The sequence below is a fragment of the Streptomyces sp. NPDC058525 genome (genome assembly GCF_042719495.1).
Classification (GTDB): Bacteria; Actinomycetota; Actinomycetes; order Streptomycetales; family Streptomycetaceae; genus Streptomyces.
Window position 1 is genome coordinate 1 of the sequence record NZ_JBHXNP010000057.1, and the last position, 56352, is coordinate 56352.

The window sequence follows — 56352 nt, forward strand, 5'->3', positions numbered from 1 at the left end:
CTCCTACTGGAAGACCCTGCGCACCGACGACGACGCGGTCTTCGACGCGGAGGTCGTCATCGACGGCACGGCGCTGTCGCCGTTCGTGACCTGGGGCACCAACCCGGGCCAGGGCGCACCGCTGTCCTCGCATGTCCCCGACCCGGCTTCGTACGAGGACGCTTCGGAGCGGCACGCCGCGGAAAAGGCCCTGGAGTACATGGGGTTGACCGCCGGGCAGCCGCTGCGCGACATCACCGTGGACACCGTCTTCGTAGGTTCGTGCACCAACGGCCGTATCGAGGACCTGCGCGCGGTCGCCGCGATCGTCGAGGGCCGCAAAGTCGCCGACGGGGTACGGATGCTGGTCGTCCCCGGCTCGGTCCGTGTCGCCCTGCAGGCCGTGGAAGAGGGCCTGGACCAGGTCTTCAAGGACGCCGGCGCCGAATGGCGGCACGCGGGCTGCTCGATGTGCCTGGGCATGAACCCCGACCAACTCGCGCCCGGTGAACGCTCCGCGTCCACCTCCAACCGCAACTTCGAGGGCCGCCAGGGCAAGGGCGGACGCACCCACCTGGTCTCCCCCCAGGTCGCCGCCGCCACCGCGGTACTGGGCCACCTGGCCTCCCCCGCCGACCTGTCCGCCGCCGACGCCACCGCCGGAGTCTGAACACCATGGAAGCCTTCACCACCCACACCGGCCGGGCCGTCCCGCTGCGCCGCAGCAACGTCGACACCGACCAGATCATCCCCGCGCACTGGCTGAAGAAGATCACCCGTGACGGGTTCGAGGACGGCCTGTTCGAGGCCTGGCGCAAGGACCCCGAGTTCGTCACCAACCGCCCCGAACGCGCCGGTGCGACCGTGCTGGTCGCCGGCCCCGACTTCGGCACCGGCTCCTCGCGCGAACACGCCGTCTGGGCCCTGCAGAACTTCGGCTTCAAAACCGTCATCTCCTCCCGCTTCGCCGACATCTTCCGCGGGAACTCCCTCAAGAACGGCCTGCTGACCGTCGTCCTGCCCCAGGACACCGTCGAACGGCTGTGGCAGCTCACCGAAGCCGACCCCACCGCCGAAATCACCGTCGACCTCGTCGACCGCCAGGTCCGAGCCGAAGGCATCACCGCCCAGTTCGAACTCGACGACAACGCCCGCTGGCGCCTCCTCGAAGGCCTCGACGACATCTCCCTCACCCTTCAGAACGAAGCCGACATCGCTTCGTACGAAAGCGGCCGCCCGGCCCACAAGCCGCGCACGATTCAGGCCTGATTCCGGCCTGATCAGGGCTTATTCACCCTCGGGTGATCGCGTCCACAACACTGTGCCCCCCACCGTCCGGTGGGGGGCACAGCTGTGTGTTGAGGCCCCGTGAGGCGACAACTCGCCCCAGATGGCACAATCTGTGCATGGAACGCGACAGTCAACTTGAGCTCTACGACCGTGTCGCGGACCGGCTGAAAGAAGCACACACACGGGTGCGCTCACTGCAAGTCCCGGAGGGCGTAAGGATGGCGCTGTCCCGGAAGCTGTTGGTCGTCACGGCCGCGGCGAAGCACGATCTCGCCGATGCGGCAAGGCGCCTGGACAGGTTGATGAAGGACCTTGACGAGGGTCGATTCCCTGAAGGCGACTGATGCGAAGGAACTCCGTAACGTCCTCCAGCGTTGCGGCACTAGGGTGATTAGCCCGTTTCGTGTTTGATTTGCGGTATATATCCGCCTAACGTGCGAAATAAGCTTGAACACATTCGTTCTGGCGAAGTCTCCGAAGGGGAAGACGTTGAACAAGGCGCAGCTCGTAGAAGCGATTGCCGACAAGCTGGGCGGCCGCCAGCAGGCCGCGGACGCTGTCGACGCGGTACTGGACGCGATCGTCCGCGCTACCGTCGCGGGCGACCGGGTCTCGGTCACGGGCTTCGGCTCGTTCGAGAAGGTCGACCGTCCGGCCCGTTACGCCCGCAACCCGCAGACCGGAGAGCGCGTCCGGGTCAAGAAGACCTCGGTGCCCCGCTTCCGTGCGGGCCAGGGGTTCAAGGACCTGGTCAGCGGCACCAAGAAGCTGCCCAAGGGCGGCGAGGTCTCGGTGAAGAAGGCGCCCAAGGGCAGCCTCACCGGCGGTGCCTCCGCGACGGTCAAGAAGGCCGCCGCGAAGAAGGCCACCACCGCCAAGAAGGCGGCGGCAAAGACCACGGTCGCAAAGAAGGTCACGGCCAAGAAGACCACCGCCACGGCCAAGAAGGCCGCGGTGAAGGGCACCGCCACGGCCAAGAAGGCCACGGCCACCGCGAAGAAGACCACGGCCGCGAAGAAGGCCACGACGGCGGCGAAGAAGACCACCGCCACCGCGAAGAAGACCGCGCCGGCCGCCAAGAAGGCCACGGCGGCGACGAAGGCGCCCGCCAAGAAGACGGCGACGCGCAAGGCCACCGCGAAGAAGACCACCGCCCGCAAGAAGTAGGCGCGCGGGTCACACACGCCGGGCCGGTTTCCCCACGGTGGGGAAACCGGCCCGCGGTGCGTTCTCTCAGAAGGTCTGCAGCGTGACCAGGGTGATCCGCAGCGCCGCGCCCTCGCCGTCCGTCTCGATCCGCACCCGCTGCCCGGGCCGCAGCAGCCGCAGGCCGCCCGCGTCGAAGGCCGGGGCCCCGAAGGGCACCGGGGTGCCGTCGTCCAGCAGCACACTGCCGCTGCGGGTCTGGGAGTCGTACGTGTACGCGGTCGCCTGCATACCGGCACTGTATCGGGCGGTGTGGGGCCCCACACCGAGGGCGAGCGCCGTCCGCAGGTCCTCCGCCGTGTCCACGTCCCGGCGCACGCTGTCCACGCCCGACAGGGCGATTTCCACCGCCCCCGAAGCCGAATGCCGGGCCCGCGAGCGCCCACCGAACGCGGGTGCCAATTCCACGTCCGGAGCAGCGGAAAGCAAGGTCGTCCCGATTCCGGCCGCATCCGCCAGAAATGCCCGGGGAAATACCGCGGCCTTTTCGAGCACGCGTAGCAATTCGGGCGGCCGCAGGGCGGGCAGATCGGCGTTCATCGCGGCCACCGCCGCCCCCGGCCGGCCCGCCCGTATCGCCCGCACCCCGTGGGCCAGGGCCGCGTTGAGCCCGGCCCCCGGGCTGTCCGCGACGATCCGCGCCCCCAGCCGGGACAGTTCCCCCGAGGCGGTCGGGTCGTCCGTGACGACCACCACATCCGCGACCGCCGCGCAGGCCAGCGCCCCCGCCACGGTGTCCTGGGCGAAGGCGAGGGCCAGCCCCGGACGGGAGGCGCCCACCGCGGCCGCGAGACGGCTCTTGGCCGTCGCCAGAGGCTTCAACGGGACGACCAGGCTCCAGACGGCGTTCGTGACCGACCCCTTCCCTCCGGTGCGCTGCGGCACATGTTCCGCCCATGGTCAGGTCATGGCCGGGTCATGTACCGGCCCATTGTCGCCTCCGTCGGGCAACCCGGGACTCTCGTCGCGCGAGCGGGGCGTACGGTGTTCTCGACAGAGACCGGGCCTGGGGCGACACTTGTCCGGCCGACGAGTGCCCAAGCTCCCCCAGCCACCGCTGGGAGGTACCCGCACCGGTCAAAGAGGAAGGTGTCCGAGTGTCCCGCCGCAGAATCGGCTTCTGGTACCGCCTGGCGGCGGTCATCGCAAAACCGCCGCTGGTAGTGCTCTTCAAGCGGGACTGGCGGGGAATGGAGCACATTCCGGCCGAGGGCGGCTTTATCACCGCCGTCAATCACAACTCGTATCTGGACCCGCTCTCCTACGCGCACTTCCAGTACAACACCGGCCGGGTACCCCGATTGCTCGCCAAGGCGGCCCTCTTCAAGGTCCCGATTGTCGGCGCCATCCTGCGCGGATCGGGGCAGATCCCGGTCTACCGGGAGAGCACCAACGCCCTGGACGCATTCCGGGCGGCCGTGGACGCCATCGAGCGCGGCGAATGCGTGGCCTTTTACCCGGAAGGCACCCTCACCCGCGATCCCGACATGTGGCCGATGGCCGGCAAGACCGGCGCCGCCCGGGTCGCCCTGATCACCAAGGCGCCCGTCATCCCGGTGGCCCAGTGGGGCGCGAACCTCGCGATGCCGCCCTACGCCCGGGAGAACAAGGTCCGGCTCTTCCCGCGCAAGACCCTCCAGGTACTCGCCGGACCGCCCGTCGACCTCTCCGCCTTCTACGACCGGGAACCCACCCCGGACGTGCTCAAGGAGGCCACCGAGGTCATCATGGCGGCCATCACCGCGCTGCTCGAGGACGTGCGCGGCGAGGCCGCGCCCGAGCAGCCGTACGACCATCGCAAGGCCAGGGCGGAACAGCGGCGCAAGGCCGCGGGGGAGGGCAAGAAGTGACACGTCCCGTGAAGGCGGCCGTCTACGGAACAGGCTCCTGGGGCACGGCCTTCGGCATGGTGCTCGCCGACGCCGGCTGCGAGGTGACCCTCTGGGGCCGCCGCCGGGAGCTGGCCGACGCCATCAACAGCGGCCGGTCCAACCCGGACTACCTGCCGGGGATCGAACTCCCCGAGAACCTCCGGGCCACCACCGACCCGGCCGAGGCCGCCCGCGGCGCCGACTTCACCGTCCTCGCCGTCCCCTCCCAGACGCTGCGCGGCAACCTGGCCGAATGGGCCCCGCTGCTCGCCCCCGACACCGTGCTCGTCTCCCTGATGAAGGGCATCGAACTCGGCACCGCCAAGCGGATGAGCGAGGTCATCGAAGAGGTGGGCAAGGTCCCCGCCGAGCGCGTAGCCGTGGTCACCGGCCCCAACCTGGCCCGCGAGATCGCCGCCCGGCAGCCCGCCGCCTCCGTGGTCGCCTGCGTGGACGAGGCCGTCGCCCAGCGCCTCCAGGCCGCCTGCCACACCCCGTACTTCCGCCCGTACACCAACACCGACGTCGTCGGCTGCGAGCTCGGCGGCGCCGTCAAGAACGTCATCGGCCTCGCCGTCGGCATCGCGGACGGCATGGGCCTGGGCGACAACACCAAGGGCTCGCTCATCACCCGCGGCCTCGCCGAAACGACCCGTCTGGGCCTGGCGATGGGCGCCGACCCGCTCACCTTCTCCGGCCTCGCCGGCCTCGGCGACCTCGTCGCCACCTGCTCCTCGCCGCTCTCCCGGAACCACACCTTCGGCACCAACCTCGGCCGCGGGATGACCCTGGAGGAGACCATCGCGGTCACCAAACAGACCGCCGAGGGAGTCAAGTCCTGCCAGTCCGTGGCCGATCTGGCCCACCGGTACGGCATCGACATGCCGATCACCGAGACGGTCGTCGACATCGTCCACCACGGCAAGCCGACCCTGGTCGCCCTCAAGGAACTGATGGGACGCAGCGCCAAACCGGAACGGCGCTGACTCCGTTCCGGACGTCCGAGCGGGTACCCTCGTGGCGATATGAGCAGCGAGAACCTCCCCCAGACCCCTGAGCAGCAGGGCCGCAAGCCCCGCGTGGCCGTCGTGTTCGGCGGCCGCAGCTCGGAACACGCCATCTCGGTCGTCACGGCGGGCGCGGTGCTGCGCTCCATCGACCGCTCCAAGTACGAGGTGCTGCCGATCGGCATCACCACGGACGGCCGGTGGGCGCTGACCGCCGACGAGCCGTCGCGGATGGCCATCGCCGACCGCAAGCTGCCGAGCGTCGCGGACCTCGCCGACTCCGAGGACGGAGCCGTCGTGCTCTCGGTCGACCCCGCCAGCCGCGAGGTCGTCTACACCGAGCCCGGCGCCGTCCCCAAGGCCCTGGGCGAGGTCGACGTCGTCTTCCCCGTCCTGCACGGCCCGTACGGCGAGGACGGCACCCTCCAGGGCCTCCTGGAGCTGTCCGGGGTCCCGTACGTCGGCTCGGGCGTCCTCGCCTCGGCCGTCGGCCAGGACAAGGACTACATGAAGCGGGTGTTCACCTCCTTCGGGCTGCGCGTCGGCCCGTACGTGACCATCCGCCCCCGGGAGTGGACCGCCGACCGCGACGCCGCCCGCGGCCGCATCCTGGACTTCGCCGCCGAGCACGGCTGGCCGCTGTTCATCAAGCCCGCCCGGGCCGGATCCTCCATCGGCATCACCAAGGTCGACGACGCCGACGGCCTGGACGCCGCGATCCGCGAGGCCCAGCACCACGACCCGAAGATCATCGTGGAGGCGCTGCTGCGCGGCCGCGAGATCGAGTGCGGGGTGCTGGAGTTCGAGGACGGCCCGCGCGCGAGCGCGCCCGCCGAGATCCCGCCGGTCTCCAGCCACGACTTCTACGACTTCGAGGCGAAGTACATCGACTCCGCCTCCGGGATCGTGCCCGCCCCGCTGACCGTGGAGCAGACCGCCGAGGTGCAGCGGCTCGCGATCGAGGCCTTCGAGGCCGCGTCCTGCGAGGGCCTGGTGCGCGCCGACTTCTTCCTCACCGAGGACGGCACCTTCGTCATCAACGAGATCAACACGATGCCGGGCTTCACGCCGATCTCCATGTATCCGCGGATGTGGCAGGAGTCGGGCATCGAGTACCGGGAACTCGTCGACCTGCTGATCCAGGCCGCCCTGCGCCGCTCCACCGGGCTGCGCTAGCCGCCCGGGCTCCGAAAAGCCGACCGCCCGCCCGCAGGCCCTCACGGGGCCGGCGGGCGGGCGGTCGGTGTGATGAGGGCGGCCGGTGTGCGGGGCGCCGGCCTCAGTAGGAGGAGATCCCCACGGGCACGGTCGCGGCCACGGCCGTGGACAGTCCGACGAGCATTCCCGCGTCCGTGGCATGCTCCTTGTCGACCACCACCTCCGTGTAGGCCTCCCGCATCCCGGTGGTGAACCGGAAACCCCCGTCGTCGAGCTTCTCCAGCAGCCAGGCGACGCCGTTCACGTGGACGCCCTCCTGCTTCTCATCGGCCATCAAGGGGGGCTTGGGGATACCGCACCGCAGTACGATCGCCGAGCCGCCCCACGCGGCGGTCAGCGCGGACCGCGGTTCGGTACCGGTCCGCGCCAGGCCGGCCACCGTCTCGGGGAGCTCCTCGTGCAGCGCTGCACAGAACCCCGCGACTTTGGCCGGCGGCGTGGGCGGCGGGTCGACCCGGGCCTCGGCATCGCCCGCGGAGCACGCCGCGACGGCCAGGAGGGCCGGCACGGCGGGCAGGGCCGACACAATGCGGACACGGAGGGGCCGGCGGTGGAGGGTCATCACCGGCCAAGAGTAGACGGGGGCTACAGATGGACCACCGGGCAGGTCAGGGTGCGGGTGATCCCCTCCACCTGCTGGACCTTGGCCACGACCATGCGGCCGAGGTCGTCCACGGTGTCGGCCTGGGCGCGCACGATCACGTCGTACGGACCCGTCACGTCCTCGGCCTGGATCACCCCCGGGATCTGGCCGATGGACTCGGCGACGAACGACGCCTTGCCCACCTCGGTCTGGATAAGGATGTACGCCTGTACCACGGAACCTCCAGGGCGGCCACGAGGATCATTTCCCCTAACCTTCGGGTGGGCCCCACACGATCGAAAGGGCCGGGGGAAGAAGGGACGCCACGGTACCGCGTCGCCGCGCGCCACGGGGAGACCCGCGAGCCCGGCGCCACGCACAGCGGGGCGTACGGAGAGCTGAAGTTGACGTATCTGTTGACGGTACCCAGAGCTGTGAGGGCTCGCGACCGCAAGCGGACTGGGCAAGAAGGGGCACAGCGATGAAGGGCACTGTGGGCGAGCTGGGGGAGTTCGGGCTCATTCGTGAGCTCACCTCACGGCTCACCACCACCCCGGCGGTCCGCCTCGGACCGGGCGACGACGCCGCGGTGGTGTCGGCGCCGGACCGGCGGGTCGTGGCGAGCACCGACATCCTGCTGGAAGGCAGGCACTTCCGGCGCGACTGGTCCACCGCCTACGACGTCGGGCGCAAGGCCGCCGCGCAGAACCTCGCCGACATCGCCGCCATGGGAGCGGTGCCGACCGCGCTGCTCCTCGGCCTCGTCGTACCGGCCGAACTCCCGGTCACCTGGCCCACCGAGCTGATGGACGGCATCCGCGACGAGTGCCAGGTCGCCGGCGCGGCCGTGGTCGGCGGGGACGTCGTACGCGGCGACACCATCACCGTCGCCATCACCGCCCTCGGCGACCTGCGCAACCACGAGCCTGTGCTGCGCTCCGGCGCCCAGCCCGGCGACGTCGTGGCCGTCACGGGCTGGCTCGGCTGGTCCGCCGCCGGATTCGCCGTCCTCTCGCGCGGCTTCCGCTCCCCGCGGGCCTTCGTCGAGGCGCACCGGCGCCCGGAGCCGCCGTACCACGCGGGCCCCGCGGCCGCCGGGCTCGGCGCCACCGCCATGACCGACGTCAGCGACGGGCTGATCGCCGACCTCGGGCACATCGCCGAGGCCAGCAAGGTACGGATCGACCTGCGCTCGGCGGCCGTGGACATCCCGACGCAGATGCACGACATCGGCCAGGCCGTCGGCGTGGACCCCCTCCAGTGGGTGCTCACCGGGGGAGAGGACCACGCCATCGTGGCCACCTTCCCGCCCGACGTGAAGCTCCCGGCCCGCTGGAAGGTCATCGGCGAGGTGCTGAACCGCTCCGCGCTGCCCCAGGTCACCGTGGACGGCGCGCCCTGGACCAGCACCGGCGGCTGGGACCACTTCGGCGCCGACCCGGCCACCGAGGACAGCGCCCTGTGAGCACCGCCCCGCCGCTGTGCCTGACCGTCGCCGGATCCGACTCCGGCGGCGGCGCCGGCATCCAGGCCGACCTCAAGACGATGCTCGCGCTCGGCGTGCACGGCATGAGCGTGGTGACCGCGGTGACCGCGCAGAACTCGCTCGGGGTCCGGGGAGCCTGGGAGCTGCCCGCCGAGGCCGTCACGGCCCAGTACCGGGCCGTCGTGGACGACATCGGCGTCCAGGCCGTGAAGACCGGCATGCTCTCCTCCGCCGTGCTCGTGGAGACGGTGGCCGCCCTGCTCGCCGACACCCCCGCCCCGGCCGTCGTGGACCCCGTCGGGGTCTCCAAGCACGGCGACGCGCTGCTCGCCGCCTCGGCCCTGGACGCCGTGCGCAAGGAGCTGCTCCCGCGGGCCACCGTGGCCACGCCCAACCTCGACGAGGTGGCGCAGCTCACGGGCCTGGTGGTGGAGAGCGAGGACGGCATGCGGCGGGCCGCCGACGCGATCCTCGGCTACGGGCCGCGCTGGGCGCTGATCAAGGGCGGACACCTGGCGGCGCACGGGGACGAGGCCGTGGACCTGCTGACCGACGGGACCGAGGAGCGGTGGCTGCGCGCTCCCCGGCACGACAACCGGCACACCCACGGCACGGGCTGCACCCTCGCCAGCGCGGTCGCGGCGGGCCTGGCCAAGGGCCTGGCCGTCCCGGAGGCGGTCACGGCCGCCAAGGAGTACGTCACGGGCGCCATCGCCGCGGGCTTCGCGCTCGGCGGCGGCATCGGCCCGGTGGACCACGCCTGGCAGTGGCGCTGAGGCCGCTGCCGGCCTACCGCCAGGCCCTACCGCCCGGCCCCGCCACAGGGTCCGGGAAAGGCAAAAGACCGGTTCACCAGAGGTGAACCGGTCTTCCTGGCAACCGGAAGGGCTGCGCTACGACGGGAGGCGTCAGCGCGAGACCTTGCCGGCCTTGATGCACGAGGTGCAGGCGTTGAGGCGCTTCGGCGTCCCATTGACCACGGCACGGACGCGCTGGATGTTCGGGTTCCAGCGACGCGAGGTGCGGCGGTGCGAGTGGGAGATGTTGTTGCCGAAGCTCGGCCCCTTGGCGCAAACGTCGCAGTTGGCAGCCACAGGTCACTCCAAAGACTTCAGATGCAATTACAGTGAACCCGGCGCACCGGAATCAGAGGTCTGAAGTGGCTTGCCGGGGGGAATGGCCCGACTCTCATCGGGCAACCGGAGCAGCATACAACGACTGCGTCCGTCCAAGAAAACTACCATGACCGCCGCTGCCCCCGCCCCGCGGTCCGGACGCCCGGGCAGTCCTTGGTTACCCTGCGGTGAACCCTGGCCCGCACAAGGAGGAACGCCCGGTGCCGCACGAGCCGCAGCCGCAGAGCCTCGACGCCGAAGCGGTGCGCACCTGGAGCTCGCTCGCCCTGGCCGCACTGGGCCGGGCCCGCGAGGACATCGACGCGATCAACGTCTACCCGGTGGCCGACGCGGACACCGGGACCAACCTCTACCTCACCGCCGAATCGGCCGGCCGCGCCCTCGACGAGGTCTTCGGGAAGGCCGCCGAGGGCGCCCCGGGCGTGACCGACGCCACGCCGCGGACCTCCCTGGCCCAGGCCGTGCGGGCCTACGCGTACGGGGCGCTCGTCGGCGCCCGCGGGAACTCCGGGACGATCCTGGCGCAGCTGCTGCGGGGCGTGGCCGACGTGCTCGGCGACGAGCCCGGCGAGCGCGAGCCCGGCCGGCTGCTGGCCCAGGCGCTGACCCGGGCCGCCGAGGAGGCGTACGGAGCGGTCGCGCACCCGGTGGAGGGCACCATGCTCACCGTCGCCGCGGCGGCCGCGCGGGCCGGCGAGGCGGCCGGGAGCGCGGCCGCGACCGCCGCCGACGTGGCCCGCGCCGCCTACGACGGGGCCCGCGCCGCCCTGGCCGAGACCCCGGGGCAGCTGGCCGCGCTGGGCCGGGCCGGGGTCGTCGACGCCGGGGGCTGCGGGCTGGTCGCCGTACTCGGGGCCCTGTGGCAGGCGCTCTCCGGCCAGGAGCCGGCCCCCGAACCGGTGCGCGGCCGGGCCGTGCCCGTCCCGCGGGACGCGGAGCCCTGCGCGCAGGAGGACGAGGGGCCGGCGTACGAGGTGGTCTACCTGCTGGAGGCCACCGAGGAGGCGGTCGGGGAGCTGCGCGCACGGCTCGACGGACTCGGCGACTCGCTGGTCGTGGTCGGCGGCGAAGGGCTGTGGAACGTCCACGTCCACGTCGACGACCCGGGTGCGGCCGTGGAGGCCGGGGTCGTCGCCGGGCGGCCCTACCGGATACGCATCACGCACTTCGGCGACGAGCGGCGCCGGGCCCGGGGAGCCCGCGCCCAGCGGGCTGTGGTCGCCGTCGTCCCCGGCGAGGGGCTGGCCGGCCTGTGCGGGGAGGCCGGCGCGACCACCGTGCTGGTGCGCCCCGGCGAGGCCCCGGCCGTCGCCGACCTGGTCGACGCCATCCACCGCGCGCACGCCCGCGAGGTGGTCCTGCTGCCGGGCGGCGCCGAACTGCGCGCGGTCGCGGCCGCCGCGGCCGAACGGGCCCGCGCCGACGGCGTGCGCGTGGCGGTCGTCCCCACCCGGTCCGCGGTCCAGGGCCTGGCAGCCCTCGCCGTGCACGACCCCGAGGGCAGCTTCGACGAGGACGTAGTCGCCATGACCGCCGCGGCCGGCGCCACCCGGTACGGGGAACTCGCCGTCGCCGAACGGCAGTCCTTCACCTCGGCCGGCATCTGCCAGGCCGGCGACGTGCTCGGCCTCATCGACGGCGACGTCGCCGTCATCGGGGCGAGCCTGGCCGAGACCGCCGTGGCCGTCCTGGAGCGGATGCTGGGCTCCGGCGGCGAACTCGTCACCCTCGTCCTGGGACCCGAGGTGCCGGACACCCTCGCCGGGCACCTGGAGGCGTACGTCCAGCACGGGCACCTGGCCGTGGACACCGTCACCTACCGGGGCGGGCGGTACTCGGCGCCGCTCCTCATCGGGGTGGAATAGCGGGCTTGTCGGCGGCATGGTGTGCAATGGAACACGTGCCCGCGCTCGACGAAGACCTCAAGAAGACGCTCGGCCCCGCCACCGCCAAGGTGCTGGCCGAGCAGCTCGGCCTGCACACGGCCCTGGACCTGCTCCACCACTACCCGCGGCGGTACGCCGAGCGCGGCGAGCTGACCTCGCTGGCCGAGCTCGCCGACCAGATCGACGAGCACGTGACCGTCGTCGCCCAGGTGGCCGACGCCCGGATCCTGACCTTCAACGGCGGCCGCGGCAAACGCCTGGAAGTCACCATCACCGACGGCAACGGCCGGCTCCAGCTGGTCTTCTTCGGCGCCGGCGTGCACAAGCCGCACAAGGACCTGCTGCCCGGCACCCGCGCGATGTTCGCGGGCAAGGTCTCGAAGTTCAACCACAAGCTCCAGCTGGCGCACCCCGCCTACGAACCGCTCGGCGCGGACGCCTCCGACCGGGACGCGGCCACCGCCTTCGCCAACCAGCTCATCCCGATCTACCCGGCCTGCGCGAAGCTGGAGTCCTGGAAGATCGCCAAATGCGTGGACGCGGTCCTGCCCGCCGCCCGGGAGGCCGTGGACCCGCTGCCGCCCGCGCTACGCGAGGGCCGCGGCCTGGCCCCCCTCACCGAGGCCCTGCTGAAGATCCACCGGCCGGAGACCAAGGCCGACATCGACGACGCACGCCAGCGCCTCAAGTGGGACGAGGCCTTCGTCCTCCAGGTCGCCCTGGCCCGCCGCCGCCACGCCGACTCCCAGCTGCCGGCCGTGCCCCGCCGCCCCGTCCCCGGCGGCCTCCTCGACTCCTTCGACGCCAAGCTCCCCTTCACGCTCACCGAGGGCCAGCAGAGCGTCTCCAAGGAGATCTTCGACGACCTTGCCACCAGCCACCCCATGCACCGCCTCCTCCAGGGCGAGGTCGGTTCGGGAAAAACGATGGTGGCTCTGAGGGCCATGCTCGCCGTCGTGGACAGTGGCGGGCAGGCCGCGATGCTCGCGCCCACCGAGGTGCTCGCCCAGCAGCACCACCGCTCCGTCACCGAGATGATGGGCGAGCTCGCGGAGGGGGGCATGCTCGGCGGAGCCGACCAGGGCACCAAGGTGGTGCTGCTCACCGGGTCCATGGGGGTGCCGGCGCGCCGGCAGGCCCTGCTCGACCTGGTCACCGGCGAGGCCGGCATCGTGATCGGCACCCACGCGCTCATCGAGGACAAGGTGCAGTTCCACGACCTGGGCCTGGTGGTCGTCGACGAACAGCACCGCTTCGGCGTGGAGCAGCGCGACGCGCTCCGGTCGAAGGGCAAGCAGCCCCCGCACCTGCTGGTCATGACCGCGACCCCGATCCCGCGCACCGTGGCCATGACCGTCTTCGGCGACCTGGAGACCTCCGTCCTCGACCAGCTGCCCGCCGGGCGCTCGCCGATCGCCACCCACGTGGTGCCCGCCAAGGACAAGCCGCACTTCCTCGCCCGGGCCTGGGAGCGGGTCCGCGAGGAGGTGGAGAAGGGCCACCAGGCGTATGTGGTCTGCCCGCGCATCGGCGACGAGGAGGAGCCGAAGAAGAAGGCCTCGGCGAAGGCCGCCGCGGCCGCCGCGCAGGACGACGCCGAGAGGCGGCCGCCGCTCGCCGTCCTCGACATCGCCGAGCAGCTCGGCCGCGGCCCGCTGGCCGGCCTGAGCGTCGAGGTGCTGCACGGGCGGATGGACCCGGCCGACAAGGACGACGTGATGCGCCGCTTCGCCGCCGGCGAGGTCAAGGTGCTGGTCGCCACGACGGTCATCGAGGTCGGGGTGAACGTGCCGAACTCCACCGTCATGGTGATCATGGACGCGGACCGGTTCGGCGTCTCCCAGCTCCACCAGCTCCGCGGCCGCGTCGGCCGCGGCTCCGCGCCCGGCCTGTGCCTGCTGGTCAGCGAGATGCACGAGGCGAGCCCCGCCCGGGCCCGGCTGGCCGCCGTCGCCGCGACCCTCGACGGCTTCGAGCTCTCCCGCATCGACCTGGAGCAGCGCCGCGAGGGCGACGTGCTGGGCCAGGCCCAGTCGGGCGTCCGCTCCAGCCTGCGGATGCTGGCCGTCATCGAGGACGAGGAGGTCATCGCCCAGGCCCGGGAGGAGGCCACCCGCGTCGTCGCGCAGGACCCCGAGCTGGAGCGGCTGCCGGGCCTGCGGACCGCGCTGGACGCCTTGCTGGACACCGAGCGGGAGCAGTACCTCGAGAAGGGCTGACAATAGGGGGGCCCACTCCGTCCGATGACCGAAGGACCCTATCGATGACCCGCGTGATCGCCGGCAGCGCCGGCGGGCGACGGCTGGCCGTGCCCCCGGGCACCGGCACCCGGCCGACCTCCGACCGGATGCGCGAAGGCCTCTTCTCCACGTGGGAGTCGCTGCACGGCGTCGCGGCGGCCCGGGTGCTCGACCTCTACGCGGGCTCCGGCGCCGTCGGCCTGGAGGCCCTCTCGCGCGGCGCGGGCCACGCCCTGCTGGTCGAGACCGACCCCAAGGCCGCCAAGTCCATCCGGGACAACATCAAGGCCGTGGGCCTGCCCGGCGCCGAGTTCCGGTCGGGCAGGGCCGAGCAGGTCGTCGCGGCGAAGGCGGGCGGGGAGCCGTACGACATCGTCTTCCTGGACCCCCCGTACGCCGTCGGCCACGACGATCTTGGGGAGATCCTGCTCACACTCCGGTCCAATGGCTGGCTCACGGAGGACGCGCTCGTCACCGTGGAACGCAGCACGAGGAGCGGCGCCTTCCCGTGGCCCGAGGGCTTCGAGCCGCTCCGGTCCCGGAAGTACGGCGAGGGCACCCTTTGGTACGGTCGCGCCGCCTTCACCAGCGAAGACTCATGAACGAGGGAGTTCAGTTGCGCCGCGCCGTCTGTCCGGGATCCTTCGACCCCATCACCAACGGACACCTCGACATCATCGGACGTGCCTCCAGGCTGTACGACGTCGTGCACGTCGCCGTGATGATCAACCAGTCGAAGCAGGGCCTGTTCACCGTCGAGGAGCGGATCGAGCTGATCCGCGAGGCGACCGCCGACTACGGGAACATCGAGGTCGAGTCCTTCCACGGGCTGCTCGTCGACTTCTGCAAGCAGCGCGACATCCCGGCCATCGTCAAGGGCCTGCGCGCCGTCAGCGACTTCGACTACGAGCTCCAGATGGCCCAGATGAACATGGGGCTGTCGGGCGTCGAGACGCTCTTCGTGCCGACCAACCCCACCTACAGCTTCCTGTCGTCCTCGCTGGTCAAGGAGGTCGCGGCGTGGGGCGGCGACGTCGCCCACCTGCTTCCGGCGCACGTGCACACGGCGCTGATGGAGCGGCTGGGAAACCGCTGACCCCCTGACGGCCCGTCAGGCAGTGTCGGGCGGCAGCCCGCTGGCCTTACAGTCGTGCCGTCCGACTCGGGAACCGCCCGAGGCCGAGAGAGTGCGAGCCCCCATGGACGTGCAGAAGAAGCTCGACGAGATCGTCGCGGCCGTCGGCGGCGCCCGCTCCATGCCCATGTCGGCCTCCTGCGTGATCAACCGGGCCGAGCTGCTCGCCCAGCTCGAAGAGGTCCGCCAGGCGCTCCCCGGCTCGCTCGCGCAGGCCCAGGAGCTCATCGGCGGCCGGGAGCAGCTGGTCGAGGAGGCCCGCCGGGAGGCGGAGCGGATCATCGAGTCGGCCCACAACCAGCGTGGTTCGCTGATCTCCGACACCGAGATCGCGCGGCGCTCCCAGTCCGAGGCGGACCGGATCCTGGAGGAGGCCCGCCGGGAGGCCGAGGAGATCCGCGCCGAGGCCGACGACTACGTCGACAGCAAGCTCGCGAACTTCGAGGTCGTGCTCACCAAGACCATCGGGTCGGTGGACCGCGGCCGCGAGAAGCTGCTCGGCCGCGGCCCGGGCCTGGACGAGCACGGCTACCCGGACGAGGAGGCGCCCGAGCGCAGCCACGACCCCGAGACGCAGCGGCAGCAGGCGGACGCGTACGTCGACACCAAGCTGGCGACCTTCGAGGCGGTGCTCTCCAAGACCCTGGAGGCCGTCGGCCGGGGCCGGCAGAAGCTGCTGGGCCGGGTGCCCACCGACGAGCTCGGCGCGCACGTGGCCGCCCAGGACGCGGCGGGCGTGCAGCAGTCCCGCTCGGCGAGCGACGCCGACTTCCTCGCGGGCCTGGCCGAGCCCCAGCCGGTGCACGTGCCGATCCCGGCGCAGCCCGAGCCGGTGTACGACACGTACGGCTACCAGCAGCAGCCCCAGCACCAGGACGGCTACGCCTACCAGGGCCACCAGGACCCCTACGCCGGTACGGGCGCCGGATCCGCCGCGGCGCCGTACGCCGGGCACTACGACGCGCAGCAGCCCGACCCGTACTCCGGTGCGAGCACCGGCTCCACCGGAGCGGCTTACGCCGCGCACTACGATGCGCGGCAGCCCGACCCGTACGCCGCGTACCAGCAGCCCCAGCCGCAGCAGCCCTCGCTCGACGAGACGAGTTTCTTCGACACGAGCATGATCAACCTGGATCAGCTGCGCCAGTACGAGCAGGGGCGCTAGGTCCGGATTGGGCGCAGGGCGCCGTGCCGGGTATCCTGGCTCTTCGGTCGCGCGTATGCACCGCGATCCATGCTGCCCACGTGCGGGCGGAACTTTGATCTTCAGCGATCTGTGAAAGCAGGAACGGCCCTGAATACCCGCCTCGACCACCGCAACCCCCTCGTGTTCGACACGCACGAGCTGGGTCGGCGTCCTGGTGCCATGCAGCGGCTGTCCCGTGAGATCGCGGCACCGGGGGACCTCGGTCTCGCCGGAGTCATCGGAGTGCCGGAAGGCGCCCCGCTGAAGCTCAAGCTCCGCCTCGAGTCGGTCATGGAAGGGGTGCTTGTCACAGGCACCGTCCGTGCATCGGCGACCGGGGAGTGCGTAAGGTGTCTGGAGTCCGTCGAGCGCGAGCTCAAGGCGGACTTCCAGGAGATGTTCTCGTACCCTGACGCCGACGACCGGAGCCGCTCCAAGGCGGAGCCGGCCGACGACGCCGAGGACGACGAGGACACGCTCTTCCTCGAGGACGGCTTGTTCGACCTCGAACCCGTGCTGCGCGACGTGGTGGTGCTCGCACTGCCGCTGCAGCCGGTGTGCCGGGAGGACTGTCTCGGACTGTGCCCCGATTGCGGGCTCAGCCTGAACGATGACCCGGACCACCACCATGACGCCGTCGACATCCGTTGGGCGGCATTGCAAGGACTCGTCGTGACCGATCAGGACGACGAGAAGGACAACATGAGCGGCACTGCCTCTGACGGAGTTCAGGGCGCCGCCGAGAAGCAGGAGAAGTAGCCGTGGCTGTTCCGAAGCGGAAGATGTCGCGCAGCAACACGCGCCACCGCCGGTCGCAGTGGAAGGCTGCGGTCCCCACCCTGGTTTCGTGCGAGCGTTGCCAGGAGCCGAAGCTCCAGCACATTGCGTGCCCGAGCTGCGGCACCTACAACAAGCGCCAGGTCCTCGAGGTCTGAGCGGCTGGTGAGAGGCGCAATGTCTGAGCTGTCCAACGCTGAGAAGCAGGCAGACAGTAGCAACGCGGCCTCGTCCCACAAGCTTCTGGAAGGGCGGCTCGGGTATCGACTCGAGTCCGCCCTTCTGGTGCGTGCACTGACCCACCGCTCGTACGCATACGAGAACGGCGGTCTGCCCACCAACGAGCGGCTGGAGTTCCTCGGGGACTCCGTGCTCGGCCTGGTGGTCACGGACACGCTGTACACGACCCACCCGGATCTCCCCGAAGGCCAGCTGGCCAAGCTTCGGGCCGCGGTGGTCAACTCGCGTGCACTGGCGGAGGTCGGGCGCGGCCTCGAACTCGGCTCCTTCATCCGGCTCGGCCGGGGCGAAGAGGGCACGGGTGGCCGGGACAAGGCCTCCATCCTCGCCGACACCCTTGAAGCGGTGATCGGCGCGGTCTACCTCGACCAGGGCCTCGACGCGGCCTCGGAGCTGGTTCACCGGCTCTTCGACCCGCTCATCGAGAAGTCCTCGAACCTCGGAGCCGGCCTGGACTGGAAGACCAGTCTCCAGGAGCTCACGGCGGCCGAAGGTCTTGGCGTACCGGAATACCTGGTCACGGAGACCGGACCGGACCACGAGAAGACCTTCACTGCTGCCGCCCGCGTCGGTGGTGTCTCGTACGGCACCGGCACCGGCCGCAGCAAGAAGGAAGCGGAACAGCAGGCGGCGGAATCCGCCTGGCGCGGTATCCGTACCGCGGCGGACGAGCGGAACGCGGCCGCGGCCGTGGCCGCCGCGGACGCCGAAGCCGGTGCTCCGGCCGAGGAGGGCGGGACGCCGACGTCCGCCGACCCGGCGCCGAGCGCCTGACCCTTCCTTCGGGGTTTCCCCCGCCCCCGTCACCTGCCCCGGCAGGCGGCGGGGGCGGTCCCGTTTCCGTATCCCGTCGCTTGTGCGGTCCCGTTTCCGGACGCCCGCGGCGGGGCCGGTAGGCTCGGCCGCAGCGCCAGGAACCGCACCGCCACCGAGGAGAGACCGTGCCCGAGCTGCCCGAGGTCGAAGTCGTGCGGCGGGGTCTCGAGCGCTGGGTGGCCGGGCGGACCGTCGAGGCCGTCGAGGTCCTGCACCCGCGGGCCGTACGGCGCCACCCGGGCGGCGGGGCCGACTTCGCGGCGCGCCTGCGCGGGGAGACCATCGGGGTGCCGCAGCGGCGCGGGAAGTACCTGTGGCTGCCGCTGGCCGGGCGGGACCTGTCGGTCCTGGGGCACCTGGGGATGAGCGGACAGCTGCTCGTGCAGCCCGTGGACGCCCCCGACGAGAAGCACCTGCGGATCCGGGTGCGGTTCACCGACTCCGGCAGCGGCTCCGCTACCGAGCTGCGCTTCGTCGACCAGCGGACCTTCGGCGGGCTCTCGCTGCACGAGGTCGCCGCCGACAGCACGGACGGGCTGCCCGACGTCATCGCGCACATCGCGCGCGACCCCCTGGACCCGCTGTTCGACGAGGGCGCCTACCACCTGGCACTGCGCGGCCGGCGGACCACCGTGAAGCGGGCGCTGCTGGACCAGTCGCTGATCAGCGGGGTCGGGAACATCTACGCGGACGAGGCGCTGTGGCGCGCCAAGCTGCACTACGAGCGCCCCACGGCCACCCTCACGCGCCCCCGGAGCACGGAACTCCTGGGCCACGTCCGGGACGTCATGAACGCGGCCCTCGCGGTCGGCGGCACCAGCTTCGACAGCCTCTACGTCAACGTGAACGGCGAGTCGGGCTACTTCGACCGCTCGCTCGACGCCTACGGGCGCGAGGACGAGCCCTGCCGGCGCTGCGGCACCCCGATGCGCCGCCGGCCGTGGATGAACAGGTCGAGCTACTTCTGCCCGCGCTGTCAGCGGGCGCCGCGCGTCCCGTCGTAGGACCGCCGGGCCACCAGTACCTCCGGCATGCTCCCCTCCAGGAAGTGGATGAGGGAGAGCAGGCGGTCCGCCACCTCGACGCCGAGCGGCGTCAGTTCGTAGTCGACGCGCGGCGGGTTCGTCGGCTGCGCCTCGCGGTGGACGAGGCCGTCGCGCTCGAGCGCGTGCAGGGTCTGGGACAGCATCTTCTCGCTCACGCCGTCCACCCGGCGCCGCAGCTCATTGAAGCGGCACGGGCCCTCGCGCAGCGCGCCCACGGTGAGGCTGCCCCAGCGGCCGGTGACGTGCTCCAGGGTCTCCCGGGACGGGCACGCGCGCGCGAAGACATCGAACGGGAGTTCGGGATCGGCGGCCTCGGCATGGCCGGATGGTGTGTCCATGGGTAGAGCGTACCTCCGCACAGCGCTAACCCATGGGTTGCGCTTTCGAAAAGTTAGTGGTTCTCTTTCTCTCGTCGCAGTCTTCCCCCGCCGCGCCGTTTCCACGGACCGCGGGGACGTTCGAGGAGAGATCGTCTTGTCCGGTACCACGCACACCCCCGTCGTCTCGATCGCCTACCACTCCGGATACGGCCACACCGCCGTCATCGCCGAGGCGGTCCGCAACGGCGCCGCCGAGGCGGGCGCGACCGTCCACTTCATCAAGGTCGACGAGATCGACGACGCGCAGTGGGCGCTGCTCGACGCCTCCGACGCGATCGTGTTCGGCTCCCCGACCTACATGGGCACCGCCTCCGGCGCCTTCCACGTCTTCGCCGAGGCCACGTCCAAGCGCTGGTTCGGCGACGCGTGGCAGGACAAGGTGGCGGCCGGCTTCACCAACTCGGCCTCCAAGAGCGGCGACAAGCTGCACACCCTGCAGTTCTTCCAGATCCTGGCCGCGCAGCACGGCATGACCTGGGTCAACCTGGGCCTGAAGCCGGGCTGGAACGCGAGCACCGCCTCGGAGAACGACCTCAACCGCCTCGGCGTCTTCGCCGGCGCCGCCGCCCAGACCAACTCCGACGAGGGTGCGGACGCGGTCCACAAGGCCGACATCGCGACCGCCGAGCACCTGGGCCGGCGCGTCGCGGAGCACACCCGCGTCGTCGTCGCGGGCCGCGCGGCGCTGGCCGCGGTCTGAGCCGCCCGCGGCCCCTCGGGGTCCGAGGGGTAGGTCCGACCGACCGGCGGGCGATGTGCCTAGAAGCCGAAGTCCTGGGTCCACCAGGGGCCGCCGGCGGCGAAGTGGGCGCCGACGCCCAGGGTGCGGAACTCGCAGTTGAGGATGTTCGCCTTGTGGCCCGGGCTGTTCATCCAGGCCTTCATCACGGCCTCGGCGTCGCCCTGGCCGCGGGCGATGTTCTCGCCGCCCAGGCCCGAGATCCCGGCCTTGGCGGCGCGGTCCCACGGGCTGTTGTCGTCGGGGTCGGTGTGGCTGAAGAAGCCGCGGGTGGCCATGTCCTTGCTGAACGCCCGGGCCAGGCCGGCGAGCGGCGGGTTCGCCCGGACGGGGCCGCACCCGGCCTGCGCACGCTCCTGGTTCACCAGGGTGACCACGGCGGCCTCCTCGGCGGAGTGCCCGTCGAGGGGCGGCCGGGTGGCCGGGGCCTCGGTCGAAGGCTTCGGAGGCACGGGGGCGGGCTTCGCCGGGGCCTTGGTCGACGGCGCGGCGGACGGCGGGCTGCTCGGCCGCGCCGGAGCCGGGGCCGAGGCGGAAGCCGGGGGCGACGTGGAGGCCGAGGCGGACGGGCTCGGCGAGGCGGAGGCGGAGGGCGAGGCGGACGGGGAAGCCGGCGGGCTCGTCGACGCGGAGCCGGTCGGGACGCGGCCGGACAGGTTGGCGAGGCCCCCCTGCTGGTCCACGGAGCTGCCGCCCGGGCTCGGCGAGGCCTGCGCACGGGTCTCGGTCGAACCGCCGGACCCCGAACCGGAGACACCCACATAAGGGAAGGACCCGCCGACCGGCACCATGCCCGTCGTGACGGCCGCCGTACCGAGGGCCACGGCCACCGAAACGCCCAGCAGGCCGGTGCGCAGGGCGGTGCCGCGCTTGCCGCCGCGGCGCGGTGCGGCGTGGAGTCCGTGGCGTCCCATCGGCGTCGTGCCTTTCCTTACCAGACCAAGATCGTCCTTTACTCACCCAAACGGGTGAGTTCATTGGTGCGCGACTGTACGCCATGGGACAAGGGGGCGATGTGCCCCGAAAGTGTTTGCCCGGTTAGCGTTCACGCATGAATGAAGATGTCCGCCTGATCGCCTGGGTGCGCGGCCGTGTGCAGGGAGTGGGCTTCCGCTGGTTCACCAGGGAGAACGCTCTGGAGATCGGCGGGGTCGTCGGCTTCGCGCTCAATCTCGACGACGGGCGAGTGCAGGTGGTGGCCGAAGGTCAACGTGAGAATTGCCACCGGCTGCTCGACTGGCTGTGCTCGGGCGACACGCCCGGCCGGGTGGACGGGGTGACAGAGATCTGGGGCACACCGCGCGGTGGCTACGACGGCTTCGCGATCCGCTGAGCTTTCGGCTGATCATGTACTGATCACACCCTGAGTCCGTCCGCACACGGTCGGATCTGCGCATTCTCCGCGGACACGTTGCCGAGGCGGACGATCCGTGGAAGGCTCGGAGATGAGGATGATCTCCACGCCCCTTGCGGGGCCCGGGCCGCCCGCCGATACGGGGCGTGATCGTGTTGACCGTCAAACTTTTTGGTGAGACGCTGGAAGCCCCGCGCACCTGAGCTGTTTGGCAGTGTTGGCAGTAGTAAGCGCAGTGACTGACAGTCGCTGCCGGACATCCGCGGGTGCGATTCCCTCACGACCCACACCGCTTCGGTCGGTCACTCAGTGTGGAGGACCATCCATCATGGCAAAGGCGCTTCTCGGTTACGTCGGCGGTTCCGACCCGCGACTCCTCGCCGAGATGCGACGGCTTCAGCAGCGCGTCCAGGACCTCGAGTCCGAGCTCGTACGGATTCAGTCCGAAAATGACGCGCTGAACGCGGCCGCCGCTCAGCACGACGGAGACTCGCTGCTCGACAGCATCGAGATCGACGTACCCCAGGCGGAGCCTGCGCTCACCTGATCCGCGCTCACATCGTCGCTCGACACCAGCCCCGCATGATCTGCAAGGGACGCTCCGGCGTCCCTTCTTTCTTTCGACGCCGCGCCCCACGGCCTGAGGCCGGGCGGGGACCCGGTTCCTTTAACGTCGGTAGTGCCCTGCACCTTCATGGGTGAAACCGAACGCGAAAGGTAGAGTCCGGCGGCGTGCACCTCAAGTCCCTGACCCTGCGCGGCTTCAAATCCTTTGCTTCCGCGACCACCCTGCGCTTCGAACCCGGCATCACCTGTGTCGTGGGTCCGAACGGCTCCGGCAAGTCCAACGTCGTGGACGCGCTGTCCTGGGTCATGGGCGAACAAGGGGCCAAATCCCTGCGCGGCGGGAAGATGGAAGACGTCATCTTCGCCGGGACCACGGGGCGCCCGCCGCTCGGCCGCGCCGAGGTCTCGCTGACGATCGACAACTCCGACGGCGCCCTGCCCATCGACTACGCCGAAGTCACCATCACCCGCATCATGTTCCGCGGCGGCAGCAGCGAGTACCAGATCAACGGTGACACCTGTCGGTTGCTCGACATCCAGGAACTGCTCTCCGACTCCGGCATCGGCCGCGAGATGCACGTCATCGTCGGACAGGGCCAGCTCGACTCCGTCCTGCACGCCGACCCCATGGGACGCCGCGCCTTCATCGAGGAGGCGGCCGGCGTACTGAAGCACCGCAAGCGCAAGGAGAAGGCGCTGCGGAAGCTGGACGCGATGCAGGCCAACCTCGCCCGCGTGCAGGACCTCAACGACGAACTGCGCCGCCAGCTGAAGCCCCTCGGCCGGCAGGCCGCGGTGGCCCGGCGGGCGGCCGTCATCCAGGCGGACCTGCGCGACGCGCGGCTGCGGCTGCTCGCCGACGACCTGGTCACGCTGCGGCGCGCGCTCGACGCGGAGATCGCGGACGAGGCGGCGCTGAAGGAGCGCAAGGAGGCCGCCGAGGCCCGGCTCGCGGAGGCGCTGCGGCGCGAGGCGGAGCTGGAGGAGGCGGTGCGGGAGCTCACGCCGCGGCTCCAGCGGGCGCAGCAGACCTGGTACGAGCTCTCGCAGCTCGCCGAGCGGGTCCGCGGGACCGCGTCGCTCGCGGACGCGCGGGTCAAGAGCGCGACGGCCCCGGTGGAGGAGGAGCGGCGGGGGCGCGATCCGGAGGACATGGAGAAGGAGGCCGCGCGGATCCGCGAGCAGGAGGCGGAACTGACGGCGGCTCTGGAGGCCGCCTCGTACGCGCTGGAGGACACGGCGGCGCACCGGACGGAGCTGGAGCGGGAGCTGGCCGAGGAGGAACGGCGGCTGCGGGACGCGGCGCGGGCCATCGCGGACCGGCGCGAGGCACTGGCGCGGCTGACGGGCCGGCTCGGCGCCGCCCGCTCCCGGGCCGGTGCCGCGCAGGCCGAGATCGACCGGCTCGTCGCGGCGCGCGACGAGGCCGAGGTGCGGGCGGTGGCCGCGCAGGAGGAGTACGAGGCCCTGGCGGAGGAGGTCGGCGGCCTCGACGACGCGTCGGCGGAGGACGAGTACGAGGCCGCGCGGGCCGCGCTGGCCGAGGCGGAGGCCGCGCTGGCGGCGGCCCGGGACGCGGTGACGGCGGCCGAGCGCTCGCGGGCGGCGGTGTCGGCGCGGCGGGACGCACTGGCGCTGGGCCTGCGGCGCAAGGACGGTACGGGTGCGCTGCTCGCGGCGCGGGAACGGCTGGCCGGGCTGCTGGGCCCGGCGGCGGAGCGGCTCTCGGTGACCCCGGGGTACGAGGTCGCGGTGGCCGCTGCGCTGGGCTCGGCGGCGGACGCGCTGGCGGTGGCCTCCCCGGCCTCCGCGGCCGAGGCGATCCGCCACCTCCGCACCACGGACGCAGGCCGCGCCACCCTCCTGATCACCCCACCCACCCCCTTCCCACCCCAGCCCTCCACCCCGGGGGCCTTGGCGGGCCGGGGTCCGGCCTCCGGGCCGGCGGCCTTGCCGGGCCAGGCCCCGGCCTCGGACCTGGCTTCCCTCCCGGGCCAGGCCCCGGCCTCCGGATCGGGGGCTCTGCCGGGCCAGGCCCCGGCCTCCGGATCGGGGGCTCTGCCGGGCCAGGCCCCGGCCTCCGGATCGGGGGCTCTGCCGGGCGGGGGTTCGGCCTCCGATCTGGCTTCCCTCCCGGGGCAGGGTTCTGGGGCCGGTGGGGCCGTGGATGCGGGGGTGAGCGGGTGGGTTTCCGGTGAGGGTGGTGAGGGTGGGGGAGTGCTTCCTCACCCCGCGCTCTCACGGGATCGGGGGCTGGTCGGAGCCGGGACGCACGGGTCCGTGGAGGCGGGGGCGGACGGTGATGCGGCCGGCGGTGGCGGATCCGTGGGCGGAGCCGTCGGCATCGGTGTGGTCGGCGGTGTGGCCGTGGCGGAGCTGGTCGGTGGGGACGCCGAGGCGCTGCGGGCCGTCGCATGGGTGTTGCGGGACCACTTCGTGGTCGGGACGCTCGACGAGGCCGAGGCCCTCGTCGCGGAGCGGCCCGACGCGGTGGCGGTGACCGTCGAGGGCGACGTACTCGGGGCGCACCTCGCGCACGGCGGCTCCGCCGGGGCGCCCAGCCTGATCGAGGTGCAGGCCGCGGTGGACGAGGCGGCCGGCGAGCTGGACCGGCTCGACGCGCAGTGCCGGGAGCTGACCGGGGCCCAGGCGGCCGCGCAGGCACGGCGGCAGGACGCGGCGGCCCTGGTCGAGGAGCTCGCCGAGAGCCGCCGGGCCGGGGAGCGCGCCCGGGCCGGGGTCGCGCAGCAGCTCGGCCGCCTCGCCGGCCAGGCGAAGGGCGCCGCGGGCGAGGCCGAGCGCAGCGCCACCGCGGCGGCCAAGGCCCAGGACGCCCTGGAGCAGGCGCTGCTGGACGTGGAGGAGTGCGCCGAGCAGCTCGCGACGGCCGAGGAGATGCCCGCGGAGGAGGAGCCGGACACCTCCCGGCGGGACCGGCTGGCCGCCGACGGGGCCAACGCCCGGCAGACCGAGATGGAGGCCCGGCTCCAGCTCAGGACCCACGAGGAGCGGGTCAAGGGGCTGGCCGGAAGAGCGGATTCACTCGACCGGGCGGCCCGCGCCGAACGGGAGGCCCGCACCCGCGCCGAGCGCCGCCGGGCCCGCCTGCGGCACGAGGCGGAGGTCGCCCGGGCCGTCGCGGACGGCGCCCGCCAGCTGCTCGCGCACGTCGAGGTCTCGCTGGGCCGCGCCGACGGGGAGCGTGCCGGGGCCGAGCACGCCAGGGGCCTGCGCGAGCGGGAGCTCGCCGAGGCCAGGAACGGCGGCCGGGACCTGAAGGGCGAACTCGACAAGCTCACCGACTCGGTGCACCGCGGCGAGGTGCTCGGCGCCGAGAAGCGGCTGCGCATCGAGGCCGTGGAGGCCAAGGCGCTGGAGGAGTTCGGCATGGAGGCGGCCGGCCTGGTCGCCGAGTACGGCCCCGACCAGCCCGTCCCGCCGTCGCCGCCCGCCGAGGGCGAGACGCTGCCCGAGGACCCGGAGCATCCCCGGAACCTTCCCGGCCGCTTCGTCCGCGACCGGCAGGAGAAGCGGCTGAGGGCGGCCGAGCGCGCCTACCAGCAGCTCGGCAAGGTCAACCCGCTCGCGCTGGAGGAGTTCGCGGCGCTGGAGGAGCGCCACCAGTTCCTCAGCGAGCAGCTGGAGGACCTGCGCAAGACCCGCGCCGACCTCCTTCAAGTGGTGAAGGAGGTCGACGAGCGCGTCGAACAGGTCTTCACCGAGGCGTACCGGGACACGGCCCGGGAGTTCGAGGGGGTCTTCTCGCGGCTGTTCCCGGGCGGCGAGGGCCGGCTGATCCTCACCGACCCCGACAACATGCTGACCACCGGCGTCGACGTCGAGGCCCGCCCGCCGGGCAAGAAGGTCAAGCGGCTGTCGCTGCTCTCGGGCGGTGAGCGCTCGCTGACCGCCGTGGCCCTGCTGGTGTCCATCTTCAAGGCGCGGCCCAGCCCGTTCTATGTGATGGACGAGGTCGAGGCGGCGCTCGACGACACCAACCTGCAGCGGCTGATCCGGATTATGGAGGAGCTCCAGGAGAGCTCCCAGCTGATCGTGATCACCCATCAGAAGCGGACGATGGAGGTCGCGGACGCCCTCTACGGCGTCTCGATGCAGGGCGACGGAGTCTCCAAGGTCATCAGTCAGCGGCTGCGCTGACCTCCTTTGGACCAGGTTCACTTCACAAAGTGAACACTCGATCGGCTTCCACCTGTCAGTCATCCCCGCTTGATGCATTTTTCACGAGGTATTGACTTCACAAAGTGAAGTCATAAGCTCTGCTGTGCCGTGTCCACGTTCAGGTGGTGGTGAGCCGCATGCTGTGCGCCACTAGAGGAACACGCGCATAGACACACACCCCCACACCGCCCGCAGCCGACGCCGGGCCCAGGAGCGCACCTTGACCAGCACAGCGAACGCCGCCGCAGGCGGTGGCCGGGCGGCGCAGCCCGACCATCTCGGGCACGTCATCTTCATCACCGCGGCCGCCGCCATGGGCGGCTTCCTCTTCGGCTACGACAGCTCGGTCATCAACGGCGCCGTCGTCGCCATCCGGGAACGGTTCGACGTCGGCTCCGAGGCCCTCGCCCAGGTGATCGCCGCCGCACTCATCGGCTGTGCGATCGGCGCCGCCACCGCGGGCCGCATCGCCGACCGGATCGGCCGCATCCGCTGCATGCAGATCGCGGCGGTCCTCTTCACGGTCAGCGCCATCGGCTCGGCCCTCCCGTTCGCCCTGTGGGACCTGGCCATGTGGCGCGTCGTCGGCGGCTTCGGCATCGGCATGGCCTCGGTCATCGGCCCGGCCTACATCGCCGAGGTGTCCCCGGCCGCCTACCGAGGCCGCCTGGCCTCGTTCCAGCAGGCCGCCATCGTCATCGGCATCGCCATCTCCCAGCTCGTCAACTGGGGCATCCTGAACCTCGCAGACGGAGACCAGCGCGGCGAGCTCGCCGGCCTGGAGGCCTGGCAGTGGATGCTCGGCGTGATGGTCGTCCCCGCCATCCTCTACGGGCTGTTGTCCTTCGTGATCCCGGAGTCCCCGCGCTTCCTGATCTCCGTCGGCCGCACCGAGCAGGCCAAGGAGGTGCTGCGGGAGGTCGAGGGCTCGTCCGTCGACCTCGACGCCCGCGTCGCCGAGATCGACCGGGCCATGCGCTCCGAGCACAAGTCCACCTTCTGGGACCTGCTCGGCGGCCGGTTCGGCCTCATGCCCATCGTCTGGATCGGCATCGGCCTCTCCGTCTTCCAGCAGCTCGTCGGCATCAACGTGATCTTCTACTACAGCTCCTCGCTGTGGCAGTCCGTCGGCATCGACCCGACCAGCTCGTTCCTGTACTCCTTCACCACGTCGATCATCAACATCATCGGCACGGTGATCGCGATGATCTTCGTCGACCGGATCGGCCGCAAGCCGCTGGCCCTCATCGGCTCCGTCGGCATGGCCGTCTCCCTCGGCCTCGCCGCCTGGGCGTTCTCGTACAAGGAGGGCACCGGCGACAACATCACCATGCCCGACACCCAGGGCACGGTCGCACTGATCGCCGCGCACTCCTTCGTGCTCTTCTTCGCCCTGTCCTGGGGCGTGGTGGTCTGGGTGCTGCTCGGCGAGATGTTCCCGAACCGCATCCGGGCCGCGGCCCTCGGCGTCGCCGCGGCGGCCCAGTGGATCGCCAACTGGGTCATCACCGTCACGTTCCCGTCGCTCTCGGACTGGAACCTGTCCGGCGCGTACGTGATCTACACGTTCTTCGCCGTGCTCTCGATCCCCTTCATCCTCAAGTGGGTGCCGGAGACCAAGGGCAAGGCGCTGGAGGAGATGGGGTAACCATCCCCGCCACCACCCCTTCTCCTCGATACTGCCCCGGCTCAGTCCTTGAGCCGGGGCAGTACCTGTTCGCACAGCAGGTGCAGGCTGCGCCAGCCCTCGTCCAGCGGCATCCCGCCGCACAGCGGGTGCAGCACCAGGTTCCCCGCCTCGCCCGCGCCCCGGGCGTAGTCGACGGCCTGGTCCGGCGTGAGGATCCGGTACACGCCCTCCTCGCGCAGCTCGGCCACCGAGCGCGCGGCCGACCGTACGGCGCTGCGGATGTCCTTGGACTGCCAGGACGCGTACATGCCCGCCTCGTGCAGGAAGCGCTCGCCGTGCTCGGCCCAGGCCCGGTCGGGGTCCTCCGCGATGTGCAGCAGCGGGGTCTCGGCCGCGGGCATCATGCAGAAGCCCTCCGTGCCGTACTCGGCGAGCCGCTCCTGGTAGTACGCCTCCAGCTCCGGCAGGTGCGCGCTCGGGAAGAAGGGCAGGCCCAGCCGGGCCGCGCGCCGGGCCGCCGCCTGCGAACTCCCGCCGACCAGGAGCATCGGGTGCGGCCGGGTGAACGGCCGCGGGGTCACGCGTACGGTGCGGCCGCGGAACTCGAAGGGCTCGCCGGTCCACGCCTTCAGCAGGGTCTCCAGCAGCTCGTCCTGGAGCCGGCCGCGCCGCCCCCACTCCACCCCGTGCTGCTCGTACTCCTCGGGCCGGTAGCCGATGCCCGCGACCGTGACCAGGCGGCCGCCGCTCAGCAGGTCCAGCACGGCGATGTCCTCGGCGACCTTCAGCGGGTCGTACAGCGGGCCGATGATCGCCGAGACGGTGACCGCGATCCGGCGGGTGGCGCCGAAGACCGCGCCCGCGAAGGCGAAGGGCGAGGGCAGCCAGTTGTTGCCGGTGCCGTGGTGCTCCTCGGTCTGGATGGTGTCGATGCCGCGGTCGTCCGCGTACCGGGCCATCTCCAGCGCCGCCTTGTAGCGGGCGGAGAGGGAATCGGGGGTGCCGTTGGGGTCGACGAGATTGAACCGGGCCACGGTGATGGGCATGGAGAAGTCCCCCTTCGCCGGATGTGGGTGGGCGGGCGAAGGGGGACGTTAGCTGACGCAGCGTCAGTTGGACAGGGATCCGGCGAGCTCGGGCTCCTCGGCCGGAGCGGCCGCGGCCGGGGCCGCCGTGCGCGGCAGTACGGCGTACAGCACGCCCGAGGTGAGGATGCCGGCCACCCAGCCGAGGCCGTTCTCGCCGATCCAGGTGCCGGCGAGCGGTCCGCTGAACCAGTCCACCTTGGTGAACAGCAGGCCCACGACCAGGGCGAGGGCCCACGCGGTCATCGCCTGCCAGGCGAAACCGCCCTTGTACCAGTAGGCGCTGGTGCGCGTGGTGTCCAGCAGCGCGGGGCCGTCGTACTCCGTGCGGCGCAGCATGTCCACGCCGAAGACGCCGATCCACGCGGAGAAGGCCACGGCGAGCAGGGTCAGGAAGGAGATGAAGGAGCCGAAGAAGCTGGTCGCGACCACCATCAGCAGGAAGCCGAAGACCAGGCTGATGAGGGCGTTGACGCTGACGGCCCAGGCGCGCGGGACCTTGATGCCCAGGGTCTGCGCGGTGAAGCCGGCCGAGTACATGGACATCGAGTTGATGAGCAGCATGCCGACGAGCGCGATGAGCAGGTACGGGACCGCGATCCAGGTCGGCAGCAGCTCGCCGATGAAGGAGACCGGGTCCTGGGCGCTGGCCAGGTCCGGGGTGCCGACGGCCATGACCGCGCCCATCAGGACCATGGGCAGCACGACCACGCCGGCGCCGCCGATCGTCGCGCCGACCATGCCCTTGGAGGAGGCGGTGCGGGGCAGGTAGCGCGTGAAGTCGGGGCCCGAGGGCACCCAGCTGATGCCGCCGGCGGCGATGGTGCCGATGCCCGCGATCATCATCGCGGTGGAGCCGGCCGGCTTGCCGAAGACGGCGGACCAGTCGGTGGTGGCCACCAGGTACCCGAGGACCAGCACGCTGAACGCGCCGAAGAGGTACGTCGACCACTTGGAGCAGACGCGCAGCGCGTTGATGCCGAGGCCCGAGACGACGAACGTGCAGCCCACGAAGAACAGCAGGGTGACGACGATCAGCGGGGTGTTGCTCTTGATGCCGAAGAGCAGGTCGAGCACGGTCAGCACGGCGTAGGCGCCGCTGACCGCGTTGATGGTCTCCCAGCCCCACCGGGCCACCCAGATGAGGGCGCCGGGGAAGAGGTTGCCGCGCTGACCGAACACGGCCCGCGAGAGGGCCATGCCCGGGGCGCCGCCCCGCTTCCCGGCGATCGAGATCAGGCCCACGATCCCGTACGAGACGACCGGCGCGGCGACCGCGACGATCAGCACCTGCCAGATGTTGAGCTTGTTGAAGATCACCAGTCCGGCGCCCATGGTCAGCAGCAGCACGCTGATGTTGGCGGCGACCCAGGTGGGGACGAGCTCGCGGACCCGGCCGCCGCGCTCGCCGTCCGGGACCGGCTCCAGGCCGCGGGTCTCTATCGCGGTCTCTTCGGCAGACATGCAGTACTCCGTGGGGGAGGGAGTGGAGGGGAGTCGCTCATCATCGTAGATTTGCCGCTAAAACCACAAATAGAGGCTTACGGCCCGGTGGGAACCTCCAAGGTCCGGGTTCCGGGCCGGCTGTGGCAGATACTGGGTGGGTTATGGAAATCCTCATCCTTGCTGTAGTCATCGCCCTGGTCGCGGTCGGCGCGATCAGCGGGCTCGTGGTCAGCAGCCGCAAGAAGAAGCAGCTGCCGCCCACGGCGCCGTCGAGCACGCCGACCATCACTGCCCCGCCCGCCGAACCCCAGGTGGGGGAGGACGCCGCACCGACGGTCGAAGAGCCGCGCCGGACCATCGAGGAGGTCGTCCTCCCCGACGCGGAGGCCGCCCTCGAGACGCCGGCCGCTGTCGAGGACCCGGTCGTCGAGGCTCCGCCCGCGCCCGCGATCGAGGTGCCCGAGCCCACCGCCGGCCGCCTGATCCGGCTGCGCGCCCGCCTCGCCCGGTCGCAGAACTCCCTCGGCAAGGGGCTGCTCACGCTGCTCTCCCGGGAGCACCTCGACGAGGACACCTGGGAGGAGATCGAGGAGACCCTCCTGGTCGCCGACGTCGGTGTCGTCCCGACCCAGGAGCTGGTCGACCGGCTCCGCGAGCGGGTCAAGGTGCTCGGCACCCGCACCCCCGCGGACCTGCGCGCCCTGCTGAAGGAGGAGCTGCTGACCCTGGTCGGCACCGACTTCGACCGCGCCGTGAAGACGGAGAGCGGCGAGGACACCCCCGGCGTGATCATGGTCGTCGGTGTCAACGGCACCGGCAAGACCACCACCACCGGCAAGCTGGCGCGCGTGCTCGTCGCCGACGGCCGCAGCGTGGTGCTCGGCGCGGCCGACACCTTCCGCGCCGCCGCCGCCGACCAGCTCCAGACCTGGGGCGACCGGGTCGGCGCCCGTACGGTGCGCGGTCCCGAGGGCGGCGACCCCGCGTCGATCGCCTACGACGCCGTCAAGGAGGGCATCGCCGAGGGCGCCGACGTGGTGCTCATCGACACCGCGGGCCGCCTGCACACCAAGACCGGCCTCATGGACGAGCTCGGCAAGGTCAAGCGCGTCGTGGAGAAGCACGGTCCGCTCGACGAGATCCTGCTGGTCCTGGACGCCACCACCGGCCAGAACGGCCTGACCCAGGCCCGCGTCTTCGCCGAGGTCGTGGACATCACCGGCATCGTGCTGACCAAGCTCGACGGCACCGCCAAGGGCGGCATCGTCGTCGCCGTCCAGCGCGAGCTCGGCGTCCCCGTCAAGCTCGTCGGCCTCGGCGAGGGCCCGGACGACCTGGCGCCCTTCGAGCCGGAGGCGTTCGTCGACGCCCTGATCGGCGACTGAGAGCCGTACCTCCCCCCACATGCGGGTGCCCCCGCGTTCCGGCCGGAACGCGGGGGCACCCGCATGTGGGGGGAGGCTACCGGCGGAAGCGGTGGCAGATGTACGCGAGGGTGCCGAGCAGCAGCCGGGCCTGCGGCGGGCCCCCGGCCGAGTCGAGCGCGGGCGGCCGCAGCCAGCCGGCCTGGCCGAGCCCCGCCCGGTCGGAGGGCGGGGCCGTCACGTAGCAGCCGTGGCCCAGGGCCCGCAGGTCCAGATCGGCGTCGTCCCAGCCCATCCGGTACAGCAGCTGCGGCAGTTCGGCCGCGGCGCCCGGGGCCACGAAGAACTGCGCCCTGCCGTCCGGGGTCTCGATGACAGGGCCGAGCGGCAGGCCCATCCGCTCCAGCCGGACCAGCGCGCGGCGTCCGGCCTCCGCGGAGACCTCGATGACGTCGAAGGAGCGGCCCACGGGGAGCAGTACCGCCGCGCCCGGGTGCTCGCCCCAGGCCTCGGTGACCTCGTCCAGGGTGGCCCCGGCCTTGACCGTGGGGGCGAAGTCGAGCGGATGCGCCCCGGGGGCGGCGCAGTGCGCGTCCCCGCAGGAGCAGTCGCGCGCGGGTGCCGCGGCGCGGGCCCCGGGGACCACGTCCCAGCCCCACAGCCCGGTGTACTCCGCCACCGCCGTGCACTCCGAGGTCCGGCCGCGGCGCCGGGCGCCGGAGCGGAACTCCCTGGTGCCACGGCTGCCGCCGATCGTGAAGCCCATGCCCATGCCCCCTCCAACGGGTCGGACGCTCCGGTGGTTACGGCATCGGCGGGACCGGCGCACTCCTCGCCGCGTGCGCCCCGAGCGCACTCCTGTCCACCGATCCCTTTTCACCTTGCTGTCAAGTGAATCGCGCCTGGCCGGTGGCGAGTTCATTCGAAGGGGTGGCGAATGGTGGCGTTTCTGGAATCGACCTCGCGGCAGGGGTGATCGTAGGATTACTTTCGGTACACGAACCCCGAAGGCAAACCCATCCGTGGGTATGCCGGAGGCAATGCGTGAAGGACTCGTGAAGGTCCGTGGCGACGGTTGCCGTTCCCGTCAGGGTTCGTGTGGAAGAGGCTGAGCGGATGGGGGCGTTCCAGTGAGCGGCAACGGCGCAAGCGGAACGGGCGAGGAGTCCGTGGAATCCGCCGACCGCAACGTCCAGCTGACGTCGTGGTTCGTGCGCAGCGGCTGGTCGAAGGGCGAACTCGCCCGCCAGGTCAACCGCCGGGCCCGCCAGATGGGCGCGCACCACATCAGCACGGACACCTCCCGGGTGCGCCGCTGGCTCGACGGCGAACAGCCCCGTGAGCCCGTCCCGCGGATCCTCTCCGAGCTGTTCTCCGAGCGGTTCGGCTCCGTCGTCGCCATCGAGCAGCTCGGCCTGCGCACCGCCCACCAGACCCCCTCCGTCTCCGGCGTCGACCTGCCCTGGGCCGGCCCGCAGACCGTCGAACTGCTCGGCGAGTTCTCCCGCAGCGACCTGATGCTGGCCCGCCGCGGCTTCCTCGGGACCTCGCTCGCCCTCTCCGCCGGCCCCGCCCTCATCGAGCCCATGCAGCGCTGGCTCGTCCCGGCCCCGGCCGCCGACCCGGGACCGCGGGCGGCGGGGCCGGCGGGCCCCCTCCACGGCCCCCGCCCGCCCCGGCTCTCCGAACCCGAGCTCGACCTCCTCGACGCCACCACCGTCATGTTCCGCCAGTGGGACGCCCAGTGCGGCGGCGGACTGCGCCGCAAGGCCGTGGTCGGCCAGCTCCACGAGGTCACCGACCTGCTCCAGGAGAACCACCCGGCCCCCGTCATGAAGCGGCTCTTCAAGGTCGCCGCGGAACTCGCCGAACTGGCCGGCTGGATGAGCTACGACATCGGCCTGCACCCCACCGCGCAGAAGTACTTCGTCCTCGCCCTGCACGCCGCGAAGGAGGCCGGGGACAAGCCGCTCGGCTCGTACATCCTGTCCGGGATGAGCCGCCAGATGATCCACCTGGGCCGCCCCGAGGACGCCCTGGAACTCATCCACCTCGCGCAGTACGGCAGCCGCGACTGCGCCGGCCCGCGCACCCAGGCCATGCTGTATGCGATGGAGGCCCGCGCCTACGCCAACATGGGGCAGCCCAGCCGCTGCAAGCGGGCCGTGCGGATGGCCGAGGACACCTTCGGCGACGTCGGCTTCGGGGGCGAGCCCGAACCCGACTGGATCCGCTTCTTCTCCGAGGCGGAGCTGAACGGGGAGAACTCCCACTCGTACCGCGACCTGGCCTACGTCGCCGGGCGCAGCCCCACGTACGCCTCCCTCGCCGAACCCGTCATGGAGCGGGCCGTCGAACTCTTCGAGAAGGACGAGGAGCACCAGCGCTCCTACGCCCTCAACCTCATCGGCATGGCCACCGTCCACCTGCTCCAGCGCGAGCCCGAACAGGCCACCGTCCTCGTCGGCCGGGCCCTCGACGTGGCGCAAAAGGTTCGGTCCGAGCGGGTGAACACCCGGCTCCGCAAGACCGTCGACACCGCCGCCCGTGAGTACGGCGACGTCGCCGACGTGGTCCGGCTCACCGACATCCTCGCCGCCCGGCTCCCCGAAGCCGCGGAGGCCGTCTGACGGCCCACCCGGCCGCCCCCGAGGCCCCGGCCGCGGCAGTCACCCCGTGAAGCCCGATCAGGCTCCCCCAGCCAGGACATCCGGGTACTGCCGCGGCCGGCTGAACGCCCGCCGTCCGTTCATGGACGCGTAACACGCCCGACCTCTTCGTCACGGGCACGAAACACCTTGCGGCGCCGCCGGAAACCGGCCTGCGCGAATCTCAGGGCCAATAACCGGCCAGTCCGGGCCAGCCCCCCATCAGGCCGGACCCCTTAACGCCGCTCAGGTTCCCACGATCGCCCGCACGCGAACGTACCGACGACGAGGAGACGCCGATGGCATCAGCCATCACGACCCTCGCGGCAGACGCCCCGACGCTGTCTGCCGCGAACACCGGGTTCATGCTCATCTGCTCCGCCCTGGTCATGCTGATGACCCCGGGACTCGCCTTCTTCTACGGAGGCATGGTCCGCGTCAAGAGCAGCCTCAACATGCTGATGATGAGCTTCATCAGCCTCGGGATCGTCACGATCCTGTGGGTCCTCTACGGCTTCAGCCTCGCCTTCGGCACCGACTCCGGCTCCCTCATCGGCTGGAACTCCGACTACGTGGGCCTCAGCGGCATCGGCATCACCGAGCTGTGGGACGGCTACACCATCCCGGTCTACGTCTTCGCCGTCTTCCAGCTGATGTTCGCCGTCATCACCCCCGCCCTGATCAGCGGCGCCCTCGCCGACCGGGTGAAGTTCAGCGCCTGGGCCCTGTTCACCGCCCTGTGGGTGACCGTCGTCTACTTCCCCGTCGCCCACTGGGTCTGGGGCGCCGGCGGCTGGCTCTTCGAAATGGGCGTCATCGACTTCGCGGGCGGCACCGCCGTCCACATCAACGCCGGCGCCGCCGCCCTCGGCGTGATCCTGGTCATCGGCAAGCGCGTCGGCTTCAAGAAGGACCCGATGCGCCCGCACAGCCTCCCGCTCGTGATGCTCGGCGCCGGCCTCCTGTGGTTCGGCTGGTTCGGCTTCAACGCGGGCTCCTGGCTCGGCAACGACGACGGCGTCGGCGCGGTCATGTTCGTCAACACCCAGGTCGCCACGGCCGCCGCCATGCTCGCCTGGCTCGCCTACGAGAAGCTGCGCCACGGCTCCTTCACCACCCTCGGCGCCGCCTCCGGCGCGGTCGCCGGCCTCGTCGCCATCACCCCCGCCGGCGGCGCCGTCAGCCCGCTCGGTGCCATCGCGGTCGGCGCCATCGCCGGTGTGCTGTGCGCCATGGCGGTGGGCCTGAAGTACAAGTTCGGCTTCGACGACTCCCTCGACGTGGTCGGCGTGCACCTCGTCGGCGGTGTCGCCGGCTCCCTGCTCGTGGGCTTCTTCGCCACCGGCGGGGTCCAGTCCGACGTCGCGGGCCTCTTCTACGGCGGCGGCCTGGAGCAGCTGGGCAAGCAGGCCGTCGGAGTCTTCTCCGTCCTCGCCTACTCTCTCGTGGCGTCCGCACTGCTCGCCTTCCTCCTCGACAAGACGATGGGGATGCGGGTCACCGAGGACGACGAGGTCTCCGGCATCGACCAGGTCGAACACGCCGAGACCGCCTACGACTTCAGCGGAGCGGGCGGCGGAGCCTCCTCCCGGAGCACCGCCGTACCCGTACCCGCCGCCGCCGCGAGCAAGAAGGTTGACGCATGAAGCTGATCACCGCGATCGTCAAGCCGCACAAGCTGGACGAGATCAAGGAAGCCCTCCAGGCCTTCGGGGTCCAGGGACTCACGGTCACCGAGGCCAGCGGCTACGGGCGCCAGCGCGGCCACACCGAGGTCTACCGCGGCGCCGAGTACACCGTGGACCTCGTACCCAAGATCCGCATCGAGGTGCTCACCGACGACGCCGACGCCGACGACGTGATCGACGTCATCGTGCGCGCCGCGGCCACCGGCAAGATCGGCGACGGCAAGGTGTGGAGCGTCCCCGTGGACTCGGTCGTCCGGGTCCGCACCCGCGAGCGCGGCGCTGACGCGCTCTAGGTGAACGGAGCTCCTGGGTGACGAGCGTCGAAGAGACCACGGACCACACGGCCGACTCGGGACCCAGCGGATACGCCGCGGCCCGGCTGCGACTCCTCCAGGAGGAGTCGCGGTCCGGGCCTTCGCGGCGTTCCGCCCTGGCCGGGCTGACCGACGACTGGCTGAACGCCCTGTTCACGACTGCCGTCCGGGAGACCGGCGTACGCGGCGCCTCCCTGGTGGCCGTCGGCGGCTACGGACGGGGCGAGCTCTCGCCGCGCAGCGACCTCGACCTGGTGCTGCTGCACGACGGCAAGGCCGAGCCGCGGCGGCTCGGCGCGCTGGCCGACCGCCTCTGGTACCCGGTGTGGGACCTGGGCCTCGCCCTCGACCACTCCGTACGGACCCCCGGCGAGGCCCGCAAGACGGCCGCCGAGGACCTCAAGGTGCACCTCGGGCTGCTGGACGCCCGGCCGGTCGCCGGAGACGCCGGCCTGCTCGCGGGCCTGCGCACCTCCGTCCTGGCCGACTGGCGCAACCAGGCCGCCAAACGCCTCCCCGAGCTGCACACCCTGTGCCGGGAGCGGGCCGAGCGAGCCGGTGAGCTCCGCTTCCTGCTCGAACCCGACCTCAAGGAGGCCCGCGGCGGGCTCCGGGACGCCACCGCGCTGCGGGCGGTGGCGGCGTCCTGGCTGGCGGACGCCCCGCGCGAGGGCCTCGCCGACGCCCGGCGGCGGCTCCTCGACGCCCGGGACGCCCTGCACCTGGTCACGGGCCGGGCCACCGACCGGCTCGCGCTCCAGGAACAGGACCAGGTCGCGACGCAGCTCGGGCTGCTGGACGCGGACGCGCTGCTCCGCGAGGTGTACGAGGCCGCGCGGGTCGTCGCGTACGCCGGCGACGTGACCTGGCGGGAGGTCGGGCGGGTGCTGCGGGCGTGCTCGGCCCGGCCGAGGCTGCGCGGCCTGCTCGGCACCCGCGGCCCGGCGGCGGCCCCGCGCGCACCGCTCGCCGAAGGGGTCGTGGAGTCCGACGGCGAGGCCGTACTGGCCCTGGCCGCGCGCCCCGACCGCGATCCGGCCCTGGCGCTGCGGCTCGCCGCGGCAGCCGCGCAGGCGGGGCTGCCCGTATCGCTGCACGCCCTGCGCAGGCTCGCCGCGCAGGGCAAGCCGCTGCCGGTGCCCTGGCCGGCGGAGGCCCGCGAACAGCTGCTGACCCTGCTGGGCGCGGGGGAGCCGATGGTGCCCGTGTGGGAGGCCCTGGAGGCGGAGGGCCTGATCACGCGGCTGCTGCCCGACTGGGAGCGGGTCCGCTGCCGTCCCCAGCGCAACCCCGTCCACACCTGGACCGTGGACCGGCACCTCATCGAGACGGCGGTGCGCGCCTCGGCCCTCACCCGCCGGGTCGGCCGCCCCGACCTGCTCCTGATGGCCGCCCTCCTGCACGACATCGGCAAGGGCTGGCCCGGGGACCACTCGGTGGCGGGCGAGACGATCGCCCGCGACGTCGCCGCCCGGGTCGGCTTCGACGCGCAGGACGTCGCCGTCCTGGGCACGCTCGTACGCCACCACCTGCTGCTGATCGACACCGCGACCCGGCGCGACCTGGACGACCCGGCGACCCTCCGCTCGGTCGCCGCCGCCGTGGGGTCGGTGGGGACGCTGGAGATACTGCACGCCCTGACGGAGGCCGACGCCCTGGCCACCGGGCCGGCGGCGTGGAGCGCCTGGCGGGGATCGCTGGTCGCGGACCTTGTCGCGCGGGTCGCGGCGGTCCTGCGCGGGACGCCGCAGGAGGTGCGGGAGCCGGAGATCCCGACGACCGAGCAGGAGCGCGTGGCGGTGGAGGCCCTGCGCACCGGGGAGCCGGTGCTCGCGCTGCACGCCCGCCAGGAGGAGGACGCGGTCGGCGTGGAGCTGGTCGTGGCCGTCCCCGACCAGCCCGGGGTCCTCCCGGCGGTGGCCGGGGTGCTGGCCCTGCACCGGCTGACCGTCCGGGCGGCGGACCTGCGCTCCGTGGAGCTCCCGGACCGGCTCGGCGAGGTGCTGGTGCTGCGGTGGCGGGTGGCGGCGGAGTACGGGGCGCTGCCCGAGGCGGCCAGGCTGCGCACCGACCTGGTGCGGGCCCTGGACGGCTCGCTGGACGTCCCGTCGAAGCTGGCGGACCGCGAGGCGGCCTACCCGCGCAGGCGCGGGGTGGTCCCGCCGCCGCCCCGGGTCGCGGTGGTCCCGGACGTCTCCTCGCTGGCCACCGTGCTGGAGGTGCGCGCCCCGGACGCGGTGGGGCTGCTCCACCGGATCGGGCGGGCCCTGGAGACGGCGGGCGTCCGGGTGCGGAGCGCGCACGTCTCGACGCTGGGTGCGAACGCCGTGGACACGCTGTACGTCACGTCCCCGGACGGCAAGCCACTGGATCCCGCGGAGGCCGCCGCCCTGGCAGGTGCGGTACAGGCGGCCCTGTCCTAGCCGGCGGAGCCGTTGCCGGGGCTCCGCCCCGGACCCCGCGCCTCAAACGCCGGCGAGGCTGGAATGGTCGGCTGACGCCGGCTGAAGCCAGCCCCTCCGGCGTTTGAGGAGCGGGGTACGGGGCGGAGCCCCGGTCTTTGAGCCGCGCTGGGCAGGCGGCCATCCGGCCGAATCCAGCCCCGCCGGCGTTTGAGGCGCGGGGCCGGGCAGCGCCCGGGATCGGACCACCGGGTCCACCACGCGGCATGGCCCGATACCCTTGGGGACGACCCACCGCCCCCGACCCGAGGAATCGCGACCACCGTGTTCGATACGCTCTCCGACCGCTTGGCGAATACCTTCAAGGGCCTGCGCGGCAAAGGCCGGCTGTCCGAGGCTGACATCGACGCAGCGGCCCGGGAAATCCGTATCGCGCTCCTCGAGGCCGACGTCGCCCTCCCGGTCGTCCGCTCCTTCATCGCGAACGTCAAGGAACGCGCGCGCGGCGAAGAGGTCAGCAAGGCCCTCAACCCGGGCCAGCAGGTCCTCAAGATCGTCAACGACGAGCTCGTCACGATCCTCGGCGGCGAGACCCGGCGGCTGCGCTTCGCCAAGACCGCCCCCACCGTGATCATGCTCGCCGGCCTCCAGGGTGCGGGCAAGACCACCCTCGCCGGAAAGCTGGGCCTCTGGCTCAAGGGGCAGGGCCACACCCCGCTCCTCGTCGCGTGCGACCTCCAGCGCCCCAACGCCGTCAACCAGCTCTCGGTCGTCGCCGACCGCGCGGGCGTGGCGTTCTACGGGCCCCAGCCGGGCAACGGCGTCGGCGACCCGGTCCAGGTGGCGAAGGACTCCGTCGAGTACGCGCGCACCAAGCAGTTCGACATCGTGATCGTCGACACCGCCGGCCGCCTCGGCATCGACCAGGAGCTGATGCAGCAGGCCGCGGACATCCGCGACGCCGTCAGCCCCGACGAGATCCTCTTCGTCGTCGACGCCATGATCGGTCAGGACGCGGTCAACACCGCCGAGGCCTTCCGCGACGGCGTCGGCTTCGACGGCGTCGTGCTCTCCAAGCTCGACGGCGACGCCCGCGGCGGTGCCGCGCTCTCCATCGCGCACGTCACCGGCAAGCAGATCATGTTCGCCTCGAACGGCGAGAAGCTCGACGAGTTCGACGCCTTCCACCCGGACCGCATGGCCGGCCGGATCCTCGACATGGGTGACATGCTCACCCTCATCGAGCAGGCCGAGAAGACCTTCAGTCAGGCCGAAGCCGAGAAGATGGCGGCCAAGCTGCAGAAGGGCCCGAAGGAGTTCACGCTCGACGACTTCCTGGCCCAGATGGAGCAGGTCCGCAAGATGGGCTCCATCTCCAAGCTGCTCGGCATGCTGCCCGGCATGGGGCAGATCAAGGACCAGATCAACAACATCGACGAGCGCGACGTGGACCGCACCGCCGCGATCATCAAGTCGATGACCCCGGCCGAGCGCCAGGACCCGACGATCATCAACGGCTCGCGCCGCGCCCGTATCGCCAAGGGTTCCGGCACCGAGGTCAGCGCGGTCAAGTCGCTCGTGGAGCGGTTCTTCGACGCCCGCAAGATGATGTCCCGCATGGCCCAGGGCGGCGGCATGCCCGGGATGCCCGGCATCCCCGGGATGGGCGGCGGCCCCGGCCGGCAGAAGAAGCAGGTCAAGCAGGCCAAGGGCAAGCGCAAGAGCGGCAACCCGATGAAGCGCAGGGAAGAGGAGGCCGCGGCCGCGGCCCGCCGCGAGCAGGGCCCGCAGGCCGTCGAGCCCGCGCCCGGGGCCAACCCCTTCGGCCTTCCGGCGGGGGGCGGTCAGCCCGGCCAGGACTTCGACCTTCCGGACGAGTTCAAGAAGTTCATGAAGTAGCACCCGCGCAGGCGGGAAGCGCAGGGCCCCGGTCATGATCCCACGACCGGGGCCCTGCGCTTTCTGCAGGGGCAATGGGTTGATTTGTCGCTTATCGTCTGCCGGGAGGACGGCAGAAGGAGGCGCCCCGTGCCCACCCCCACCCCCGTACCGCCCCGCGACCGGGCCGACACGCCCTGGCGCTCCGAGGGCGCGCCGCCCGCGCCTCCGCCGAAGAAGCGGATGCCCGGCGGCTGGCGCGGGCTGATCCTCACTGCCCTGATCGTGTACCTGATCACCAACCTGGTGCTGTCCTTCTTCAACGAGGGGGACGAGCCGACGATCTCGTACACCGAGTTCAGCAAGCAGGTCGCGAACGGCAACGTCTCGAAGATCTACTCCAAGGGCGACGCGATCCAGGGCCAGCTGAAGGCCAAGCAGCCGATGCCCGACGGGGACAAGGGCGACTACACCAAGTTCGTCACCCAGCGCCCCGCCTTCGCCGACGACGACCTGTGGGCGAACCTCACCAAGCAGAACGTCAACGTCACCGCCTCCCCGGTCGTGGTGCAGCGCAGCTTCCTGGCCAACCTGCTGCTCTCCCTCGCCCCGATCCTGCTCCTGGTCCTGCTGTGGGTGTTCATCGCCCGCCGGATGGGCGCGGCGATGGGCGGCGGCATGGGCGCGCTGGGCCGCAAGGCGCCGCCGAAGCCGGTGGAGCTGGAGGCGGGCGCACCGCGCACCACCTTCGAGGACGTGGCGGGCATCGACGAGGTCGAGGGCGAGCTCAACGACGTCGTCGACTTCCTCAAGAACCCGCAGGCCTACCGGAAGCTGGGCGCCCGGATGCCCGGCGGCGTCCTGCTGTCCGGCCCGCCCGGCACCGGGAAGACCCTCCTCGCCCGGGCGGTGGCGGGCGAGGCCGGGGTGCCGTTCTTCTCCGCCTCCGCCTCCGAGTTCATCGAGATGATCGTCGGCGTCGGCGCCTCCCGCGTCCGCGAACTCTTCGCCGAGGCGCGCAAGGTGGCCCCCGCGATCATCTTCATCGACGAGATCGACACCATCGGGCGCGTGCGCGGCGGCGGCGGGGCCATGGGCGGCCACGACGAACGCGAACAGACCCTCAACCAGATCCTCACCGAGATGGACGGCTTCTCGGGCTCGGAAGGGGTGGTCGTCCTGGCCGCCACCAACCGCGCGGACGTCCTGGACCCCGCCCTGACCCGGCCCGGCCGCTTCGACCGCACCGTGGTCGTCTCCCCGCCCGACCGGGGCGGCCGCGAGGCCATCCTGCGCATCCACACCCGCGACATCCCGCTCGCCCCGGGCGTCGACCTCGAGCAGGTGGCCCGCACCACCCCCGGAATGACCGGCGCCGAACTGGCCAACCTGGCCAACGAAGCCGCGCTGCTGGCCGTCAAGCGCCGGCAGGACCAGGTCACCCAGTCCGACCTGTCCGACGCCCTGGAGAAGGTCCAGCTCGGCGCTGAGCGCGCCCTGGTCATGCCGCTGGAGGAGCGCCGCCGCACGGCCTACCACGAGAGCGGCCACGCCCTCCTGGGCATGCTCCAGCCGGGCGCCGACCCGGTCCGCAAGATCACCATCGTGCCCCGCGGCCGCGCCCTCGGCGTCACCCTCTCCACCCCGGACGCCGACCGGTACGCCTACACGGAGCCGTACCTGCGCGGCCGCATCATCGGCGCGCTCGGCGGCATGGCCGCCGAACACGTGGTCTACGACGTCATCACCACGGGCGCGGAGAACGACCTCGAACAGGTCACCAACATCGTGCGCGGGATGGTCGGCCGCTGGGGCATGAGCGACCGCGTCGGCAAGCTCACCGCCATCCCGTCCGACGGCGGCAGCCCGTACGGCCTGTCCGCCGCGCCCACCACCCTCGACGCGGTGGACCACGAGATGCGGCGGATCGTCGACGAGTGCTACGACACGGCCTGCCGCCTGCTGCGCGAGAACCGCCCGAAACTCGACGCCCTGGCCGAGGCCCTGCTCGCCAACGAGACCCTGGACGAGGCGGCCGCGTACGCCGCCGCCGGCATCACCCGTCTGACGAAGGGCCACGCCACCGGCTGACCCGTACCGGTCAGGCCACCCGGGCGATCACATACCGGAAGATGTTCGGCAGCCAAACGGCCCCGTCGGGCCGCTCGTACGGGTGAAGGGCGACGGCCAGCTCCTTCTCCGCCAGCGCCGGATCGGCCATCCCGAACGGCGCCGCGTCATCGGCATAGGCATCTGCATCCGCATCGGCATCGGCTCCGGCGGAGCCGGTGCCCGCGACGGGGTACAGCCCCGTCGACAGCAGCCCGCGCACCGCGCTGTCCACGTCCGCGTAGCCGAACGGGCAGAACACCCGCCCCGACCCGTCCGGGCGCAGCCCGGCCCGCTCCACGAGCGCGTCCAGATCCCGCGGCGCCGGCCCGCCGCCCAGGACCGCGGGCACGGTGCACCGCTCCGCCGGGCCCCAGTCGGCCAGCACCACCGCCCCGCCGCGCCGGACCGCGGGCAGGGCCCGCTCCAGCGCCGCCGGGTCGGGCGAGAAGGCCAGCAGGGCGTCGTACGGGCCGTCCGCCGACGCGGCCGCCGGGGCGGCCGGCGGAGCCGCCAGCACTTCCAGGAGCCGCTCGCGGGCCAGCGCCCGCCGGGCCGGATCCGCCTCCACGCCGGTGGCCGCGGCTCCCCGCCCGGCCGCGAGCAGCAGGGGCAGCCCGGCCCCGCAGCCGAGGCCCAGCAGCCGGTCTCCCGGCCCGACCTCCAGCCGGTCGTAGACCGCCTCGTACAGCGGTACCAGCATCCGTTCCTGGATCTCGGCCCAGTCCCGGGCGACGAGCGTCGCGGTCGGCGTCGGTGTCATAGAAAGAGCGCTCCTGATTCCGTGTCGCCCCCTTGCCCCCGTTGACAGAGAACTCCCCATCCGCCTCCGCGTCCAGAGGAACGAGCCACCCGATTCACGCTCGGCGCGCCGGGCGCCGTACCATTCGCGCCATGGCAAAGGCACCCGTTCTCACCCCGCAGGCGGAGGATTTCCCCCGCTGGTACCAGGATCTGATCAACAAGGCCGAGCTGGCCGACAACGGTCCGGTCCGCGGCACCATGGTCATCCGACCGTACGGCTACGGCCTGTGGGAGCGGATGCAGCAGGAGATGGACGCGCGGATCAAGGACGCGGGCGCCCAGAACGCCTACTTCCCGCTGTTCATCCCGCAGTCGTACCTGACGAAGGAAGCCGAGCACGTCGAGGGCTTCGCCCCCGAGCTCGCGGTCGTCACGCACGGCGGCGGCAAGGAGCTGGAAGAGCCGGTCGTCGTCCGGCCCACCTCCGAGACGATCATCAACGACTACTTCTCCAAGTGGGTCCAGAGCTACCGCGACCTGCCGCTGCTGATCAACCAGTGGGCCAACGTGGTCCGCTGGGAGATGCGCCCGCGCGTGTTCCTCCGTACGAGCGAGTTCCTCTGGCAGGAGGGCCACACCGCCCACGCCACCTACGAGGACGCCCGCGACTACGCCGCCCGCATCCACACGGACGTCTACGGCGACTTCATGACGAACGTGCTCGGCATCGACGTCGTGCTCGGCCGCAAGACCGCCAAGGAGCGCTTCGCCGGAGCCATCAACACCCTCACCCTCGAGGGCATGATGGGCGACGGCAAGGCCCTCCAGCTGGGCACGAGCCACGAGCTCGGCACCAACTTCGCCAAGGCCTTCAACACGCAGTACCTGTCGAAGGAAGGCAAGCAGGAGCTCGTCTGGCAGACCTCGTGGGGCGTTTCGACCCGCATGGTCGGCGGCCTGATCATGTCCCACGGCGACGACAACGGCCTGCGCGTCCCGCCGCGCCTGGCCCACGTCCAGGTCGTCGTCATGGCGATCAAGGGCGACGAGGCCGTGGCGAAGGTCCGCGAGCTGGGCGCCCAGCTCAAGGCCGAGGGCCTGCGGGTGCAGGTCGACGACCGCGTGGACACCCCCTTCGGCCGCCGCGCCGTGGACTGGGAGCTCAAGGGCGTTCCGGTCCGCATCGAGATCGGCCCCCGCGACCTGGAGGCCGGCACCGCGATGCTGGCCCGCCGGATCCCGGGCGGGAAGACCCCGGTGCAGATCGACGCCCTCGCCGACCTGCTGCCCAAGGTGCTGGACGAGGACCAGGCGCAGCTGCTGCGCGAGTCCCGCGAGCGCCGTGAGTCCCGCACCTCGGACGTCGCGACCATCGAGGAGGCCGCCGAGGCCGCCATCGCCGGCGGCTGGGCGCGCATCCCGTGGGCGGACCTGGGCCCGGAGGGCGAGGCCAAGCTGGCCGAGCAGGCCGTCTCCGTGCGCTGCCTGATCGCCGAGGACGGGTCGGTTCCGGAGACGGACGACGCTCCCGGTACCCTCGCGATCGTCGCGCGCTCGTACTGAGCGAAGACCGGCTGATCCGCTGGTCGACTGATCCGCTTGTGCGCCCCGGCGCGCGGCCCGCGCCGCGTGCCGGGGCGTAGTCGTCGTTACGTACCGACTCCTCCTGAGATCGGCGCACCCGTCCTCGTCAGGACGCATGAGAGTGAACTGACTGGTACGTGCAAAAAATTTGGAATGGCCCGGAATCGGAACACCGGGGCACCCCGGCTCGTTGTCACGACGTGAGCACGACACCACCTGTTCTCGCCGCAGAGCTGGCGCAGGCGTGGGCCGACATTCAGCGGTACCACCCCGAGCTGCCTGACCTTGCCGCGCCCGAGTCCCTGATCGGAGAGTCCTCGTCCGCCTGTGGCGCCGAGCTCTCCTTCGAGCGACTGCTGCACGAGGCAGTCCACGGCATCGCCGCCGCCCGCGGTGTCCGTGACACCTCGCGCGCCGGCCGCTACCACAACCGCAGATTCCTCGCGATCGCCGAGGAGATGGGGCTTGACCACTCCGAGGAGCCCCACGCGAGCAGCGGCTTCTCACTGGTCGCGCTCAATCCCGAGGCGAAGCGGCGCTACCGGCCCACCATCGAGCGGCTCCAGCGCGCCCTGAAGGCGCACACGGCCGCCACGGCCGCCGACACCAAGCGCAGCTTCCGCGGACCGGCCGCCCGGCACGGCTCCTCCGGCGGCGGCGTCCGGGTCAAGGCGGTCTGCGACTGCGGCCGCAACGTCCGGGTGGTCCCTTCCGTACTCGCCCAGGCGCCCATCGTCTGCGGCGGCTGCATGAAGCCCTTCCGCATCCCCGAGGTGGCGGTGGCAGCGGCCTCTTGACGCCCCCGCCACCGGACCGGGCGGCGGGGCCGCGCCCGCGGGGCGAGGGGTGCGGGCCCGCCCGCGGCGGCGGCCGGATCACCCCGCTCGGCAGCACCGCAGGCGTATGGCACAATGGCTAGCTGTACTCGACAGTCGCATAGGACCCCTCTCTCCTCCGGCTGACGCGTCCATCGGGCACCCGAGTACCGCAACCCCACGTGGCATCTCATGTGCCCAACCACGTCAAGTTCAGGAGACACCACTCCAGTGGCAGTCAAGATCAAGCTCAAGCGCCTCGGCAAGATTCGCCAGCCGCACTACCGCATCGTCGTCGCCGACGCCCGCACCCGCCGGGATGGTCGCGCGATCGAGGAGATCGGTATCTACCACCCGACCTACAACCCGTCGCGCATCGAGGTCAACGCCGAGCGTGCGCAGTACTGGCTGTCCGTCGGCGCCCAGCCCACCGAGGCTGTGCTCGCCATCCTGAAGCTGACCGGTGACTGGCAGGCCCACAAGGGCCTCCCCGCCCCCGCGCCGCTGCTCCAGCCGGCGACGAAGGAAGACAAGCGTCGCTCCTTCGACGAGTTCGCCAAGGCCCTTGAGGGTGGCGACGCCAAGGGCGAGGCCATCACGCAGAAGGCGAAGAAGGCCGACAAGAAGGCGGACGAGGCTGAGGCCGCCGCCGAGTCGACCGAGGCCTGAGCATGCTCGAGGAGGCTCTTGAGCACCTCGTGAAGGGCATTGTGGACAACCCCGACGATGTGCAGGTCGCCTCGCGCAACCTGCGCCGCGGACAGGTGCTCGAGGTCCGGGTCCACCCGGACGACCTCGGGAAGGTGATCGGCCGCAACGGCCGCACCGCACGTGCTCTGCGTACCGTCGTGGGCGCCATCGGCGGCCGGGGCATCCGCGTCGACCTCGTCGACGTGGACCAGGTCCGCTGAGAAGTTGAATCACCGGCACGGGCCGGGGAGGGCATTCGTGCCCACCCCGGCCCGAGTCGTTTCTGCCCGCGGGCAGAGCCACCATGGACTGAGAAGCCACGACGGAGAGGTACCACCTCCGCGCGAGCGGCGGCGGGCTGGCCGCAAAGAGGAGAGCGAACAGTGGAGCTGGTAGTCGCGCGGATCGGCCGCGCCCACGGCATCAAGGGTGAGGTCACCGTCGAGGTGCGCACCGACGAGCCGGAGCTGAGGCTCAGCCCCGGCGCCGTGCTCCGGACCGAACCGGCGTCGGCGGGACCGCTGACCATCGAGACCGGCCGGGTGCACAGCAGCCGGCTCCTGCTCCGCTTCGCGGGCGTCAAGGACCGCTCCGGCGCCGAGGCGCTGCGCAACATCCTGCTGATCGCGGACGTGGACCCGGCGGAGCTGCCCGACGAGCCCGACGAGTACTACGACCACCAGCTGATGGACCTCGACGTCGTCCTGGAGGACGGCACCGAGATCGGCCGGATCACCGAGATCTCCCACCTGCCCTCGCAGGACCTGTTCATCGTCGAGCGCCCGGACGGCTCCGAGGTGATGATCCCCTTCGTGGAGGAGATCGTCGCCGAGATCGACCTGGAGGAGCAGCGCTGCGTCATCACCCCGCCCCCCGGGCTGATCGACGAGCGCGAGGCGGTCGTCGTCTCCACCCGTGACGAGGACGCCCAGGGTTCCGGGGACGACGCCTGATGCGTCTCGACGTCGTCACGATCTTCCCCGAGTACCTGGAACCGCTGAACGTCTCCCTCGTCGGCAAGGCCCGCGCCCGCGGCCAGCTCGACGTGCACGTCCATGACCTGCGGGACTGGACGTACGACCGGCACAACACGGTCGACGACACCCCCTACGGCGGCGGCCCCGGCATGGTCATGAAGACCGACCCGTGGGGCGAGGCCCTGGACGCGGCGCTGGCCGACGGCTACGAGACGGGCGCGCACGGGCCCGTCATGGTCGTCCCCACCCCCAGCGGCCGGCCCTTCACCCAGGAACTGGCCGTCGAACTCTCCGAGCGGCCCTGGCTGATCTTCACACCGGCCCGTTACGAGGGCATCGACCGCCGCGTCATGGACGAGTACGCCACGCGCATGCCGGTGTACGAGGTCTCCATCGGCGACTACGTCCTGGCGGGCGGCGAGGCGGCCGTCCTGGTCGTCACCGAGGCCGTGGCCCGGCTGCTCCCCGGGGTGCTCGGCAACGCCGAATCGCACCGCGACGACTCCTTCGCCCCCGGCGAGATGGCGAACCTGCTGGAGGGGCCCGTCTACACCAAGCCCCCCGAGTGGCGCGGCCGGGGCATCCCCGACGTGCTGCTCAGCGGCCACCACGGGAAGATCGCCCGCTGGCGGCGGGACGAGGCCTTCCGCCGGACCGCCCGCAACCGCCCGGACCTGATCGAGCGCTGCGAGGCCTCCGCCTTCGACAAGAAGGACCGCGAGATCCTGTCCATCCTGGGCTGGGCGCCGTCGGCGGACGGCCGATTTTGGCGCAGGCCCCGGGCCGTGGAAGAATAGGCGGCTGCTGTGTGCTCGCGGACGCCCCTGCCACAGGGGGACCGTCGCCCGCCGGGTTCCACGGCTCCCGAATTCTCTACGGAAACCCGCACCGGCGACCTGTGGCGTCGTGCGAAGAAAGCAGACGAAGAACATGTCTCACCTGCTCGATGGCGTCAACGCCGCCGCGCTCCGCTCGGACGTCCCGGCCTTCCGCCCGGGTGACACGATCAACGTGCACGTCCGCGTGATCGAGGGCAACCGCTCCCGTATCCAGCAGTTCAAGGGTGTCGTCATCCGCCGCCAGGGCGCCGGTGTCTCCGAGACCTTCACCGTTCGCAAGGTCTCCTTCAGCGTCGGCGTGGAGCGTACCTTCCCGGTCCACTCCCCGATCTTCGAGAAGATCGAGCTCGTCACCCGCGGTGACGTGCGCCGCGCCAAGCTGTACTACCTCCGTGAGCTCCGCGGCAAGGCCGCGAAGATCAAGGAGAAGCGCGACAACTGAGGTCCACTCCGGTGTTCCGGGGTGGCCGGATAGGCTCGCCCACGATGGACACCGAAGCACCTCACACGCAGCGCGGCCACTCTTCCCCCGTCGAGGGGGAGGGGCGGTCGCGTTTTGCGTTGTCCGCGGTCCTCCGGCCGCTGACCTGGCGGCGGGCCGGCGCGCTCGGCGTGATCTGCACCGTCTTCCTGCTGCTGTTCAGCAATTTCGTGGTCCAGCCGTTCCTGATCCCGAGCCGCTCCATGGAGCCGACGCTCGAGGTCGGCGACCGGGTCCTGGTCGACAAGCTGGCGTACCGTTTCGGCGAGCAGCCGCGCCGCGGTGACGTGGTGGTCTTCGACGGCACCGGATCCTTCGTACGGGAACGCCCCGCGGGCCATCCGGTCGGCGAGCTGCTGCACGGCGCGGCCTCGGCGCTCGGGCTCGCGGAGCCGGCCGACACCGACTTCGTCAAGCGGGTCGTGGGCGTCGGCGGCGACGACGTGGTGTGCTGCGACGCCGGGGGCCGTATCGAGGTCAACGGCGTCCCGCTGGAGGAGCCGTACCTCTACCCGGGCGACGCGCCCTCGAAGGTGCCCTTCCGGATCGTCGTACCCCTTGGGACCCTGTGGGTGATGGGTGATCATCGGTCCCAGTCCCGGGATTCCCGGGACCACCTGGGGGAGCCGGGCGGGGGGATGGTGCCGGTGGAGAAGGTGATCGGGCGGGCCGAGTGGATCGGCTGGCCCCTGTCGCGCTGGGGCACGACCGGCGGCGGCCATGGGTAGCCGCGGGCGGCCGCGCGGCGGACGGGAACCCGAAGGGCCCGAGCGCAGACCCGAGCCGGAGCCGGAACCCGTCGTGGCGGAGGGCGGCCGGGCCGAGCGGCGCCGGCTGGCCCGCCGGGTGCGGCGGCGCCGCCGCACGCGCCGGGCGGGTGAGCTGCCCCTGCTGGTGGTCGTGGCGCTGTGCATAGCCCTGCTGCTCAAGACCTTCCTGGTGCAGGCCTTCTACATCCCGTCGGGTTCGATGGAGCAGACCATCCGGATCGGCGACCGGGTGCTCGTGGACAAGCTGACCCCGTGGTTCGGCTCCGAGGTCGAGCGCGGCGACGTCGTCGTGTTCAAGGACCCCGGCGGCTGGCTCACCCGCGAGGCCGCCCGGCCCGCCCCGGACCCGGTCGGCATCAAGCAGATCAAGCAGACCCTCACCTTCATCGGCCTGCTGCCCTCGGCGGACGAGCAGGACCTGATCAAGCGCGTCATCGGCGTCGGCGGGGACACCGTCAAGTGCTGCGACGCGCGGGGGCGGGTCAGCGTCAACGGCTCGCCGCTCGATGAGCCCTACGTGAACGAGGGCAACGCGCCCTCGGAGATCCGCTTCGAGGTGCGGGTGCCGCCGGGCCGGATCTTCGTGATGGGCGACCACCGCGCCAATTCCGCCGACTCCCGCTACCACCTCGACGAGGCCTTCGAGGGCACCATCGACGAGAACGAGGTCGTCGGCGAGGCCGTGGTGATCGCCTGGCCGTTCGGGCACTGGAGCCGGCTGGACACGCCCGCGACCTTCCGGATGGTCCCCGATCAGGCGCGACGCGAGGCACAGGGGCGTCGTCGGCGCCGTCGGACCCCGCCGTTCGCATAGTGTGTCCTGGGTCTCCCGCGCCTTAGGGAACTCCCGCTCGTTAAGGGAGGGGAGGGCCCGCTTTCCGTTCGGGGCGGGCGGCGAAATCCGACTGAGGAGTGGATGTGGGGGACGTGGCGGTAGGCGCACGATCCGGACGCGACGAGGGTGAGGAGCGGCCGGACGACGCCGTCAGGCACGAGGCCGAGGAGGACGGAGCGAAGGCGCGCCCGCACCGCTCGTTCTGGAAGGAGCTTCCGCTCCTGATCGGCATCGCGCTGCTGCTGGCCCTGCTGATCAAGACCTTCCTCGTGCAGGCGTTCTCGATCCCGTCCGACTCGATGCAGAACACCCTGCAGCGCGGGGACCGGGTGCTGGTCGACAAGCTCACCCCGTGGTTCGGCTCCGAGCCCGAGCGCGGCGAGGTCGTCGTCTTCCACGACCCGGCGAACTGGCTGTCCGGCGAGCCCACCCCGGAGCCGAACCTCGCCCAGCAGATCCTCAGCAAGATCGGTCTGATGCCGGACGCCTCCGAGAAGGACCTGATCAAGCGGACCATCGCCATCGGCGGGGACACGGTCGAGTGCAAGAAGGGGGGACCGGTCATCGTCAACGGCAAGGAGCTCGACGAGCCGTACATCTTCCCCGGCAACACCCCCTGCGACGACGCCCCCTTCGGCCCCCTCACCGTGCCCAAGGGCAAGATCTGGGTGATGGGCGACCACCGCCAGAACTCCCAGGACTCCCGCTACCACATGCAGGACTCCACCCAGGGCTTCGTGCCCGTGGACAAGGTCGTCGGCCGGGCCGTCGTGGTCGCGTGGCCGATCACCCGCTGGTCCACCCTCCCGATCCCGGACACCTTCGACCAGCCGGGCATCGGCAACCAGGCCGCGGCGACCGCGCTGGGCCTCGGCGCCGCCGGGCTGACCCCGGTCGGGCTGGGTCCGGCCGCGCTCGGGCTGACGGGCGCCGTACCGCTGGTCATGTGGCGCCGGCGGAGGCTGACCACGGGCCGTACCGCCGGGTAGGGTGCCGCCCAGGTCGACGATCTCCGACGTGGGGGCGCTGCAATGGGCGGAACACAGGCAATACGCAGTGGCAAGGACGGCCACGGTGGTCTCGGCAACGTGTTGTCGGGCATCGCCGTGGCCGTCGGCTTCGCGCTCTTCCTCGGCGGTTTCGTCTGGGGAGCGCTGGTCTACCGGCCCTACACCGTGCCCACCGACTCGATGATGCCCACGGTGCTGCCCGGGGACCGGGTGCTGGCCGAGCGCATCGACGGCCGCGAGGTGCGCCGCGGTGACGTGGTCATCTTTACTGATTCCATGTGGAGCGATCTGCCCATGGTCAAGCGGGTCGTCGGCGTCGGCGGCGACACCGTGAAGTGCTGCGGCGCGGGCGGCGAGCTCAGCGTGAACGGCACCGCCCTCGACGAGCCGTACGCCGACCACACCAAGCCCGACTCGGGACTGGCGATGCCGCCCGGGCAGGCCGCGGCCCCCGGGACCCCCTTCGAGGTGACGGTTCCCGAGGGGAACCTCTTCCTGCTCGGTGACCGCCGGGCCGCCTCCGTGGACTCCCGGGCCCACCTCCAGGAGGCCGGGCAGGGCACCGTGCCCCGGTCCACCGTCAGTGCCCGGGTCGACGCCGTGGCCTGGCCCTCCATGGCGATGCTGGAGCGGCCCCGTACGTACGAGGCGCTGCCCGGCGGAACCTCCCGGCCCGGGCCGCTGCGGCTCCAGGTCGTGATCGTGGCGGCCGGCGCCGTGCTGGTGCTGCTGGGCGCCGCGTACGGGCCCCTCGTGCGGGTTCTGGGGCGCGGGCGGCGGCGGGGGCGGGCCGGTGTCCAGTGACCCGTCGGGGGCCGCGGCCCCTTCCCCTCAGGCCCCTTCCCCTCAGGCCCCGTCCCCCGGCGCGCGGAAGGTGTCGCGGCTGATCCTCCTGGACCCGGCGGACCGGATCCTGCTGCTGCACGGCTTCGAGCCGGCGGACCCCGCGGACGACTGGTGGTTCACCCCGGGCGGCGGGCTCGAGGACGGCGAGAGCCGGGAGCAGGCCGCGCTCAGGGAACTGGCGGAGGAGACGGGGATCACACAGGTGGATCTCGGGCCGGTGCTGTGGCACCGGTACTGCTCCTTCCCCTTCGACGGGCGCCGCTGGGAGCAGGACGAGTGGTACTTCCTGGCCCGAACCGCCCAGACGGAGACCGAGCCGGGCGGGCTCACCGAGCTGGAGCGGCGCAGTGTCTCCGGAGCCAGGTGGTGGACCTCCGAGGAACTTCTGTCGGCACGTGAGACGGTGTACCCGACCAGACTCGCCGAGCTGCTCCGTACGCTGCTCGACGACGGTCCTCCGGGTGCGCCGGTGGTCCTGGCCCCGGAAATCGTTTAGGGGCGCGGGGGCCTGGCGCACAATAGGGGGACGCACGGCTGAAGGGGAACATGCCATGAGTGCCGAGGACCTCGAAAAGTACGAGACCGAGATGGAGCTGAAGCTCTATCGGGAGTACCGCGACGTCGTCGGGCTGTTCAAGTACGTGATCGAGACCGAACGCCGTTTCTACCTCACCAACGACTACGAGATGCAGGTGCACTCGGTCCAGGGGGAGGTCTTCTTCGAGGTCTCCATGGCCGACGCCTGGGTCTGGGACATGTACCGGCCGGCCCGGTTCGTGAAGCAGGTGCGGGTGCTGACGTTCAAGGACGTGAACATCGAGGAGCTCAACAAGAGCGACCTCGAACTGCCGGGCAGCTGAGTTTCCTCCGCCGTACGGGTGACCGGGTTATCCACAACGGCGGAGTTGTCCACCAAGATCCACAAGGTGGGCGGGGGCGCGCGATCGTCGGTACCGGAGGTGGTGCCGGATGAACGCGAAGGGCGTGGCACAGCAGGCATTGGGGCGGTACGGCGAGGACCTCGCGGCGCGGCGGCTGGCCGAGGCCGGGATGACCGTGATCGCGCGTAACTGGCGGTGCCGCGGCGGGGAGATCGACATCGTCGCCCGGGACGGTGACGCCCTCGTCGTGTGCGAGGTGAAGACCCGCCGGGCAGGGGCCTTCGAGCATCCCATGGCCGCCGTGCGGCCCGGCAAGGCCGAGCGCTTACGCGTGCTCGCCGGGCGCTGGCTCGCCGACCACGGGGGACCACCGCCGGGCGGGGTGCGCATCGACCTGGTCGGAGTCCTGCTGCCGCGGCGCGGTGCGCCCGTGGTGGAGCACGTCAGGGGGGTGGCCTGATGGGATTCGCCCGAGCCTGTTCGGTGGCCCTGGTGGGCGTCGACGGCGTGGTCGTGGAGGTCCAGGCCGACCTGGAGCCCGGGGTCGCGGCCTTCACCCTCGTGGGGCTGCCCGACAAGACCTTGGTCGAGAGCCGGGACCGGGTGCGGGCCGCCGTGGTCAACTCCGGTGCGGCGTGGCCGCAGAAGAAGCTCACCGTCGGGCTCAGCCCGGCCTCCGTCCCGAAATCCGGAGCCGGCTTCGACCTGGCCGTCGCGGCCGCCGTGCTCGGCGCCGCCGAGGTGGTCGACCCGGCCGCGATCGCCGATCTCGTCCTGATCGGCGAGCTCGGGCTGGACGGCCGGGTGCGCCCGGTCCGCGGGATCCTCCCGGCGGTCCTCGCCGCAGCCGAGGCCGGATACCGGCAGGTGGTGGTCCCGCAGCAGTGTGCCGCCGAGGCCGCGCTCGTGCCGGACGTCTCGGTGCTCGGCGTGCGCAGCCTGCGCCAGCTGATCGCGGTGCTGACCGGCGAACCGGTCCCCGAGGAGGAGCCCCCGGACCCGCCCGGCCGCCCCGACCCGATACTGGCCGGCCTGGTCCTCCCCGGGGCGGGCCTGGGCACGGGCCTGGCGCCCGGCCGCTCCGGTCAGGGCGACGCCGGGGACTTCCCCGACCTCGCCGACGTGGCCGGGCAGCACACCGCGCGCCGGGCCCTGGAAGTGGCGGCCGCCGGAGGCCACCACCTCTTCCTCAGCGGGCCTCCCGGCGCGGGCAAGACCATGCTGGCCGAACGGCTCCCGTGGATCCTGCCGCCGCTCACCCGCCAGGACTCCGTGGAGGTCACCGCCGTCCACTCGGTGGCCGGGATCCTGCCGCCCGGCGAACCGCTCGTCACCCGGCCGCCCTACTGCGCGCCGCACCACTCGGCGACCATGCAGTCGCTGGTGGGCGGCGGCAACGGGATCCCGCGGCCCGGGGCCGTCTCGCTGGCCCACCGGGGCATCCTCTTTTTGGACGAGGCCGCCGAGTTCCACAGCCGGGCGCTGGACGCCCTGCGGCAGCCGCTCGAATCGGGTCACGTGGTCATCGCCCGAGCGGCCGGGGTGGTGCGGCTGCCGGCCCGCTTCCTCATGGTCCTCGCGGCGAACCCGTGCCCCTGCGGGCGCCACACCCTGCACGGGGCGGGCTGCGAATGCCCGCCCTCGGTGATCAGGCGCTATCAGGGCAGGCTGTCCGGGCCGCTGCTCGACCGGGTGGACCTCAGGGTGGAGGTCGAGCCCGTGACCCGGTCCGACCTGCTCGGGCAGGGCGGCCGCGGGGAGTCCACCGCGGCGGTGGCCGCCCGGGTTCGGGAGGCCAGGGACCGCGCGGCGGTCAGGCTCGCGGACACCCCGTGGCGGCTCAACTCCGAGGTGCCCGGCCAGGAGCTGCGCACCCGGTGGCAGGCCGGCCCCGGAGCGCTGGCACAGGCCGAGCGGGACCTGGAGCGCGGGCTGCTCACCGCACGCGGGCTGGACCGGGTGCTGCGCGTCGCCTGGACCGTCGCCGACCTGCGGGGGCGCGACCGGCCCGACGCGCTGGACGTGGCCGTCGCCCTGGAACTGCGCACCGGCATCGCCCGCGGGGCGACCTTGGCGGCGGGGGCCGGGCCATGACGGGGACCGACCCCGGGAGGGGGACCGATTGCGGGACGGGGACCGGCCCCGGGACCGGGACCGACTCCGGGCCGGGGACCGACTGCCGGGCCGGGAGCGGCCGCTGGTCCGGGACCGACCCCGGGACGGGGGCCGACTCCGGGCCGGGGACCGACTGCGGGGCCGGGAGCGGCCGCTGGTCCGGGACCGACCCCGGGACGGGGGCCGACTGCGGGGCCGGGACCGGCTTCGGGACGGCGACCGACTGCGGGGACGGGACCGGTCGCGGGGACGGGGGGTCGGAGCTGCCGGGTGGTGATCTCGGTGCCGGGGGTGGGGCCTGCCGGGGCGGGGGTGCGGAGTGGGAGCGGGAGCTGCTGGCCAGGGCGGCGTTGACGCGGGTGCTGGAGCCCGGGGAGGAGCGGGGCGGGCGCTGGCTGCGGGAGTACGGGGCGGTCGGGCTGATACGGATGCTGACCGGGCCCGAGGCGCAGGCTCCGGCGGGGGCGGGGGCCGAGCGGCTCGCCGGGTACCGCAGACGGGCCGCGCTGGCCGAACCCCGGCGGGACCTGGCGGCGGCCGCCGCGTCGGGGGGCCGGTTCGTATGCCCCGGGTCGGCGGAGTGGCCCACGCAGCTCGACGACCTCGGGGACGCCCGGCCCGTGGGCCTGTGGCTGCGGGGCCGGCCGAACCTGCGGACCTGGGCGCTGCGTTCGGTCGCCGTGGTCGGGGCCCGGGCCTGCACCCCGTACGGGGCGCACATGGCCCAGACCCTGGCCGCCGGGCTCGCCGAGCGGGGCTGGGTGGTCGTCTCCGGAGCCGCCGGGGTTCTTTATCCAGTGCCTGTTGTTGTTCGGACCGACACTCCGAGCCAATGGCAGCCACGTGGGTGGCCGATTCCGGCGTGTTCCCAGTGTCCCGC

At 72.1% G+C, this 56352-nt stretch carries 54 protein-coding genes and 2 pseudogenes; 46 read left to right on the plus strand and 10 right to left on the minus strand.

Features of this window, described 5'->3' with window-relative positions; translation table 11 throughout:
- The 4 genes from ACFWP3_RS24865 to ACFWP3_RS24880 form a co-directional block, all read left to right on the plus strand.
- Positions 1 to 649, plus strand: a 649-nt coding sequence (locus ACFWP3_RS24865; RefSeq protein WP_384224915.1) for an aconitase family protein, incomplete at its 5' end; no start/stop codon positions are given.
- Between the two features lie 5 nt (positions 650 to 654).
- Positions 655 to 1248 carry a 3-isopropylmalate dehydratase small subunit gene (leuD, locus tag ACFWP3_RS24870; RefSeq protein WP_384224918.1) on the plus strand — a complete coding sequence of 198 codons (594 nt, stop codon included), beginning with the start codon at positions 655 to 657 and terminating at the stop codon, positions 1246 to 1248.
- 137 nt (positions 1249 to 1385) lie between these two features.
- The gene (locus tag ACFWP3_RS24875; protein WP_384224921.1) at positions 1386 to 1613 is read left to right on the plus strand and encodes a hypothetical protein; all 228 of its coding nucleotides are present in this window, start codon (positions 1386 to 1388) and stop codon (positions 1611 to 1613) included.
- Positions 1614 to 1758: 145 nt separating this feature from the next.
- Positions 1759 to 2436: an HU family DNA-binding protein gene (locus ACFWP3_RS24880; protein ID WP_384224924.1), complete on the plus strand. Its 678-nt coding sequence runs from the start codon at positions 1759 to 1761 to the stop codon at positions 2434 to 2436.
- A gap of 270 nt (positions 2437 to 2706) precedes the next feature.
- Here ACFWP3_RS24880 and cofC read toward each other — a convergent pair.
- Positions 2707 to 3360: pseudogene (cofC, locus tag ACFWP3_RS24885) on the minus strand (2-phospho-L-lactate guanylyltransferase); the annotation flags it as partial.
- Between the two features lie 212 nt (positions 3361 to 3572).
- On the opposite strand from cofC, the gene ACFWP3_RS24890 reads away from it, so the two are divergent.
- The 3 genes from ACFWP3_RS24890 to ACFWP3_RS24900 are packed head-to-tail and all read left to right on the plus strand — an operon-like array spanning position 3573 to position 6529.
- Positions 3573 to 4325 (plus strand): lysophospholipid acyltransferase family protein, encoded by a 753-nt coding sequence (locus ACFWP3_RS24890; RefSeq protein ID WP_384224927.1) that lies wholly within the window; start codon positions 3573 to 3575, stop codon positions 4323 to 4325.
- Positions 4322 to 5332, plus strand: coding sequence for an NAD(P)H-dependent glycerol-3-phosphate dehydrogenase (locus ACFWP3_RS24895; RefSeq protein ID WP_384224930.1), 1011 nt, complete (start codon positions 4322 to 4324; stop codon positions 5330 to 5332). Before ACFWP3_RS24890 ends, ACFWP3_RS24895 begins: the two co-directional genes overlap by 4 nt.
- Before the next feature lie 39 nt (positions 5333 to 5371).
- A complete protein-coding gene (locus ACFWP3_RS24900) occupies positions 5372 to 6529 on the plus strand; it encodes a D-alanine--D-alanine ligase family protein (RefSeq protein ID WP_384224933.1) in 1158 nt (385 codons plus the stop codon).
- Between the two features lie 103 nt (positions 6530 to 6632).
- On the opposite strand, the gene ACFWP3_RS24905 is transcribed toward ACFWP3_RS24900, so the two are convergent.
- Both ACFWP3_RS24905 and ACFWP3_RS24910 read right to left on the minus strand, forming a co-directional pair.
- Positions 6633 to 7133, minus strand: coding sequence for a DUF3515 family protein (locus tag ACFWP3_RS24905; protein ID WP_384224936.1), 501 nt, complete (start codon positions 7131 to 7133; stop codon positions 6633 to 6635).
- A gap of 23 nt (positions 7134 to 7156) precedes the next feature.
- The gene (locus tag ACFWP3_RS24910) at positions 7157 to 7390 is read right to left on the minus strand and encodes an Lrp/AsnC family transcriptional regulator (RefSeq protein ID WP_030011290.1); all 234 of its coding nucleotides are present in this window, start codon (positions 7388 to 7390) and stop codon (positions 7157 to 7159) included.
- 245 nt (positions 7391 to 7635) lie between these two features.
- On the opposite strand from ACFWP3_RS24910, the gene ACFWP3_RS24915 reads away from it, so the two are divergent.
- On the plus strand, positions 7636 to 8619 hold the full coding sequence (locus tag ACFWP3_RS24915) for a thiamine-phosphate kinase (RefSeq protein WP_384224939.1): 984 nt from the start codon (positions 7636 to 7638) through the stop codon (positions 8617 to 8619).
- Positions 8616 to 9416, plus strand: a complete 801-nt coding sequence (gene thiD / locus ACFWP3_RS24920) for a bifunctional hydroxymethylpyrimidine kinase/phosphomethylpyrimidine kinase (protein WP_384224942.1) — start codon at positions 8616 to 8618, stop codon at positions 9414 to 9416. The genes ACFWP3_RS24915 and thiD overlap by 4 nt, the downstream gene beginning before the upstream one ends.
- A 132-nt stretch (positions 9417 to 9548) precedes the next feature.
- On the opposite strand, the gene rpmB is transcribed toward thiD, so the two are convergent.
- On the minus strand, positions 9549 to 9734 hold the full coding sequence (gene rpmB, locus ACFWP3_RS24925) for a 50S ribosomal protein L28 (protein ID WP_007266795.1): 186 nt from the start codon (positions 9732 to 9734) through the stop codon (positions 9549 to 9551).
- A 242-nt stretch (positions 9735 to 9976) separates the two neighbouring features.
- Between rpmB and ACFWP3_RS24930 the strand changes: the two genes are divergently transcribed.
- The 9 genes from ACFWP3_RS24930 to mutM all read left to right on the plus strand — a co-directional run bounded on the left by ACFWP3_RS24930 (position 9977) and on the right by mutM (position 19060).
- Positions 9977 to 11641, plus strand: a complete 1665-nt coding sequence (locus ACFWP3_RS24930; protein ID WP_384224945.1) for a DAK2 domain-containing protein — start codon at positions 9977 to 9979, stop codon at positions 11639 to 11641.
- 26 nt (positions 11642 to 11667) lie between these two features.
- Positions 11668 to 13881, plus strand: coding sequence for an ATP-dependent DNA helicase RecG (gene recG / locus ACFWP3_RS24935; RefSeq protein ID WP_384224947.1), 2214 nt, complete (start codon positions 11668 to 11670; stop codon positions 13879 to 13881).
- Between the two features lie 44 nt (positions 13882 to 13925).
- A complete protein-coding gene (gene rsmD / locus ACFWP3_RS24940; protein WP_384224950.1) occupies positions 13926 to 14504 on the plus strand; it encodes a 16S rRNA (guanine(966)-N(2))-methyltransferase RsmD in 579 nt (192 codons plus the stop codon).
- A 14-nt stretch (positions 14505 to 14518) separates the two neighbouring features.
- Complete coding sequence (gene coaD / locus ACFWP3_RS24945) at positions 14519 to 14998, plus strand: pantetheine-phosphate adenylyltransferase (protein ID WP_384225028.1); 480 nt, start codon at positions 14519 to 14521, stop codon at positions 14996 to 14998.
- A 103-nt stretch (positions 14999 to 15101) separates the two neighbouring features.
- Positions 15102 to 16202 carry a cell division initiation protein gene (locus ACFWP3_RS24950; protein WP_384224952.1) on the plus strand — a complete coding sequence of 367 codons (1101 nt, stop codon included), beginning with the start codon at positions 15102 to 15104 and terminating at the stop codon, positions 16200 to 16202.
- A gap of 69 nt (positions 16203 to 16271) precedes the next feature.
- The gene (locus tag ACFWP3_RS24955) at positions 16272 to 16982 is read left to right on the plus strand and encodes a YceD family protein (protein WP_384224954.1); all 711 of its coding nucleotides are present in this window, start codon (positions 16272 to 16274) and stop codon (positions 16980 to 16982) included.
- A gap of 2 nt (positions 16983 to 16984) precedes the next feature.
- Positions 16985 to 17158 (plus strand): 50S ribosomal protein L32, encoded by a 174-nt coding sequence (rpmF, locus tag ACFWP3_RS24960; protein WP_003965982.1) that lies wholly within the window; start codon positions 16985 to 16987, stop codon positions 17156 to 17158.
- Positions 17159 to 17177: 19 nt separating this feature from the next.
- Positions 17178 to 18014 (plus strand): ribonuclease III, encoded by an 837-nt coding sequence (gene rnc / locus ACFWP3_RS24965; protein ID WP_384224956.1) that lies wholly within the window; start codon positions 17178 to 17180, stop codon positions 18012 to 18014.
- 167 nt (positions 18015 to 18181) lie between these two features.
- The gene (mutM, locus tag ACFWP3_RS24970; RefSeq protein WP_384224959.1) at positions 18182 to 19060 is read left to right on the plus strand and encodes a bifunctional DNA-formamidopyrimidine glycosylase/DNA-(apurinic or apyrimidinic site) lyase; all 879 of its coding nucleotides are present in this window, start codon (positions 18182 to 18184) and stop codon (positions 19058 to 19060) included.
- Here mutM and ACFWP3_RS24975 read toward each other — a convergent pair.
- Positions 19033 to 19440: a winged helix-turn-helix transcriptional regulator gene (locus ACFWP3_RS24975; RefSeq protein WP_384224961.1), complete on the minus strand. Its 408-nt coding sequence runs from the start codon at positions 19438 to 19440 to the stop codon at positions 19033 to 19035. The genes mutM and ACFWP3_RS24975 overlap by 28 nt on opposite strands.
- A gap of 136 nt (positions 19441 to 19576) precedes the next feature.
- On the opposite strand from ACFWP3_RS24975, the gene ACFWP3_RS24980 reads away from it, so the two are divergent.
- Entirely contained in the window at positions 19577 to 20182 is a 606-nt protein-coding gene (locus tag ACFWP3_RS24980; RefSeq protein WP_384224964.1) for a flavodoxin family protein, read from the plus strand.
- Positions 20183 to 20241: 59 nt separating this feature from the next.
- On the opposite strand, the gene ACFWP3_RS24985 is transcribed toward ACFWP3_RS24980, so the two are convergent.
- A complete protein-coding gene (locus ACFWP3_RS24985) occupies positions 20242 to 21135 on the minus strand; it encodes a CAP domain-containing protein (protein ID WP_384224966.1) in 894 nt (297 codons plus the stop codon).
- Between the two features lie 137 nt (positions 21136 to 21272).
- Here ACFWP3_RS24985 and ACFWP3_RS24990 point away from each other — a divergent pair, with 137 nt between their 5' ends.
- The 4 genes from ACFWP3_RS24990 (at position 21273) to ACFWP3_RS25005 (ending at position 27969) form a co-directional block, all read left to right on the plus strand.
- Positions 21273 to 21554 (plus strand): acylphosphatase, encoded by a 282-nt coding sequence (locus tag ACFWP3_RS24990; RefSeq protein WP_384224969.1) that lies wholly within the window; start codon positions 21273 to 21275, stop codon positions 21552 to 21554.
- A 349-nt stretch (positions 21555 to 21903) separates the two neighbouring features.
- Complete coding sequence (locus ACFWP3_RS24995) at positions 21904 to 22122, plus strand: hypothetical protein (protein ID WP_069922122.1); 219 nt, start codon at positions 21904 to 21906, stop codon at positions 22120 to 22122.
- A 185-nt stretch (positions 22123 to 22307) separates the two neighbouring features.
- Positions 22308 to 26300 (plus strand): AAA family ATPase, encoded by a 3993-nt coding sequence (locus ACFWP3_RS25000; RefSeq protein ID WP_384224972.1) that lies wholly within the window; start codon positions 22308 to 22310, stop codon positions 26298 to 26300.
- Positions 26301 to 26541: 241 nt separating this feature from the next.
- Complete coding sequence (locus ACFWP3_RS25005; protein WP_384224974.1) at positions 26542 to 27969, plus strand: sugar porter family MFS transporter; 1428 nt, start codon at positions 26542 to 26544, stop codon at positions 27967 to 27969.
- Between the two features lie 41 nt (positions 27970 to 28010).
- Here the strand turns inward: ACFWP3_RS25005 and ACFWP3_RS25010 are convergent, their stop codons facing one another.
- Positions 28011 to 28997, minus strand: coding sequence for an LLM class flavin-dependent oxidoreductase (locus ACFWP3_RS25010; protein ID WP_384224976.1), 987 nt, complete (start codon positions 28995 to 28997; stop codon positions 28011 to 28013).
- Between the two features lie 63 nt (positions 28998 to 29060).
- Positions 29061 to 30500, minus strand: a complete 1440-nt coding sequence (locus ACFWP3_RS25015; RefSeq protein WP_384224979.1) for a cytosine permease — start codon at positions 30498 to 30500, stop codon at positions 29061 to 29063.
- A gap of 143 nt (positions 30501 to 30643) precedes the next feature.
- On the opposite strand from ACFWP3_RS25015, the gene ftsY reads away from it, so the two are divergent.
- Positions 30644 to 31867: a signal recognition particle-docking protein FtsY gene (gene ftsY / locus ACFWP3_RS25020; protein ID WP_384224981.1), complete on the plus strand. Its 1224-nt coding sequence runs from the start codon at positions 30644 to 30646 to the stop codon at positions 31865 to 31867.
- Positions 31868 to 31943: 76 nt separating this feature from the next.
- Here the strand turns inward: ftsY and ACFWP3_RS25025 are convergent, their stop codons facing one another.
- Positions 31944 to 32612, minus strand: a complete 669-nt coding sequence (locus ACFWP3_RS25025; protein WP_384224984.1) for a bifunctional DNA primase/polymerase — start codon at positions 32610 to 32612, stop codon at positions 31944 to 31946.
- 364 nt (positions 32613 to 32976) lie between these two features.
- On the opposite strand from ACFWP3_RS25025, the gene ACFWP3_RS25030 reads away from it, so the two are divergent.
- From ACFWP3_RS25030 to ftsH, 6 genes are all read left to right on the plus strand, one after another.
- Entirely contained in the window at positions 32977 to 34476 is a 1500-nt protein-coding gene (locus tag ACFWP3_RS25030) for a hypothetical protein (protein WP_384224986.1), read from the plus strand.
- 317 nt (positions 34477 to 34793) lie between these two features.
- On the plus strand, positions 34794 to 36140 hold the full coding sequence (locus tag ACFWP3_RS25035; RefSeq protein ID WP_384224989.1) for an ammonium transporter: 1347 nt from the start codon (positions 34794 to 34796) through the stop codon (positions 36138 to 36140).
- A complete protein-coding gene (locus ACFWP3_RS25040) occupies positions 36137 to 36475 on the plus strand; it encodes a P-II family nitrogen regulator (protein WP_069922130.1) in 339 nt (112 codons plus the stop codon). The genes ACFWP3_RS25035 and ACFWP3_RS25040 overlap by 4 nt, the downstream gene beginning before the upstream one ends.
- Positions 36476 to 36492: 17 nt before the next feature.
- Positions 36493 to 38919 (plus strand): [protein-PII] uridylyltransferase, encoded by a 2427-nt coding sequence (locus ACFWP3_RS25045; protein ID WP_384224991.1) that lies wholly within the window; start codon positions 36493 to 36495, stop codon positions 38917 to 38919.
- A gap of 303 nt (positions 38920 to 39222) precedes the next feature.
- Positions 39223 to 40797 (plus strand): signal recognition particle protein, encoded by a 1575-nt coding sequence (gene ffh / locus ACFWP3_RS25050; protein WP_384224993.1) that lies wholly within the window; start codon positions 39223 to 39225, stop codon positions 40795 to 40797.
- A 129-nt stretch (positions 40798 to 40926) separates the two neighbouring features.
- Positions 40927 to 42867, plus strand: a complete 1941-nt coding sequence (gene ftsH, locus ACFWP3_RS25055) for an ATP-dependent zinc metalloprotease FtsH (protein WP_384224996.1) — start codon at positions 40927 to 40929, stop codon at positions 42865 to 42867.
- Between the two features lie 10 nt (positions 42868 to 42877).
- On the opposite strand, the gene ACFWP3_RS25060 is transcribed toward ftsH, so the two are convergent.
- Entirely contained in the window at positions 42878 to 43648 is a 771-nt protein-coding gene (locus ACFWP3_RS25060) for a methyltransferase type 11 (RefSeq protein ID WP_384224998.1), read from the minus strand.
- A 131-nt stretch (positions 43649 to 43779) separates the two neighbouring features.
- Here ACFWP3_RS25060 and proS point away from each other — a divergent pair, with 131 nt between their 5' ends.
- The 16 genes and pseudogenes from proS to ACFWP3_RS25140 all read left to right on the plus strand — a co-directional run.
- A complete protein-coding gene (gene proS, locus ACFWP3_RS25065; RefSeq protein ID WP_384225001.1) occupies positions 43780 to 45192 on the plus strand; it encodes a proline--tRNA ligase in 1413 nt (470 codons plus the stop codon).
- A gap of 221 nt (positions 45193 to 45413) precedes the next feature.
- On the plus strand, positions 45414 to 46010 hold the full coding sequence (locus ACFWP3_RS25070; protein ID WP_384225004.1) for a hypothetical protein: 597 nt from the start codon (positions 45414 to 45416) through the stop codon (positions 46008 to 46010).
- 249 nt (positions 46011 to 46259) lie between these two features.
- Positions 46260 to 46697, plus strand: coding sequence for a 30S ribosomal protein S16 (gene rpsP, locus ACFWP3_RS25075; RefSeq protein WP_351318398.1), 438 nt, complete (start codon positions 46260 to 46262; stop codon positions 46695 to 46697).
- A gap of 2 nt (positions 46698 to 46699) precedes the next feature.
- The gene (locus ACFWP3_RS25080) at positions 46700 to 46939 is read left to right on the plus strand and encodes an RNA-binding protein (protein WP_007266827.1); all 240 of its coding nucleotides are present in this window, start codon (positions 46700 to 46702) and stop codon (positions 46937 to 46939) included.
- Between the two features lie 162 nt (positions 46940 to 47101).
- Positions 47102 to 47671 (plus strand): ribosome maturation factor RimM, encoded by a 570-nt coding sequence (gene rimM / locus ACFWP3_RS25085; RefSeq protein WP_384225007.1) that lies wholly within the window; start codon positions 47102 to 47104, stop codon positions 47669 to 47671.
- The gene (gene trmD / locus ACFWP3_RS25090; protein ID WP_384225009.1) at positions 47671 to 48492 is read left to right on the plus strand and encodes a tRNA (guanosine(37)-N1)-methyltransferase TrmD; all 822 of its coding nucleotides are present in this window, start codon (positions 47671 to 47673) and stop codon (positions 48490 to 48492) included. The genes rimM and trmD overlap by 1 nt, the downstream gene beginning before the upstream one ends.
- A 133-nt stretch (positions 48493 to 48625) precedes the next feature.
- Complete coding sequence (gene rplS / locus ACFWP3_RS25095; RefSeq protein WP_073911044.1) at positions 48626 to 48976, plus strand: 50S ribosomal protein L19; 351 nt, start codon at positions 48626 to 48628, stop codon at positions 48974 to 48976.
- A gap of 44 nt (positions 48977 to 49020) precedes the next feature.
- Positions 49021 to 49743 carry a signal peptidase I gene (gene lepB / locus ACFWP3_RS25100; RefSeq protein WP_384225012.1) on the plus strand — a complete coding sequence of 241 codons (723 nt, stop codon included), beginning with the start codon at positions 49021 to 49023 and terminating at the stop codon, positions 49741 to 49743.
- Positions 49736 to 50747 (plus strand): annotated as a pseudogene (gene lepB / locus ACFWP3_RS25105) (signal peptidase I); the annotation flags it as partial. The gene lepB (ACFWP3_RS25100) and the pseudogene lepB (ACFWP3_RS25105), both read left to right, overlap by 8 nt.
- Positions 50713 to 51609, plus strand: a complete 897-nt coding sequence (gene lepB, locus ACFWP3_RS25110; protein WP_384225014.1) for a signal peptidase I — start codon at positions 50713 to 50715, stop codon at positions 51607 to 51609. The pseudogene lepB (ACFWP3_RS25105) and the gene lepB (ACFWP3_RS25110), both read left to right, overlap by 35 nt.
- A gap of 42 nt (positions 51610 to 51651) precedes the next feature.
- Positions 51652 to 52434 carry a signal peptidase I gene (lepB, locus tag ACFWP3_RS25115; protein WP_384225016.1) on the plus strand — a complete coding sequence of 261 codons (783 nt, stop codon included), beginning with the start codon at positions 51652 to 51654 and terminating at the stop codon, positions 52432 to 52434.
- 70 nt (positions 52435 to 52504) lie between these two features.
- Positions 52505 to 52972, plus strand: coding sequence for an NUDIX hydrolase (locus tag ACFWP3_RS25120; RefSeq protein ID WP_384225019.1), 468 nt, complete (start codon positions 52505 to 52507; stop codon positions 52970 to 52972).
- A gap of 55 nt (positions 52973 to 53027) precedes the next feature.
- Entirely contained in the window at positions 53028 to 53336 is a 309-nt protein-coding gene (locus ACFWP3_RS25125; RefSeq protein ID WP_005311352.1) for a DUF2469 domain-containing protein, read from the plus strand.
- 109 nt (positions 53337 to 53445) lie between these two features.
- A complete protein-coding gene (locus ACFWP3_RS25130; protein ID WP_384225021.1) occupies positions 53446 to 53817 on the plus strand; it encodes a YraN family protein in 372 nt (123 codons plus the stop codon).
- Positions 53817 to 55451, plus strand: a complete 1635-nt coding sequence (locus tag ACFWP3_RS25135) for a YifB family Mg chelatase-like AAA ATPase (protein WP_384225024.1) — start codon at positions 53817 to 53819, stop codon at positions 55449 to 55451. Before ACFWP3_RS25130 ends, ACFWP3_RS25135 begins: the two co-directional genes overlap by 1 nt.
- A gap of 380 nt (positions 55452 to 55831) precedes the next feature.
- Positions 55832 to 56352, plus strand: a 521-nt coding sequence (locus tag ACFWP3_RS25140) for a DNA-processing protein DprA (protein ID WP_384225026.1), incomplete at its 3' end; no start/stop codon positions are given.

Coding starts and splice junctions, on each gene's coding strand:
- ACFWP3_RS25080 (WP_007266827.1), top strand. CDS start 46,700: ATGCTCGAGGAGGCTCTTGAGCACCTCGTGAAGGGCATTGTGGACAAC.
- ACFWP3_RS25040 (WP_069922130.1), top strand. CDS start 36,137: ATGAAGCTGATCACCGCGATCGTCAAGCCGCACAAGCTGGACGAGATC.
- ACFWP3_RS24950 (WP_384224952.1), top strand. CDS start 15,102: ATGGACGTGCAGAAGAAGCTCGACGAGATCGTCGCGGCCGTCGGCGGC.
- ACFWP3_RS25130 (WP_384225021.1), top strand. CDS start 53,446: ATGAACGCGAAGGGCGTGGCACAGCAGGCATTGGGGCGGTACGGCGAG.
- ACFWP3_RS25010 (WP_384224976.1), bottom strand. CDS start 28,997: ATGCCCATCACCGTGGCCCGGTTCAATCTCGTCGACCCCAACGGCACC.
- ACFWP3_RS25125 (WP_005311352.1), top strand. CDS start 53,028: ATGAGTGCCGAGGACCTCGAAAAGTACGAGACCGAGATGGAGCTGAAG.
- ACFWP3_RS25015 (WP_384224979.1), bottom strand. CDS start 30,500: ATGTCTGCCGAAGAGACCGCGATAGAGACCCGCGGCCTGGAGCCGGTC.
- ftsY (WP_384224981.1), top strand. CDS start 30,644: ATGGAAATCCTCATCCTTGCTGTAGTCATCGCCCTGGTCGCGGTCGGC.
- proS (WP_384225001.1), top strand. CDS start 43,780: ATGGCAAAGGCACCCGTTCTCACCCCGCAGGCGGAGGATTTCCCCCGC.
- ACFWP3_RS24990 (WP_384224969.1), top strand. CDS start 21,273: ATGAATGAAGATGTCCGCCTGATCGCCTGGGTGCGCGGCCGTGTGCAG.
- recG (WP_384224947.1), top strand. CDS start 11,668: ATGGAACACGTGCCCGCGCTCGACGAAGACCTCAAGAAGACGCTCGGC.
- ACFWP3_RS25035 (WP_384224989.1), top strand. CDS start 34,794: ATGGCATCAGCCATCACGACCCTCGCGGCAGACGCCCCGACGCTGTCT.
- ACFWP3_RS24955 (WP_384224954.1), top strand. CDS start 16,272: ATGCTGCCCACGTGCGGGCGGAACTTTGATCTTCAGCGATCTGTGAAA.
- ACFWP3_RS25025 (WP_384224984.1), bottom strand. CDS start 32,612: ATGGGCTTCACGATCGGCGGCAGCCGTGGCACCAGGGAGTTCCGCTCC.
- ACFWP3_RS24975 (WP_384224961.1), bottom strand. CDS start 19,440: ATGGACACACCATCCGGCCATGCCGAGGCCGCCGATCCCGAACTCCCG.
- lepB (WP_384225016.1), top strand. CDS start 51,652: ATGGGCGGAACACAGGCAATACGCAGTGGCAAGGACGGCCACGGTGGT.
- lepB (WP_384225012.1), top strand. CDS start 49,021: ATGGACACCGAAGCACCTCACACGCAGCGCGGCCACTCTTCCCCCGTC.
- rnc (WP_384224956.1), top strand. CDS start 17,178: ATGTCTGAGCTGTCCAACGCTGAGAAGCAGGCAGACAGTAGCAACGCG.
- rplS (WP_073911044.1), top strand. CDS start 48,626: ATGTCTCACCTGCTCGATGGCGTCAACGCCGCCGCGCTCCGCTCGGAC.
- ACFWP3_RS25060 (WP_384224998.1), bottom strand. CDS start 43,648: ATGACACCGACGCCGACCGCGACGCTCGTCGCCCGGGACTGGGCCGAG.
- ACFWP3_RS25135 (WP_384225024.1), top strand. CDS start 53,817: ATGGGATTCGCCCGAGCCTGTTCGGTGGCCCTGGTGGGCGTCGACGGC.
- ACFWP3_RS24905 (WP_384224936.1), bottom strand. CDS start 7,133: ATGACCCTCCACCGCCGGCCCCTCCGTGTCCGCATTGTGTCGGCCCTG.
- rsmD (WP_384224950.1), top strand. CDS start 13,926: ATGACCCGCGTGATCGCCGGCAGCGCCGGCGGGCGACGGCTGGCCGTG.
- ACFWP3_RS24985 (WP_384224966.1), bottom strand. CDS start 21,135: ATGGGACGCCACGGACTCCACGCCGCACCGCGCCGCGGCGGCAAGCGC.
- ACFWP3_RS24900 (WP_384224933.1), top strand. CDS start 5,372: ATGAGCAGCGAGAACCTCCCCCAGACCCCTGAGCAGCAGGGCCGCAAG.
- ACFWP3_RS24995 (WP_069922122.1), top strand. CDS start 21,904: ATGGCAAAGGCGCTTCTCGGTTACGTCGGCGGTTCCGACCCGCGACTC.
- trmD (WP_384225009.1), top strand. CDS start 47,671: ATGCGTCTCGACGTCGTCACGATCTTCCCCGAGTACCTGGAACCGCTG.
- ACFWP3_RS24875 (WP_384224921.1), top strand. CDS start 1,386: ATGGAACGCGACAGTCAACTTGAGCTCTACGACCGTGTCGCGGACCGG.
- ACFWP3_RS24915 (WP_384224939.1), top strand. CDS start 7,636: ATGAAGGGCACTGTGGGCGAGCTGGGGGAGTTCGGGCTCATTCGTGAG.
- leuD (WP_384224918.1), top strand. CDS start 655: ATGGAAGCCTTCACCACCCACACCGGCCGGGCCGTCCCGCTGCGCCGC.